This is a genomic window from Syntrophobacterales bacterium (genome assembly GCA_019429105.1).
Taxonomy (GTDB): Bacteria; Desulfobacterota; Syntrophia; order Syntrophales; family UBA5619; genus DYTH01.
In genome coordinates, this window is the sequence record JAHYJE010000029.1 from 1 (window position 1) to 44,192 (window position 44,192).

38 protein-coding genes and 1 tRNA gene are annotated in these 44,192 nt (G+C 53.7%); 18 read left to right on the plus strand and 21 right to left on the minus strand.

The genetic code is table 11. From position 1 onward, the window contains the following. The 4 genes from hisI to K0B01_10500 form a co-directional block, all read right to left on the minus strand. The coding region (gene hisI / locus K0B01_10485; GenBank protein MBW6486561.1) for a phosphoribosyl-AMP cyclohydrolase at window positions 1–268 on the minus strand (268 nt) is incomplete at its 3' end. 116 nt (window positions 269–384) lie between these two features. Then, the gene (locus K0B01_10490; protein MBW6486562.1) at window positions 385–2,382 is read right to left on the minus strand and encodes an enoyl-CoA hydratase/isomerase family protein; all 1,998 of its coding nucleotides are present in this window, start codon (window positions 2,380–2,382) and stop codon (window positions 385–387) included. Window positions 2,383–2,457: 75 nt separating this feature from the next. Continuing rightward, a complete protein-coding gene (locus K0B01_10495) occupies window positions 2,458–3,225 on the minus strand; it encodes an SDR family NAD(P)-dependent oxidoreductase (GenBank protein MBW6486563.1) in 768 nt (255 codons plus the stop codon). Between the two features lie 114 nt (window positions 3,226–3,339). Further along, window positions 3,340–4,473: a metallophosphoesterase gene (locus K0B01_10500; protein MBW6486564.1), complete on the minus strand. Its 1,134-nt coding sequence runs from the start codon at window positions 4,471–4,473 to the stop codon at window positions 3,340–3,342. Window positions 4,474–4,658: 185 nt separating this feature from the next. On the opposite strand from K0B01_10500, the gene larE reads away from it, so the two are divergent. Continuing rightward, entirely contained in the window at window positions 4,659–5,474 is an 816-nt protein-coding gene (gene larE / locus K0B01_10505; GenBank protein ID MBW6486565.1) for an ATP-dependent sacrificial sulfur transferase LarE, read from the plus strand. A gap of 259 nt (window positions 5,475–5,733) precedes the next feature. Beyond that, on the plus strand, window positions 5,734–6,786 hold the full coding sequence (locus K0B01_10510; GenBank protein ID MBW6486566.1) for a methionine synthase: 1,053 nt from the start codon (window positions 5,734–5,736) through the stop codon (window positions 6,784–6,786). A 14-nt stretch (window positions 6,787–6,800) separates the two neighbouring features. On the opposite strand, the gene K0B01_10515 is transcribed toward K0B01_10510, so the two are convergent. Continuing rightward, window positions 6,801–6,876: transfer RNA gene (locus tag K0B01_10515), tRNA-Thr, on the minus strand. A gap of 473 nt (window positions 6,877–7,349) precedes the next feature. Between K0B01_10515 and K0B01_10520 the strand changes: the two genes are divergently transcribed. The 4 genes from K0B01_10520 (at window position 7,350) to K0B01_10535 (ending at window position 9,978) form a co-directional block, all read left to right on the plus strand. After that, the gene (locus K0B01_10520) at window positions 7,350–7,634 is read left to right on the plus strand and encodes a hypothetical protein (protein ID MBW6486567.1); all 285 of its coding nucleotides are present in this window, start codon (window positions 7,350–7,352) and stop codon (window positions 7,632–7,634) included. Between the two features lie 172 nt (window positions 7,635–7,806). Beyond that, window positions 7,807–8,052: a glutaredoxin family protein gene (locus K0B01_10525; GenBank protein MBW6486568.1), complete on the plus strand. Its 246-nt coding sequence runs from the start codon at window positions 7,807–7,809 to the stop codon at window positions 8,050–8,052. Further along, the gene (locus K0B01_10530; GenBank protein ID MBW6486569.1) at window positions 8,049–8,378 is read left to right on the plus strand and encodes a ferredoxin:thioredoxin reductase; all 330 of its coding nucleotides are present in this window, start codon (window positions 8,049–8,051) and stop codon (window positions 8,376–8,378) included. The genes K0B01_10525 and K0B01_10530 overlap by 4 nt, the downstream gene beginning before the upstream one ends. 4 nt (window positions 8,379–8,382) lie before the next feature. After that, complete coding sequence (locus tag K0B01_10535; GenBank protein MBW6486570.1) at window positions 8,383–9,978, plus strand: gamma-glutamyltransferase family protein; 1,596 nt, start codon at window positions 8,383–8,385, stop codon at window positions 9,976–9,978. Here the strand turns inward: K0B01_10535 and K0B01_10540 are convergent. From K0B01_10540 to K0B01_10550, 3 genes are all read right to left on the minus strand, one after another. Beyond that, a complete protein-coding gene (locus tag K0B01_10540; protein MBW6486571.1) occupies window positions 9,960–10,550 on the minus strand; it encodes a carboxymuconolactone decarboxylase family protein in 591 nt (196 codons plus the stop codon). The two genes, K0B01_10535 and K0B01_10540, sit on opposite strands and share 19 nt — an antisense overlap. 73 nt (window positions 10,551–10,623) lie before the next feature. Then, window positions 10,624–11,694 (minus strand): NTP transferase domain-containing protein, encoded by a 1,071-nt coding sequence (locus K0B01_10545; protein MBW6486572.1) that lies wholly within the window; start codon window positions 11,692–11,694, stop codon window positions 10,624–10,626. Between the two features lie 201 nt (window positions 11,695–11,895). Further along, entirely contained in the window at window positions 11,896–12,822 is a 927-nt protein-coding gene (locus K0B01_10550; protein MBW6486573.1) for a LysR family transcriptional regulator, read from the minus strand. A 302-nt stretch (window positions 12,823–13,124) separates the two neighbouring features. Here K0B01_10550 and K0B01_10555 point away from each other — a divergent pair, with 302 nt between their 5' ends. The 10 genes from K0B01_10555 to K0B01_10600 all read left to right on the plus strand — a co-directional run bounded on the left by K0B01_10555 (window position 13,125) and on the right by K0B01_10600 (window position 24,994). Continuing rightward, window positions 13,125–14,765, plus strand: a complete 1,641-nt coding sequence (locus K0B01_10555) for an NAD(P)/FAD-dependent oxidoreductase (GenBank protein ID MBW6486574.1) — start codon at window positions 13,125–13,127, stop codon at window positions 14,763–14,765. A 12-nt stretch (window positions 14,766–14,777) separates the two neighbouring features. After that, entirely contained in the window at window positions 14,778–15,185 is a 408-nt protein-coding gene (locus K0B01_10560; protein MBW6486575.1) for a hypothetical protein, read from the plus strand. 38 nt (window positions 15,186–15,223) lie between these two features. Next, window positions 15,224–16,906 (plus strand): NAD(P)/FAD-dependent oxidoreductase, encoded by a 1,683-nt coding sequence (locus tag K0B01_10565; GenBank protein MBW6486576.1) that lies wholly within the window; start codon window positions 15,224–15,226, stop codon window positions 16,904–16,906. Between the two features lie 30 nt (window positions 16,907–16,936). Then, the gene (locus K0B01_10570) at window positions 16,937–17,815 is read left to right on the plus strand and encodes a DUF89 family protein (protein MBW6486577.1); all 879 of its coding nucleotides are present in this window, start codon (window positions 16,937–16,939) and stop codon (window positions 17,813–17,815) included. Window positions 17,816–17,819: 4 nt separating this feature from the next. After that, on the plus strand, window positions 17,820–18,581 hold the full coding sequence (locus K0B01_10575; GenBank protein ID MBW6486578.1) for a 3-oxoacyl-ACP reductase FabG: 762 nt from the start codon (window positions 17,820–17,822) through the stop codon (window positions 18,579–18,581). A gap of 106 nt (window positions 18,582–18,687) precedes the next feature. Further along, window positions 18,688–20,370, plus strand: a complete 1,683-nt coding sequence (locus K0B01_10580) for a hypothetical protein (GenBank protein ID MBW6486579.1) — start codon at window positions 18,688–18,690, stop codon at window positions 20,368–20,370. A gap of 80 nt (window positions 20,371–20,450) precedes the next feature. Beyond that, window positions 20,451–21,107 (plus strand): hypothetical protein, encoded by a 657-nt coding sequence (locus tag K0B01_10585; GenBank protein ID MBW6486580.1) that lies wholly within the window; start codon window positions 20,451–20,453, stop codon window positions 21,105–21,107. A 72-nt stretch (window positions 21,108–21,179) separates the two neighbouring features. Continuing rightward, on the plus strand, window positions 21,180–22,205 hold the full coding sequence (locus K0B01_10590; GenBank protein MBW6486581.1) for a PEP/pyruvate-binding domain-containing protein: 1,026 nt from the start codon (window positions 21,180–21,182) through the stop codon (window positions 22,203–22,205). Window positions 22,206–22,220: 15 nt separating this feature from the next. Next, window positions 22,221–24,083, plus strand: coding sequence for an aldehyde ferredoxin oxidoreductase family protein (locus tag K0B01_10595; GenBank protein ID MBW6486582.1), 1,863 nt, complete (start codon window positions 22,221–22,223; stop codon window positions 24,081–24,083). A gap of 344 nt (window positions 24,084–24,427) precedes the next feature. After that, window positions 24,428–24,994, plus strand: a complete 567-nt coding sequence (locus tag K0B01_10600; GenBank protein MBW6486583.1) for an HD domain-containing protein — start codon at window positions 24,428–24,430, stop codon at window positions 24,992–24,994. Window positions 24,995–25,002: 8 nt separating this feature from the next. Here the strand turns inward: K0B01_10600 and K0B01_10605 are convergent, their stop codons facing one another. After that, the gene (locus K0B01_10605) at window positions 25,003–25,704 is read right to left on the minus strand and encodes a nitroreductase (GenBank protein MBW6486584.1); all 702 of its coding nucleotides are present in this window, start codon (window positions 25,702–25,704) and stop codon (window positions 25,003–25,005) included. Between the two features lie 257 nt (window positions 25,705–25,961). Here K0B01_10605 and K0B01_10610 point away from each other — a divergent pair, with 257 nt between their 5' ends. Continuing rightward, the gene (locus K0B01_10610) at window positions 25,962–26,318 is read left to right on the plus strand and encodes a hypothetical protein (protein MBW6486585.1); all 357 of its coding nucleotides are present in this window, start codon (window positions 25,962–25,964) and stop codon (window positions 26,316–26,318) included. A 63-nt stretch (window positions 26,319–26,381) separates the two neighbouring features. Beyond that, a complete protein-coding gene (locus K0B01_10615) occupies window positions 26,382–26,657 on the plus strand; it encodes a hypothetical protein (GenBank protein MBW6486586.1) in 276 nt (91 codons plus the stop codon). Between the two features lie 152 nt (window positions 26,658–26,809). On the opposite strand, the gene K0B01_10620 is transcribed toward K0B01_10615, so the two are convergent. The 12 genes from K0B01_10620 to K0B01_10675 form a co-directional block, all read right to left on the minus strand. Continuing rightward, complete coding sequence (locus tag K0B01_10620; protein MBW6486587.1) at window positions 26,810–27,388, minus strand: rubrerythrin family protein; 579 nt, start codon at window positions 27,386–27,388, stop codon at window positions 26,810–26,812. A gap of 148 nt (window positions 27,389–27,536) precedes the next feature. Then, a complete protein-coding gene (locus K0B01_10625) occupies window positions 27,537–28,160 on the minus strand; it encodes a 4'-phosphopantetheinyl transferase superfamily protein (GenBank protein MBW6486588.1) in 624 nt (207 codons plus the stop codon). Continuing rightward, a complete protein-coding gene (locus K0B01_10630) occupies window positions 28,141–28,887 on the minus strand; it encodes a 1-acyl-sn-glycerol-3-phosphate acyltransferase (protein MBW6486589.1) in 747 nt (248 codons plus the stop codon). The genes K0B01_10625 and K0B01_10630 overlap by 20 nt, the downstream gene beginning before the upstream one ends. A 9-nt stretch (window positions 28,888–28,896) precedes the next feature. After that, window positions 28,897–29,145, minus strand: a complete 249-nt coding sequence (locus K0B01_10635) for an acyl carrier protein (protein MBW6486590.1) — start codon at window positions 29,143–29,145, stop codon at window positions 28,897–28,899. Between the two features lie 38 nt (window positions 29,146–29,183). Then, window positions 29,184–30,461, minus strand: coding sequence for a beta-ketoacyl-[acyl-carrier-protein] synthase family protein (locus K0B01_10640; GenBank protein ID MBW6486591.1), 1,278 nt, complete (start codon window positions 30,459–30,461; stop codon window positions 29,184–29,186). A 150-nt stretch (window positions 30,462–30,611) separates the two neighbouring features. Further along, on the minus strand, window positions 30,612–31,094 hold the full coding sequence (locus K0B01_10645) for a beta-hydroxyacyl-ACP dehydratase (GenBank protein MBW6486592.1): 483 nt from the start codon (window positions 31,092–31,094) through the stop codon (window positions 30,612–30,614). Further along, window positions 31,084–31,815: a 3-oxoacyl-ACP reductase FabG gene (locus K0B01_10650; GenBank protein ID MBW6486593.1), complete on the minus strand. Its 732-nt coding sequence runs from the start codon at window positions 31,813–31,815 to the stop codon at window positions 31,084–31,086. The genes K0B01_10645 and K0B01_10650 overlap by 11 nt, the downstream gene beginning before the upstream one ends. Before the next feature lie 58 nt (window positions 31,816–31,873). After that, complete coding sequence (gene fabA / locus K0B01_10655) at window positions 31,874–32,464, minus strand: bifunctional 3-hydroxydecanoyl-ACP dehydratase/trans-2-decenoyl-ACP isomerase (protein MBW6486594.1); 591 nt, start codon at window positions 32,462–32,464, stop codon at window positions 31,874–31,876. Next, complete coding sequence (locus K0B01_10660; GenBank protein MBW6486595.1) at window positions 32,461–33,459, minus strand: ketoacyl-ACP synthase III; 999 nt, start codon at window positions 33,457–33,459, stop codon at window positions 32,461–32,463. The genes fabA and K0B01_10660 overlap by 4 nt, the downstream gene beginning before the upstream one ends. Next, on the minus strand, window positions 33,459–34,658 hold the full coding sequence (locus tag K0B01_10665; GenBank protein ID MBW6486596.1) for an acyl-CoA dehydrogenase family protein: 1,200 nt from the start codon (window positions 34,656–34,658) through the stop codon (window positions 33,459–33,461). Before K0B01_10665 ends, K0B01_10660 begins: the two co-directional genes overlap by 1 nt. A 728-nt stretch (window positions 34,659–35,386) precedes the next feature. Then, on the minus strand, window positions 35,387–36,832 hold the full coding sequence (locus tag K0B01_10670; GenBank protein MBW6486597.1) for a cadherin-like domain-containing protein: 1,446 nt from the start codon (window positions 36,830–36,832) through the stop codon (window positions 35,387–35,389). An 80-nt stretch (window positions 36,833–36,912) separates the two neighbouring features. After that, window positions 36,913–44,133, minus strand: a complete 7,221-nt coding sequence (locus K0B01_10675) for an Ig-like domain-containing protein (protein MBW6486598.1) — start codon at window positions 44,131–44,133, stop codon at window positions 36,913–36,915. Window positions 44,134–44,192 lie beyond the last annotated feature (59 nt).

Sequence of the window (44,192 nt, forward strand, 5' to 3'; positions counted from 1 at the left end):
CGCCGCCGATCTGATCAACCTTCAGCAAAACCGTATCATCATCGCAATCAATCCTTACCTCCCGGACAATCTGAAAATTGCCGGATGTCTCGCCTTTCAGCCAAAGGCTTTGGCGGGAACGGCTCCAGTAATGGGCCTTGCCGGTTTCCAGGGTTTTTTGCCACGCTTCACGGTTCATGTATGCAACCATCAGCACGTCGCCCGTCTCATAATCCTGCACGACAGCGGGCACAAGCCCTTTCCCTTTTTCAAAATCTGGCTCAGTCATCCTTCCCCCATCTCAAAGTAATATTTCCTCTGTCATTTCCATCCCGGCAAAAAAACAGTCGGCCTTTATAGTCCCTTGAATTCGCTGCGGCAAGAGTTTTTTTGAACACCCATCGCTTAGTAAAAATTTTTGCCGTAGAGCTGCTTGCTTAATCCGCTCAGGTCGGCCCATTTCATTGGTCCGCCCTTATCGGCTGGAAAACCTATCCCCCAGATCATCCCTACATCGATCATCCGAACGTCATCCACTATCCGGCGTTCGAGCAGATCACTGCCGACTTGAACCATGGCTTTTAGAATGCCTTTCTGGATTTCCTCTTCGCTCCTCTTTCGAGATGGACGTTTTGCAATCAACGGCAACACTTCCGGATCGACGCTGCCATCCTTTAAAAAGAAACCCTTTCCCGATTTTTTGAGACCAAGCCTTCCCGCTTCCACGACACTTTTAAGAGTCTCCTGCTCAACCCCCATCCCGACAAATACCTTATAGGGGATGTCTATTCCCACTTCATCGGTAAGCCGGATCGGCCCCACCGGCATTCCAAAGCGGGTCATCGCCGTATCTATCTTCTCGATCGCGTTCCCCTCCTCGAGATACTGAAGCGCATTGGTGAGGTTGGGAAAGAGCATCGCATTGACGACAAACCCGGCGTTGTCGCGGCAGACAAGCGGCCGCTTTCTGATCATGCCGACAAAATTAAGCAGGTTGTCAATCGTCTCCCGGCTGCTATTGTCGCCTTGAATTACCTCTACCAACTGCATCATCCAGACCGGGGAAAAGAAATGGAGACCGGCAAAGCGTTCATTATGGCGGACAAAAGGCGACATGGAGTTGATCGGGATGGAAGAGGTATTGCTGGCGATAAGGCAGTCCTCACGAACCACTTCGCAAAGTTCTTCAAAAACCTGCTTTTTTACCGCGATCGCTTCGAAAACGGCCTCAACGACAATATCCACATCCTTGAAGGCGGGGACGTACTCCGAGACGGTTGTCAGACGGGACATTACTTCATCGACAGGGGCTTTGAGCCTTTTCTTCTCGGCCATCCCTGCGAGCTCCTTTCTGACGAAGGCCCTTCCCGGCTCCAGAGCCTCCGGGATGTCCTTTACCAGAACGGGAAGTTCTGTATTGCGGAGAATCTCGATGACGATTCCCCTTCCCATGGTTCCGAATCCAAGAACCGCGGCGCTCCTCAACTGCTTCGGAACAAAACCCTTAGTCATCATCGCCATGGGTTTATCCGTCATTCCCTTCAGAAAAAAGGTATTGATGCTGCCTTTGGCCTCCTTCGATAAAACAACCTCGACAAAATTTTTGCGTTCGATCTCCAGACCCTGTTCCAGCGGAACCTTTAACCCTTCGTGCATGGACTTCAGCGCCAGCATTGGGGCGGGAAGCTCTCGTCCCCTGGTAACCTTCAGAATGCCTTCTTTTGCCAACTGGGCTACGGCATCTATCTGGGAGAATCTCTGTTCCGGCCTTTTCAGTTCAGCCTTTCCCGCGATGATCTCCTCAAGAAAAACCCTGGCCGCCAAAAGCAAATCAGCCTCAGCAGGAATCATCCTGTCAACGATCCCCATCTCATAGGCCTTCGCCGCCGGCAGCATCGTCCCTCTCAGGATAAGCTCCATGGCCGGGTAGCCGATCAGACGGGGGAGCCGCTGGGTGCCTCCCCCTCCGGGGAAAAGACCGACGTTGATTTCCGGCAAACCAATAATCGTGTTTTTACCCTCTCTTACGATCCTCGCCTTGCAGGCAAGCGCAAATTCCAGCCCTCCTCCGAGGCAATGACCGTGAATCGCCGCGACTGAGGGAAACTTAAGCGACTCCAAACGGGAAAATGAAGCATGAAAAAGCTCGACGGTGCGCCTTGCCTCAGCGGAGTCAGCTATTTCCGATATAAGCTTCAGATTGGCGCCGGCCAGAAAATTATCGGGCTTTCCGGAAATGAAGACGATCCCGCGTATGCCCCGGGCGGCTTCCAGTGTGCGCATAATCTCTTCAAAACCGATGAAAGCCTCCTCCGTCCAAGTATTCATCTTCTCGCCGGCGACATCAAAGACAATCACCCCTATCCCGGAATCATCAATCTCCATATTGAAAACCTTGGCCATATTGTCCACCCCCGTTGAGTAAATTGTAACTGATAACTATGCGAAACTAAACGATACTGCCTGCCTGCGTGTGCTTTATCTGGCCGTCATCCTTAGCGCCCCATCAAGGCGGATGCATTCCCCGTTTAACAAGGAGTTTTCCAATATGTGGCGCACAAGTGCCGCAAACTCCGCGGGTCTGCCCAGGCGTTTCGGAAACGGGACCGTCCCGGCCAGTTCCACCCTCACGCTCTCCGGCAGGCCGGCCATCATCGGGGTATCGATCAAACCAGGCGCAATCGCCATTACGCGGATGCCGTAATCGGCGCACTCCCTTGCCACGGGAAGCGTCATCCCCACCACACCGGCCTTGGAGGCGCCATAAGCAGCCTGGCCGATCTGGCCTTCAAAAGCAGCGACAGAAGCGGTATTGACGACTACCCCTCTTTCCCCCTCCCCATTAGGTTCGTTTTTTGCCATCTGCTCGATCGCCAGCCTTGTAATGTTGAAGGTGCCGATCAGATTGATCCGGACAACCCTGGTGAAAAAGTCAAGCGACAGGACGCCTTTTCTCGATAAGATTTTCCCCGGATCGCCAACCCCGGCGCAATTGATTGCGACATTGATAGTCCCGAAGGCCGCGACCGTTTTCTCGATCGCCGCCCGGGCGCTCTCGTCGCTTGTCACATCGGTATGAGCAAAGATAACATTAGGCCCCAGTTCCGCGGCGATTTTTTCACCCCGTTCGGCAACGACATCAAAGATTGCAACTCTTGCCCCCTCTGCGGCAAGCATCCTGACGCACGTCTCTCCCATCCCTGAAGCCCCCCCGGTAACAACGGCAATCAAATCCTTAATCTGCATTAAATTTATCCTCCCGAGAAAAATTTTATGGAAATAATCTGTCTAGAAAATAAGGCTATCCGGAAAAGAAGTCAACGTAAAAATAGACTCTTCAACACGCCTGCTGCCGATGGATTATTTGGGTAACAAATCTATGACCATGATCTCAGGCGGCGCCAACAGACGAATGGGCGGCCCCCAGACCCCGGCGCCTCGGCTGACATGCAGCAACGATTCCTGCGAAAGCCGGTAATTGCCGGCATGGTATGGAAAAACCATGTTGGTAATTATGCTGAAGGGAAATATCTGCCCCTTGTGGGTGTGTCCTGAAAGTTGCAGTTCGAACAAACCGATCGCTTTTTTTTCAACATCTGGTCGGTGTTTGAGAAGAATCTTGAAATGGTTGCCCTCTGTACGGGAAAGGAGTTCCCGATCATCAACGATAACCTTTGTTGCCCTGACGCCTCCGGGGTCACCAACGCCGATCAGAGCAACCACCCCGGCGATCGTTGCCGTCCGGTTGCGTAAAAAAACAAACCCGGCCTTTTCCATGAATTCGCTTGCCCGCTCAATGCCCAGGTAAAACTCATGGTTTCCCGCAACGGCGAACTTTCCCCATTTTGGCTTGATTTCGCTGAACTGACTCGCAGCCTCACCAATATATGCGCCTCGGCCGTCAACAAGATCGCCCGTAGAAACAACTAAATCCGGGGCTGCCTCCCGGATGGCGCGAATGATGCCGGAAACATTTCGAGCTTGTACCGCCCCGCCGATATGCACGTCGGAAATCTGCAATATTCGCATTTTGCCTATTTCCTTCGGTATCTTCTCGGAATGGATGGTCAGAAACTCGGTGCGGAGATTGCCGGCCTCGAATGACCCATAAACTGCCAGAAGCACTGCAACCACCGCAGGAATCATAAAACGCATCCCGACCGTGGGGATAAAGGCATTTATATTGCCATTGAATCTGCTCACAACTGCCAGCGCAACAAAATTATACAGTTCAACAAAGAGCGAAACAAAGAGAAATAAAAGCAGAAAGGCCATCCAGTAGTAGCCTATTAACGCAAAAAAACGGACGAGCAAATCGCTGACCCTTCCCTCCACGGCGCGAATAATCAGCGGGGCCAGAAAACCCGCCGCCAGAAGGAACAAAAGGATGACGAAACCGCCCCCTCCCATACGAATTGCCGCGTTAATCCTGAGAAAAAAAAGGAGGTGAAACCCTCCATAGATAAGCAGAAAAAATAGCAGAAAAAGCTTCAAGGCGCGTCCCCATCAAATTATTCCAGCCTGATTGACGCTCAGGCAACTGTTAAAATTCCCCGAATAAAAACAATAAACTTGAATTCTGGCTGGAAGCCTTATCATTTTTTGTTTGCAGAAACATCATTAAAAAGCTATTTGACCCAAAACCGTTTTGTCAAAATGATGCATGGAGATTTTTAAAGATGCGGAATATTAAAGAAAAGCACAGGAAACTGCGCTCTTTGCTGAAAAATACGGGAGGCTTGGTGGTCGCCTATTCCGGCGGCTGCGACAGCGCCCTGCTGGCTTATGTTGCCAAGGAGACATTGGGAAGCAGCTCTCTTTGCGTGCTTCTTTCCTCTGAGTCATATCCGCAAAGCGAAACGGATCAGGCATTGAATACCGCCGCCGCCCTGGGGTTGTCTGTAATAACCATAACGGAAAGCATCGTCGCCGACCGTGATTTTACAGCCAACACGATCGAGCGCTGCTATTTTTGCAAGAAAAGACTGTTCGCAAGATTGCTGGAGATCGGGCGTCAGCACTCTCTTTACTTTGTCGCCGATGGGTCAAACCGGGATGACTCCGACGACTACCGTCCGGGCAAACGCGCCTCGGAGGAACTGGGCGTTATAAGCCCCCTGCGGGAGGCAGGGTTTACAAAAGACGATGTGCGGAAACTTTCCCGTCAATTGAACCTGCCGACCTGGGACAAACCGTCTTTGGCCTGCCTCGCCTCGCGAATTCCTTATGGGACTAAAATCGACTCCGCCATTCTTCAGCGTATCGGTAAGGCTGAGCAACTTCTCAAGGAGAGGGGCTTTAATCAGGTGCGGGTTCGACACCATGGAGATATCGCCCGCATTGAGGTGGAAACACACGAAATAAAGCGCCTTGCTGCAGATGAAAATAGATTGGATGTTGAGCGGGAATTCAAAAAATTGGGATACCTGTATGTCACGCTGGACTTGAACGGTTACAAAACGGGAAGCATGAATGCGGCTCTGAAAAGTTTATAGGCGAAATAAAATGTGCTGACTTCCGAGGCAATTGCAAAACTCCCCATTCTTGTCATTCCCGCAACGATTCTGAGCGGGAAAACGAAGTTTAATGTTCATAATCTGGTTCTAACTGCTTGAAAAAACCATATTCCCGATAGAGACATTATGGACATTAAGCTGCGCTTTCGGGAATGACAAATGGTTTTGCAATTGGCTCTTCCTCATTCGAATAGAGATAAATAACGGAAAGCCCGATCAGGGAAAGGAATATGATCTTATGACACATATCTTCAACTGCATGGCAACGGCAATTGGCAGCATGCCCAATCGGGACGCCGACAGCGCCGTGGAAATGACGCTCCGCTATCTTCCCACGGCGCCGGCATGGCCCCAGCTCCCCCAGAGGGATTACCGGGAAAGAATGGATGTACAGTACTGCGAGTCGCTGCCGGGACTTGTTCTCGAAGAAGATACGCAGAAGGTTTCCTTCAACACAGCCGGCGACCTTACCGACGATCTTGAAAAATTCTTCACGCGGTTTCTGGAGAAAGACTACGAGTACTTCCGGATATCCGAGTCTTACGCCCTCGGCTTCCATGCCTTCCTGAAGGCGCTGAATACAGGCGCTGCCTCAAATGCCGCGTATCTGAAAGGACAGATAACCGGCCCTCTCACCGCGGGAACTTCACTGAAAGATGAGAACGGCATCGACATCATTCACAATGAAACGCTTTTCGACGTCCTGGTAAAGGGGCTGACGATGAAGGCCCTCTGGCAAATCGAAAAACTAAAACCGTTTGGAAAACCGGTCATTATTTTTATGGATGAGCCCTCCATGGAATCTCTCGGCTCAGCCTTCTCGGCTGTCTCCTCTGATCTTGTCGCGGAGAAAATCAACGAAATAGCCGACGCCATTCATGAAGCGGGAGGCCTTGCCGGGATACACTGTTGCGGAAATGCGGACTGGTCCATGATATTCAACGCGCGAATCGACATCGTCAACTTCGACGCTTATGAATACATGGAAAAGGTCATGCTTTATCCAGCCGATATCAAGAAATTTATCGAAAGCGGCGGGGCGCTTGCCTGGGGAATTGTTCCCACCGGTTCATACACAGGTTCGGAAACGCCGGCGCTGCTTCTTTCCAAACTCGATGCCGGAATAGACTATCTTGAAAAGAGGGGCATCCCTCGTGAAATCCTTCTTTGCCAGAGTCTGCTCACCCCCGCGTGTGGAATGGGCAGCCTCAACCCTGAAAAGGCCGAAGCAATCCTGAAACTCCTAAAGCAGGTAGCGGAAAGGATGCAGCTTAAAATCACCGCACGTTAAGCGAACAACGCCACTGGAGCCGATGAGCGGGATCGAACCGCTGACCTGCTGATTACGAATCAGCTGCTCTACCGTCTGAGCTACATCGGCTTTTTAAACAAGAAAGTTTATACCCTGCAACGGCAGAAGTATCTATACGAAGTGACACCTCTTGTCAATCAAAATCCACCGCCTAATGTTGCTTATTCGCCTTTTCTTTCCTTCAGAAACCACCTGCTACAGCGGGTGCTCGCCGGGGACTGCGCAGAAGAATTTACTCTTGAGGCAATTGCAAAACTCTCACATTCTGTCATTCCCGCAATGATTTTAAGCGGGAAAACGAAGTTTAATGTTCATAATCTGGTTCTAACTGCTTGAAAAACCGTATTCCCGATAGAAGCATTGTGTACATTAAGCTCCGCTTTCGGGAATGACAAATAGTTTTGCAATTGCCTCTCTTGATATAATTCAAAATTCCTATTGACATACAAAAGTCGTCCCCCTATACTCTCGCCACACAAACGAAGCTCTTATCAATTAGCGCGGCAGGCAACACGACCGGTTTTGAGGGAGGTAGATCAGCATTGAGCATAACGTTGAAACTGCCGCTAAGTTTCGCCGTCATTACGAGGGGTAAATTCTCGTTCGAGGCAGTCGGAGAGACTGACGAAGATTGTCTCAATAATCTTACAGCCCTTCTTCCCGGAATCAAGGAAGAGCTGTTCTACCCGGTTCGAGAGGGTTCGTCTGCGTTGCGTGGGAATCTGCGCCCGAATGTCAGCATAATGTTGAATGGCGCCGATGGGAGGAGTCTGAAAAGAAAGGTTCAGGAGGGCGATGTCCTCGAAATTAAGTTTGGCGCTAACTGATGAGGCGGAGGTGGTGGCTATGTAAGCCATCACAAAGCGAACCGGTGCGGATCATTTTTTCGTATTAATTTGCAAATGTCCCCTGACAAACCAGCGACTCCCGCTTGTCCGGAAATCAAGATAAAACGCGACGGCCAGTTACAGAATATATGATCACTCGGAGAAAAGAACCATGACGATAAGAATGTTTACGCTGAGCACTTGCGGCCACTGCCGGGCCGCAAAAAGATTCATGGAGGACAATGCCATTGACTTTCAGTTTATCGATGTTGATTTGCTGACCGGCGAGCAAAGAAAAAATACGATCGAAGAATTGACCGGTTATAATCCGGCGCGCAGTTTCCCAACTATATTGCTTGGAGACAGCATCATCGTCGGTTTCAATGAAAGCAAATTGAGAGAGGCATTGGGGATATGAACGCGGAACAACTTTACGAATTGCTCAAGAAGTCACAGGAACCCAAGGGTTATTTTTTAAATGCCGATAAAAAAATGGCATTGGAGCTGATCAGCGGGTTGATCGTCAACCGGGAGCGATACGGCTATGCTTCCTGTCCCTGTCGCCTGGCATCAGGAAATCGCGAGTGGGATCAGGATATTATCTGCCCATGTGTTTACAGGGAAAAGGACGTTCGGCAATACGGGCAGTGTTACTGCGCCCTTTATCTGGCCTCCCCGTCACAAAAAGATTCGGGAGACATCGTCGTCCCGGAAAGAAGACCCCCTGAAAAAACACCTTACTGAGGACATGCTGATTAACTGGGATTTCCCTTACCCTTCCCAAAGAATGCCGGTTTTTGCCCGCAATGTCGTTGCCACCTCGCAGCCCCTTGCGTCTCAGGCGGGCTTGCTGATGCTCTTGCGGGGCGGCAATGCCATTGATGCGGCGCTTGCTGCGGCGATCGCGCTTACCGTTCTGGAACCAACGGGCAATGGGATCGGCAGCGACGCCTTTGCGATGGTTTGGGACGGGCAAAAGCTGCATGGCCTCAACGGTTCCGGTCGCTCGCCCCGCGCTTTTTCGCCGGAACATTTCAGAGGGAAAGCCGCCATGCCGCAGCTTGGGTGGGACGCAGTCACTGTGCCTGGGGCCGTGGATGCCTGGGCTGAACTCTCCCGGAGATTCGGCGCCCTCCCCTTCTCCGATCTTTTCGAACCGGCCCTCCGCTTAGCAAGAGACGGATTTCCTGTAGCCCCGGTGACCGCGGCGCGCTGGGCAGAAGTTGCTGATCTGTATAATGATTATCCAGATTTTGTCACCACCTTTCTTCCCGGCGGCCGCGCCCCGTTTCCCGGGGAGACCTTCCATCCGCCGGGTCTGGCAGAAACCCTGGAAGAATTGGCGAAAACGGGGGGTGAATCCCTTTACCGGGGAAACCTTGCCCGAAAGATCATCTCCTGCAGCCGCAATAACGGTGGGTTGCTTGACGAAAGGGACCTTGCCGAACACCATGCGCAATGGGTCGTACCCCTTTGCCAGAACTGGAAAAACGTCGCCCTCTGCGAATTGCCGCCGAACGCCCAGGGAATGGCGGTGCTGATTGCCCTCGGCATCCTGGAGAACACCCCCCCGGAACTCTCCGAATGCATCTTTGCCCCGGATTCCCCGGAGAGCATCCATCTGCAGGTGGAGGCAATGAAGATAGCCTTTGAGCTTGTCGAGAAACACCTCGCCGATTCCGATTGGATGACCATCCAGCCGTCATCTCTGCTCGAACCGTCTTTTCTGAAGGAACAGGAGGGAAAAATAAGCATCGGCCAGACTCGCCCTTCCTCATCCCTCCCCCCGCGCGACGGCGGAACGGTTTACCTGACGGCAGCCGACAAAAACGGCATGATGGTCTCCTACATTCAGTCCAATTACAAGGCTTTCGGCTCCGGAATCGTCATCCCCGAAACTGGAATAAGCATGCAGGGACGAGCCGCCGGTTTCACACTCGCAGCGGGACATCCGAATCAGGTCGCCGGCGGCAAAAGACCATTTCACACCATCATCCCGGCCTTTGTCATGAAAGAGGGAAAGCCGCTCTTGAGTTTCGGCGTCATGGGCGCCCGGATGCAGCCACAGGGCCATTTACAGATGATGATCCGGATCTTTGCGGCCGGCCAGAATCCCCAGACTGCGGCGGACGCGCCCCGCTGGTATCTGGATGAATATTCAAACCTTTTTCTCGAATCCGGGGTCAGTCCTGCGACCAGTGAAGGACTGAAAAAGCGAGGGCATAAGGTTTATTGCGATTCACCCGCCCGGCTCTTCGGCGGCGCCCAGCTTATTTACCGTCTTGAAGAATGTTACTGCGCCGCCTCCGACCCGCGCAAAGACGGTCAGGCCGTCGGTTTCTGATTGTTCAACTCGCAGAAACCGGCTGACGGTACGGCAAGGGCACCAAGCAGGCGTGCCCAGTAATTTACCTGCGCTACGGTCGCGGCCATGATCACAATCTCGCGCTCTGAAAAATGCAGTCGTATTTCAGCCCGCAATTCTTGCGAAAAATCCGGCGGCGTCCTGGAGATGCCTTCGGCATAGCGAAGCGCGATCCGTTCCCGGCGGGAAAAACTCGCAATCACATCCCAACCCGTCTTTTGGGAAAGCGCCTCGGCCTCTTCTTTCGTCAAACCGTGATCGGGATAATCATAGCTATTCATGTCGAGGCAAAACGGGCAGGAAATAAGCGCCGAAGCCCGGGTACGGACGATTTTGAGGAGCCTTCGCTCCATGTCCTTTGGTCCATGCGCCGTCAAAAACTCAAGAAACCCCGAGCCGATGGCAGCCTTGGGAAACCATGCCAGCAAAAGGCCGGGCAGCATCTCTTTCCCCGTTGATTTTTTCGCTGCCCAGAGACCGATCTTCAAATACCAGGGAATGTTGGTTGGCGCTTCGATAAATGCCCCGCCGTTGCTTTTTTTCTGATCCATTGCGAACACCGACCTTCAAAAACAATAAGCCTTGCGTACCGGATAATTAACCGGCGCGGCAAGACAGGGAATGCTACAGATATTCACCAAAACCCTCTTTTTCGAGTTTTTCTACCACTTTGCGGACATCCTGGGAGCAATCGCGGCGGCAGATAAGGAGCGCATCCTTCGTTTCGACGACGAAAATGTCCCGCACCCCGACTATGGCAACGAGTTTTTCCGGGCTGTAAACGAGGGAATCACCCGCGTCGATGCCGATGAAGCGTCCGCGCACGACGTTGCCTCTTTCATCCTTTGGGGAAACCTCCCAGAGGGCATCCCAGCTCCCGAGATCCGACCATCCGAAGTCCCCGGGGATGACAAGGACATCCTTCGCCTTTTCCATCACCCCGTAATCTATCGAAACGGAAGGCAAAGAGGGATAGACCCTCTCGACAACCCCGGCTTCGCCCTCCCCGCCGAGAACAGATTTTATCTCGATCAGTCCTTTATTGATTTCCGGTAAAAAACGGGCAATTTCGTTCAGTATTGTCGAGGCCTTCCAGATGAACATCCCGCTGTTCCATAAGAATTCACCATTTTTCAGGAATTCTTCGGCTGTCGCAAGATCCGGTTTTTCCCGGATTGACTTAACCCGGTGAATTGGCAAATCCCCATCCTTCGCGAAGAGCTCTCCCGCTTCGAGATATCCGTACCCGGTTGCCGGTCCAGTCGGTTTGATGCCGATCGTCAATAGCGCCTCCTGTGATGCTGCAGCTACGGCAGCCGCCTCCAGGATGCGGCGAAACTGCCCCTCAGCGGCAATCCGGTGATCGGAAGGCAGAACCAGCATCACCGCGTCCCCTGCCCTTTTTTGGATATGGAGGGCGGCAAGCCCGATGCAGGGGGCGGTATTGCGCCCGACCGGCTCGATTATAATATTTTCCGCGGGAATTTCCGGCAAAAGGCGAATCAGCTCCACGGCATGACTTCTGCCGGTCACAATCAGCGTGCGCTCCGGGGGAACAAGGGGCCTGATCCGGTCAACCGTTTCCCTGATCAGCGACTTTTCGCTCTGGATGTCAAGGAGATGCTTGGGCATTTTCTCCCGGCTGCGGGGCCAGAAACGCGTCCCCCGGCCTCCGGCCATAATTACTGCAAACATGTATTTTATCCTTTCTGTTATTGGATTGGGAGAATTTCACTCCTTGGTTTGTTCTTCCGCAACGGCATCGTTAGCAGGTGGAACAACGAAAAAAGCTCGAACGAAAAGGGAATATAGCCGAGATAACCGGCAAGCGGCATCTTGAAGACGTGTACCCATCCGACTTTTGCTTGAGACTGTCATGTCACGTTCCTTTTTAAACTATTTCACCAAACCATCCACAAGTTTGGTCAGCGTTCGCGACCCCTTGTCTTTCTGAAGGAAGGAGACAAATGCCGCAGCCGCCGGAGACAGCGTCTTCCCCTTAAGATGGATGATGCAGATATCCATGTTAAAACTGCCTTCAGCAAGCGGGATGGCGGCAAGAGTCCCATTATTGATATCCTCCCGGACGCAGATACTGGCGATAAAAGCATATCCCTTGCCTTTTTTTACCAGCGACTTGATAAATTCAGTACTTCCGGCCTCGATGATTGACGTGGGACTCAGACCCCTTATCTCAAATTCATGCCACATGGTAAATTTGGTGGCTGATCTGGCATCGGAAAAAATGATGGACTCGGCGGTCAGATTCTCAAGGGTGACCTTATCTTGCTTCAGCAGTTTGCTGCTCGGAGAACCGACGAGAATGAGTTCGTCCCGAGTGAAAGGCACGACGGCCACCCTTTTCGGGTAGGGAACCTTTGCCGCAATGGCCAGTTCGAACCGATGGAGCAGGATGCCTTCCACGAGCTCCCGGGAGCTTCGCTCATCCAGGTGGATGGAAAGATGTGGATGGCGATCCTGGAAATTGGCGATGACCGAGGGCATGAGGTATTGGGAAAGTGCTTTGGTGACGCCCAGCCGCAATGAACCGCTTTTGAGATCCTTAAGCTCCTGCACCGCTTGTGTCGCTTCTGCGACGAGGCCGAAGATCTTCTCTGCATAGTCATAAAGAAGCTTGCCCATCTCCGTTGGTTGCAGTTCCTTGCCAAATCTGTCCAGCAAGATAAAGCCCATGTCCTTCTCCAACGAGCGCACCTGGATATAGACGGCAGGCTCTGTAACAAAGAGCTCTTCTGCGGCCCTGGCAAAGGTCCCTGTCTTGACAACGCAGTACAGGGCCCGCAACTGATTTAGATTCATCATTGGGAATAGCCTGAATTATACAATTTAATTTAATAAATTATAAAATTATTTGTATTGACCTGTCAATATTTAAAAAGTAAAAGGCAGCCATCAGATCTGCCAAACCAGTTATTTATAATTCATCGCAGGCTCTTCAAGCTCTCTTTCCGGCGACAGCCGGGAAACATGGCGATTGAAGTCCGTGGACATTACACTTCGTTTTGCGAGGCAAGGTCGGTATGGCCAATCGAAAATCACCTGTTGACGGGTGCGTCAGCTTTTAATCGGCGAAAATTGTAATTGAAAAGTAAGGAGGCAAGACAATGAGGGAATTGGAATTTGACGGGATTATCATCGGCGCGGGTCCCAATGGACTCACTGCGGCGGGATATCTTGCCAAGGCGGGCTTGAAGGTTGCCGTTCTGGAAAGAAGATATGAAATAGGCGGCGGATTGGCGACAGAAAACCTGCTCCTTCCGGGCATGCTGGTGGACAGCCACGCCATCTACCACATGATGTGCGAGTACGCGCCGCCCCTGAGGGACTTCGAGCTGGAAACAAGGTATGACCTGAAGTGGATCTACCCGGAACTGCAGGTTGTCATGCCCTTTCAGGACGGCACTTACCTCGCCCTGTACAGCGATCCGGAAAAATCGGCCGAGTCCATCCGCAAGTTTTCGGAAAAGGATGCCGAATCGTTCCTCAACTTCGCCAGCATTTCCGATGAAGCGATGGATGTCTTTTTGGCGCCGGCAAGCTATGTAAACCCCTTGCCGAGCCTGGAGCAGGCGGCAAAGCTGGAAAAACATCCGGCGACTCAGTGGGATGATGAGCTTACCGGCTATACGCCCCGGCAGATTGTTGATTCCTGGTTCGAGAACGACAAGGTGCGAGCGTTTTTCCTCTATCTGGCCACCATGTGGGGGCTCGATTACGACCTCGAGGGGCTGGGTTATCTGGTGCCCCTGATGATCAACCGGGGATGGCATTTCCGTTTGAGTCACATGGGTTCCCATCATGTGGCCCATCTGATGGGAAAGTACATCTCCGAAAATGGCAGCCGGGTAATCAGCGGCTGCGTCATCAAAAAGATCGTCATCGAAAACAACGAGGCCAAAGGGGTGGAACTTGCAGACGGCACAATCATCAAGGCCAAGAAATTCGTTTGCAGCACCCTCAACCCCCATCAGACCTTCTATGACTACGTGGGGAAGGAACATCTCGAACCGGAATTGATTACCCGGCTGGACCAGTGGAAATATTCGGACATGAGCTTCTTCACCGTCCATCTGGCGCTCACGGAAAGACCGCACTTCAAGATTTTCGATCAGCATCCGGAACTCGAAAGCGCCCTGATCTACGTCGTGGGCTACGAAAGCGAACAGGATCTGATTGACCACTTTGAGGCTTCCAAGCGCGGAGAACTCCACGACGGCGGCTTCAACTGCTGCTTCCCGTCCATTCACGATCCGATCCGCATGCATCGCCATGCCGACAGTTTCGTCAAGCACATCGGCCTCATTTCGCTGGAGTGCGCTCCCTACAACCTGAAAGACGGCGGCCCGCTGGCCTGGAACAGGATGAGAAGAACCTATGCGGAACGCTGCAAGGCCATTCTGGGCAGGTACGCGCCGAACATGAACCAGGATACGATCGTCTGGGATTACATCGGCACACCTTTGGACACGGAAAACAAATTCCCCGACATGAAGCAGGGCTGTTTCAAACAGGGCGCCTACCTCCCCCTGCAGATGGGCTATTTCCGACCGAACGAATTCTGCAGCCAGCATGACACGCCGATCAAGAATCTTTACATTGGCGGGGCGTCCACCCATTCGGGCGGAATGATTACCTACGGGCCGGGCTTCAACGCCGCCGAGAAGATCGCCGAGGACCTGGGTATCAAAAAATGGTGGCCCGAACCGCGCGGCGTCAAAGAGGCCAGAGACCTCGGACTGTTTTGAAAGGAGAGAGCCATGTTTATAAGATCAACCGGTTTGGGGAGGACATTGCTGTCGGGAAGAATAGCGAGGATCGTGACCACCGATGTAGTTCCTTCAACCCTGGAGGCCGCCCCCAAAGGCGCCAGTGAACCAACGCGACTCCTCGTGGAGGTGGAAATAACGAATCCCGTTCATTGGACGGTGCGGGCCTTCATAGACCCGCCGGATTTGCGGGAAATGCTCGGAATAATCTTTACAAGTCCGTCACTTATGTTGAAATGCCTGAAGTTTCTTTTCAGCAGCGGGCCAAAGCATGCTGAACCGGCGCAGGCGAAAACGCCGAGTGCGGATGTTTTACCACCGCTTGCGGCCGCTCCGGCGAAGGCAGTTTCCGGTCCGGCGCCGATTGGCCCAAGGCCCATTCCCGCAAGGAAAAAGTGATCAATCATAAATAATTATAAAGGCACAGGGAGGTTATTATGCCAGATAAAAAGTACGATGCAGTTATCGTCGGCGGCGGGCATCACGCAACCATAATCGCGTGTTACCTGCAGCGGGCCGGCCTCAAGACGGCGATGTTTGAAAGATGGCACGAGATGGGCGGCGGCGCCTGCGGCGAAGAGCTGCCGCTTCCGGGTTTTATCCAGAATGTCTGCGCCCACTTTACCAGATTTTATACAAATCCCGCCTATTCCGATTTCAATTTGCGCGATTACGGCCTGGTTTATCTGTTTCCGGAAAACAACGAGGCTTGGATCTATCCCGACGGCAACTATATTATGGGGAAAACGATCTTTCCGGTCGTCGATCCGCTCACGGGCCGCTCTGAATTCTCGCAGGCGGCCGCCGACTACACGATCAAGGAAATCGCCAAGATCAACCAGGACGACGCCAACACGGTCGAGCAGATCATCCAAAACTTCAAAAACAAATGGAAAAAGGCGTTCGGTCTTTACCGTTATACGGGCCCCGGTGAATGGGGGAACGGACCAGATCCGCTGGAAGCGCTGTTTGACGATCCGAAAAGCGGCCTGGATCGCGACCTTTGCATGGGAACAGTGGGCGAGATCGCCACGCGGATGTTCAAGAGTCCCGAGATGCAGACCTTTTACATGCGCGCCATGCAGACCTCAAACGGCCTGATGCCCTGCGATCGACCGGGCCCTTACTGGCATGTGCATGCCCTGGGCCTCATCCTCTCGATGGATGCCGCGGCAATCGTCACCGGGGGAACGCACAGCATCACCCATGCACTCCTGCGGGCTTTCCAGCAGTACGGGGGCGAATTCTTCGTTCTCAACGAAGTAAAAAAAGTCCTTGTAGATAACAACAAGGCCTACGGAATCGAATTGAAAAATGGCGACCGGGTGCTGGCCGACATCGTCGTGAGTGATTTGAGCGTTGAGCTCACTCTGGAGGCCGTGGGCAAGGAGTGGACACCCGATGAGCTTTGGGAAAAGGCGCAGAAGCTGAAGGTAAAACCTCCGACCTTAGAGGATACGGGCTATGAAAGAACGCAGTTGATGTGGGGAAACATTGCCCTGATGGAGGCCCCCGTTTACCCCATGAACCCGGAATTGGGCATGGTCCCCCGTTTGTACTTTGGCAAGGCCGATCCCGACTATTTTCTGAGTGGCCGCTATCAGAAGGAGCGCTGGGAGAAGGGAATCGCCGACCAGTTGTATCTCCTTGTAGCGCCGGACGTGCAGTGGGACAAGACCCGCGCCCCGGCTGGGAGATTCGCCGCCCTTGTGGAGGAATTCACCTGTCCCTGGAGAAATTTTTCGGAACGGGAATGGCTGAGAATGAAGCGGGAAATTGAAACCCGCATGGTGAAAGAGTGGGCGAAATATGCCCCCAATGTAACGATGGACAACTTCATTTCCGCCTGGATTGCCACACCGGACGACGTGGTCAACCGGAATCTCTGCATGCCCCAGGGGGGTTGGGGGGCGCTCGATGCCAACTACGAGTGTTTGGGAAGAATGAGACCCTTTCCGGAGATATCGGGATACCGCATGCCAGTCAAAAATTACTACCTCTGTTCGTCGGCGGCGCATTCCGCCCACGGGATCGGGCGCGGCAGCAGCTACAACTGCTATAAGGTAATTGCCCAGGATTTGGGGCTTAAATACCGGCCCTGGGAAGAGCGCGGTTGGTAGCAGTCGGAGGACAAGAAAGAGGAAGAGAGCATGAAACCGGACATCAAATGCGGGTTATGCCTTTTGGAGTGGGTTTATGAGCGGGCAATAGCCTCAAACAACAATGAAGACATCCCGCCGCTGTTCAAAAATATTGTCCATCTCCTTGCCCGCGAGATGACAGAATCAGCCAATGTGGGAGCTCTGTGCAATCAGGCGGCGGATTTGATTTATGAATTTGTTCCCCCGGAATCAGATTTCTGGAGTGCAATCAAGCGGGAAACAAATGGTTATGTCGCGGGTCTGCTGCCGCAGGCCGCAGCCTATGTAAATCAGGCGAGAACGCCGCGCGGAAAATTTCAAAGGGCCTGCTCGCTCGCCGCCACGGGAAATGTTTCACCAATGGGCGCACCGGCAGGAGGAAAAGCATTTTCTTTTCCCGAGGCGCTGGCGCTCATGACGGGCAAAGGCCCCCTCCCCGTTTTTATCGGCGATGGCTTCAAGGCCGCGACCCAGTCTAATTACGTATTCTATGTAACAGATAACGCAGGAGAAATAGGGTTTGACGCCCTTCTTGTGGCTCAGCTCAAAAATATGGGAAAAGATGTGACTGTGGTCGTCAAGGAACCGGCCTATTTCGAGGATGCGACCCCTGCAGATGCAGAATTTTTCGACCTGAACCGCACAGCCGACCGAATAGTGACAGTGAAAAAGGTTTTTGTTCCCGGAAAGGGCAAGTCGGCCGCCAACCTGGCCTTTCGCAAGAGCGATCTCGTAATTTCCAAGGGAACCGGAAATTACGAAGCCCTGCGCGGTGAAACACAAGGAAAATCGGCGTTGTTTCTTTTGAAAATCAAGTGCGCGGCGATCGCCAGGGATATGGAAATCAGTGAGGGTAAATTTGTCGTCAAACTTGACGCAAGGAGCTGACAGCATGCAGCAGAAAAGACTTGAGGACAAGGTTGTTATAATCACAGGAGCGGGCAAGGGGCTGGGCAAGGCCTTCGCGTTGAGGTTTGCCGACGAAGGCGCCAAACTTGTCCTCGTAACCAGAAAAGACCTTGATGGGCTCAAAAAAGCGGCTGAAGAAGCAACCGCCAGGGGCGCGGAATGCATCTTTTTTCTGGCTGACGTTACCAAACTTGAAGAGATGCAGAAAGTAGCTGATGAAACTGTCAAGAGATTCGGCAGGATCGATGTTTTGGTCAATAATGCCGCCTACTATTTTGGCGTAGAGCGAAAGCCCTTCGATCAAATATCGCCGGAAGAGTGGGACATGATGATGGACATCAACGTCAAGGGGCCCTGGATTTGTGCCCGGACGGTGTTTCCCAGCATGAAGACGCAGGGCAAAGGCAAAATCATCAACCTTGGCTCCGAGGTATTCTTCACGGGGTCAAATGGTTTTGCCCATTACGTCGCCTCCAAGGGCGGGGTCGTGGGACTGACCAGGGCTTTGGCCGCCGAGCTGGGACCGAACAACATTACGGTAAACGCCGTAGCGCCGGGCTTTACTGACACAGAGGCGAGCCGCACGATCGCGGATGTGGCGAAATATGACATATCGAAAACGCCCCTCCGGCGACTCGGAAAGGCTGAAGACATTGTCGGGACGGTACTTTTTCTGGCTTCCGATGACGCCGATTTCATAACAGGGGAAATTATACTTGTGGATGGCGGAAGGGCCATGCACTAAAGGGGTCGGGGGCAGAATTTTCTATCTCCGGCAATCAACAAAGTTTGGTGACAAATTTAAAGTCTGTCACCGGCAATCACAGCATTAATTAAGGAGGGAACTTAAGATGAAGATGTATGATTGCGTACCAGGATTGGAGTTTGATGAGAAAACCGACCTGGACCAGTCGCCGGTCTGGTTTCTGGATGGCACCCACTCGGTGCCGCCCTGGACTCCGATGTTCGGGTGGTTATGGATCAATTTCTGCCGCCACGGGATGCAGTATGGCGCAGAAACTCTCCAGCTTCCCACCGTACACGGCTGGGACTGGCGTTTTAAAAATGGCGGCGCTTACCTTACTCTGTTATTGGTGGGCTCGGAGGAAGAAAAGAAGGCCCGGGAGGTGAAGTTCCAGCAGGCAATCCGGCCTTTTGTGGAGGACTACGACAAGCTCTGGACCGGTTTGCTGGAAGAGCTGTTCGTTCGGTACCGAAAAATCAAGGCGGTGGACGGTGAAACAGCAACCCAGATAGAGCTCCTGGAAAATTTTGAATATGCAATCGCCACGTGCCGCAGGATGTGGGAAATTCACATGTATATGATGTACGGCACCTACATGCCCTTCGTGCTCTTTGAAAAGCTCTGCAAGCATCTGCTGAACATCGACGACACCCATCCTGATTTTCAGAAACTGATGAGCGGCTTCGACAATGAGAGTTTCCGCGTCGATCTGGCTCTGTGCGATTACGCCCAGAAATTGCGGGAAATTGGCATGGAAGCAACCCTGCAGGCGACGGCGCCCAAAGATTGGGAAGCTAAACTCCGGGAAACCGATCAAGGCCGTGAATTTGTTAAAGAATTTGTGGCATTCATTGACGCGAAGGCCGGCTGGCGAATGGAACGAATGGCAGAGATCTGTCTGCCCACGTGGGCGGAAGATCTGCCCCAGGCCTTCGACAAGGTTGCCGTTTACCTGAAGGCGGGGGAGAAGTTCGACCTCGGCAAGAAGCGGTTGGAGCTCGAAGCGGAGCGCAAAAAAACAGAGGCGGAGATGCTGAGCAGGGTTTCCGCCGAACAGCGGGGGTGGTTTTCCACGCTGATGAAAATTGCTCAGAACTGCAGCCGCTTCAGCGAAGAGCACAACCATTATCTCGATCAGGAAACCCACTCCCTGCTGCGCAAGACCTGCATTGATCTGGGCAGGCGTTTTGCAGCCGCAGGAACCATTGCCGACCGCGACGACATCTTCTTCCTCATACCCGATGAAGTTCGCAAGGCAGGGCTAAACCCGGGGCAGTTCAACCTCAAGCCTCTCGTTGAGCGGCGCCGGGCCGAATGGGACCAGTGGAACAAGGACGGCAATCCTCCGGTAATTTTAAAGAGTGATTTCAGCATGGCGCAGGCCATGGAGGTAATGGTCAAATCGATGGATCCGATCGCCCTCAAAGTGGTCGTGGGCACCATGCCGGAGGCCCGGCCGGAACTCAAGGCCGACCTCATCGGAACATGCGGTTCCGGCGGCGTGGCCGAAGGCATTGCGAGGGTTGTCTTCAAGGAAGAGGATCTGGCAAGCATCCAGCCCGGAGACATTCTTGTTGCGGTCAGCACATCGCCGGCCTGGACCCCCATCTTCGGAATGATCAAGGGGGTAGTGGTGGACCGGGGCGGCAGCCTCTCCCACGCCGCCATCGTGGGCAGGGAATACGGCATCCCCGTGGTCATGAACGTCTTCGAGGGAACAACGAAGATCAAATCAGGACAGCGAATAAAAGTAGATGCCAATTTAGGGACGGTAGTAATACTTCGTTAAACTCGCTTGGCAGCCGTTGGCATTTGGAGGCAGATTTTAATCTGTCTCCAAATGCCGCTGATTTCATGGGGAGGTGATTTATGTTTCTGTTTGTTCAGCAATGGGAAATCATCAAGGGCAAGGAGGATGATTACTCGACTTTTATTTTGCGGAAACATCTGCCTGCCATGGCGAAGGTGGGTCTCAACATCATTGGCGGATTCCATGTCATTCTGGGATCCGGCCCGCGGATCACCTCCGCGGCAATGGCCGATGATTTTTTGAGCATGCAGATGGCCTGGCAGAGAGAGGAATTTATTGAAGTAACCAAAGAGCTGAACAACTATGTTGCCAATTACAGCAATGCCGTTCTCAAGGATACGGGCCGCGTGGATATGGCCAATTACGGCCTGGCTCTCGGAACGTGGCGGTTTAACCAGTACTTCAAGCTCGTTCGAGGCACGGAAGCCGCATACACGGACTTCCTGAAGAATGAATATCTGCCGATGCTGGCAAAAGTAGGCATCCGGGTCCAGGCAGAGTGGCAGGTCATCATCGGCAACACCCTTCGCCTGATCCTGGAAGGGCTGACCACCAATCTGGTGGAGGTTGCGCAAGCAATGATGACGGATGAGTACCGCCGGCTAAGACGTCGTCTGCTGGCCAATTTTGCAAAAGACTACAGCAGCAGAATTCTGGCGCCGACAGGCAGAGTGGAGATGGCCTATCTACTGAGCGGAATTACAAAATCACTGTAACTTATGAATTTTTTTGTTTATCAAAATCATCTCATAAGCGCATAAGCTACTAATGCATGAGGAGACTGGAAAATGGAACAGTGGCTTTACCGTTTTGAAGAACTGGGGATGGAATTCAACGACCTGGTGGGGAAAAAATGCGCCAACCTGGGCGAAATGAGCAAACTCGGCATGAGAGTGCCCTACGGTTTTGCCATCTCGGTGCAGGGATTCGAGGCCTTCATGAATCTTACGGGCCTTGCCGGCCAGATCAGGGAGCGCATCGAACCGCGCCGGGAAATCCTGAAAAAGGTGGAGGTCTGTCAGGAAGAAAGCCGCGTGGTTCAGCGCCTCATTGAATCCACTGCCATGCCGGAGTCGATGAGGAAGGAAATAGTGGATTATTACCGGGAGCTCTGCAAAAAGGTGGGCCGAGCCGATCTGCCGGTGGCGGTCCGCTCCAGCGGCATCGTCAGCATGCCCGGACAGATGGATACGTATCTCAATATCAGCGGCGATGACAATGTCATTGAATATATAAAGAAGGTCTGGAGCAGCGCCTACACGGTGCGCGCCATGATGTACCGGATCGAAAGAAATCTCCCTGTGGAGTGGGCGCCGATCGGAGTGGCGGTAATGATGCTGGTCGATGCGAAAGCGGCCGGCGTTGTCCTGACCGTATTGCCCACTACGGGCGACACCACCCAGGTGATAATTGAGGGCAACTGGGGCCTCGGAGAGAGCGTCGTCAGCGGCGAGATCACCCCCGATTCCTTCACCCTGGAAAAAGAGAATATGCAGATCACCGGCCGTCACGTTTGCCGCAAGCAGGGAATGGTGATTAGGGAAGCCTCCGGCACCGTTTACTCCCAGGTGCCGGAAGAATTGCAGGAAAAACCCTGCCTCAATGATGACGAACTGCTCGCGCTCGCCGAAATCGCCCTCTCTGTCGAAAAGCATTTTGGGATGCCCCAGGATATGGAATGGGTAATTGATAAAAATCTCCCCTTTCCGGAAAACATCTTCTGGGTTCAGGCCCGGCCGGCGAAGTTTACCAAAGCCGATAAATCCAAAGATGTTGACTATATAATCAATCTGATGGTAGGAATGTTCGACTGAGATAAGGAATAAAAAATGACCGTTTATCAAAACAGGTTTCTGAAGCTTGATCTATCAAAAAGGGAAGCCGTCGAAGCGCCGCTTGATCCGGAGGTGGTTCGCGACTTTCTGGGCGGTCGCGGTTTCGGGATAGAGTACCTCTATAGGCATCTTTCCCCCCATACGGACCCCCTCAGTCCTGACAATATCCTCCTGTTTCTGCCGGGAATTCTTGGCGGAACCAGCGCTCCCGGCTTCTCCCGCTGGATTGCGGCTGCCAGGAGCCCGCTTACCGGCGCCTATATCCGCTCGGTGTGCGGCGGGAAATTCGGCGCTGCCATCAAGACTTGCGGGTACGAATTTATTGCGATTCACGGCCGGGCCGACCGTCCAACCTATGTCCATTTGAGTAAAGAAGGGGCTGAATTCCTCGATGCCGACGGTCTGTGGGGTCTCGATACCGCTGCCACGCAGGAGCGAATCTGGGACAAATCCGGCAAAAGCAATACCCGCATTGCCTGCATTGGACCGGCAGGCGAAAACCTCGTAAAATTTGCCGCGATCATCCATGAGAAAAGGGCCGCGGCCCGCGGCGGCGTCGGCGCAGTGATGGGGTCAAAGAATTTAAAGGCCGTCGCCATCAATACCTCCGGCGGCGCTGCTCCGGCGCTCCAGGACCGGGAAACCTTCCTGAAGCTCGTGCAGGAACATAACGAAATTCTTAAAACCCATGACCGACGCAAGAAAATGACCGCCTACGGCACCACCTTTATGACGTCAAAAATGCACGCGCTTGGCATTTTTCCGGTCAGGAACTTTCAGGAGGGCGGTCTGCCCGGAGTGGAAAAGATCGGCGCGGAGGCATTCCAAAAGCTGAAAACTGGCGACTATGGCTGCTATGCCTGCACAACTCGGTGCGGCAACATCTTCAAGGCTGCGGAAGGTCCCTACAAAGGAGCACAAAGCGAAGGGCCGGAGTACGAAACTGTCTTCTCCTTCGGTGGAGAAATCGCCAACACCGACCCCGGGGCTATCATCGCGGCCGATGCCCTCTGTGATCGCCTGGGAATAGACACTATCAGCATGGGGGTGGTTGCCGGCTTTGTCATGGAACTCTACGAAAAAGGAATATTAAGCTCTGAGGAATTGGATGGCCTGAAACCGGAGTGGGGCGACCATAGGGCGCTCTTTCAGCTCATCGAAAAAGTGGCCAGTCGCGAAGGCATAGGCAATATCCTGGCTGAAGGAACAAGGAAAGCCGGTCAACTGATAGGAAAAGGCGCAGAATACTATGCCATGACCGCCAAAGGCCTGGAATTGCCCGGATACGAACCGCGGGCGGCCAAGGCGCACGGCCTCGGATACGCCGTTTCGAACATTGGCGGCAGCCATATGTACGGCTATGCCCGCCAGGAAATCTCCGGGTTCATGCAGCCCCGGGAAATAGACCGTCTTGCCGATGACGGCAAGGGAGATATCGCGGGCTGGAACCAGATAAAAAAGGCAGTGGAAGAAACGGGCATCCTCTGCAATTTTGCCGATACCAATGTTACGCAACAGCTTATTTGCGATCTTTATGTCAGCGCTACCGGCCGGAGCGACCTGGCAGAACCCAAAAATATGGACAAATTTGGCGAGCGGATTGTCTGCCTGGAAAGATGCTTTAATGTTCGGGAGGGATTCAGCAGAAAGGACGATACGCTTCCGGATAGGATGTTCAAGGAACCCTTGAAGAATGCCGGCCCCTCAACAGGCGCGGTCATCAGAAAGATGGACAATCTCCTCGACGAGTATTATGATTTCATGGGATATGATAAAAATGGCATCCCGACCGCGGAAAAGCTGAAGGAATTAGGCCTTGCGGACTTGGCATCGGAGATGGAAAGTTTTCGCAAGTAATCAATGCAGATAAAATCTCAGATTCATCGTCGTGGCGGGCGCTCAAGAGGCCTTCGGCGCCACGGAATTTGCCTTCGTTCTCAAAGGAAACAGCGCGGGCGATCTTGTTCGCGAAATTATCGATAAATAATGAGCCAATTGCAAAACTATTTGTCATTCCCGAAAGCGGAGCTTAATGTACACAATGCTTCTATCGGGAATACGGTTTTTCAAGCAGTTAGAACCAGATTATGAACATTAAACTTCGTTTTCCCGCTTAAAATCATTGCGGGAATGACAGAATGTGAGAGTTTTGCAATTGGCTCTAATGTATTGAAATAATGTATAAATAGTCAGGAGTAAGGATGCACGCTGATTACACCCATATTTTTAAACTTGCCCAGCCTTATTTGAATGTCCGGAGAAACGACATTCACACCGAGATTGTTTATCGTTCGGCCTGTCGCTTGCTGGAGAGCGAACCTGGCGATCCCTCGATAATCATACCAGCGGTAATCTGCCATGATATCGGCTGGAGTCAGGTACCCGAAGAGCTGCACTTGAAGGCATTCGGGCCCAACTCTGATCCGGCGTTGACCCGTCTGCACGAGATTGCAGGGGCAAAACTCGCCCGGGACATTTTACTGGCAATCGCGTATGAACCCAAGAAGTCTGTAGAAATTATTGCCATCATTGAAGGTCATGACACCCGTTCTACAGCCCTTTCCGCCAGCGACAAGATCGTCAAGGATGCCGATAAGCTGTTTCGTTTTGATAAAAGCGGGATGGAAATTGACGCCAACCGTTTTCAAATAAAAATAACCAATCATGCCAATTGGCTGGAGCAGCAGATTGAAAAGTGGTTTTTCACCGAGACCGGGAAAAAGCTCGCCCAGGAAGCGCTTGCCCGGTTTAGACAGCAGAGGCATTAAAATCCGGACTATTCATACCACGAACTGATCTCTGTAAGCGGCTCACGCTCCGTTTTATAGAGGTTTATAGGCGAGGTCTCGTCCGCGTAACCGAGCGCAATGGCAAGAAGTATCTCTTTTTCCTTGGGAATGCTGAGGACATCGGCAATTTCGTCGGCATAGGAGGTGACAAGCCCGATGGGACACGTCGCCAGCCCTTTTGCCTGCGCCGCCAAGAGCAGATACGCTACGCCAAGACCCACATCCAGATACCTGAGTCGGGGAAATAATTTATCCATGGTGACAATAATTGCGATGGGTGCGCCATAAAAGGAGCAGCTCCCCTGCTCGATAAAGCTGTCAAACTCCCTCCCCAACGCTGCAATAAGTGGTTTCAACCCCCGGGATGCGCCCCGCGACCGCCTTGCATAACGCTCCGGGAGGGGGTTTGCCGTGCCGGGTCCGCAGGAAACCTTTTGTTCCTCATGCGCCTTTAAGAGCCGTCGGGTAAGACGTTCCTTCTCTTCGCCATAGGTCACGACAAACTCCCAGGGCTGAAGGTTGATGGCGGAGGGGGCAAGGCGTGCGTACGCAAGCAATTCTTCTACCTCTGCCCGGGAAACCGGTTTATCCAGAAAAACCCGGGCGCTTCTTCTTTGCTTCATGCAGGCAAGCAAATCCATACTTTCATCCTTTTTTCGAACAACCGAGGCAATTGCAAAACTCCCCATTCTTGTCATTCCCGCAACGATTCTGAGCGGGAAAACGAAGTTTAATGTTCATAATCTGGTTCTAACTGCTTGAAAAAACCATATTCCCGATAGAGACATTGTGTACATTAAGCTCCGCTTTCGGGAATGACAAATGGTTTTGCAATTGGCTCAACCGGAAAAACGTTCACCATGAACGGTTTGACCTTAATTTTAAATCATAGTAGTACAGAAACCGGCCAAGAACAAGAGTCTTTTAAAATGCGAGGATATTCAAAATGGAAAGAGCCCTGATCTGGTTTAAGTGCGCCGCCCTGCATGACCCCGTGCGGCCGGTGATGAAAAAACCGGCCCTTATCGGCTGGGAAGCCAAAAAGCGCGATGTTCAACTGGTCATCGAACGGCCCTTCCGGGGCGATGAACTGCTCCTCCGGATGAAAGGCTGGTTCACCGCGGATGTGGAAAACGCGATCGCCATTTTCAAGCAATATGGCAGCCTCCGGGTGCTCAATGACTACGACCTGGTTATAGAGGCAAAAAACATGGCCGAACTGGACGCTCTTTCCCGAAAATTGCAGGAAGCATTCGGCGAAGAAGTATGGGTCGAACATATCGCCAAAGAGCGGCTGGAATGAAAAGGCTGAATCAGTCATTTCCTCCCTTGAGTAGTTCCGGGTAACGCAGCGGCGGGCTATTTGTTGAGCGACGATGAAACAACCTATCCGAAATTTGACGGCAATGCCTTGGCGACAACAAACAAGTTCAACAATTTTCATGACGGAAACATAACGGCCTCAATGCCGCTCAAGCTCATGAAATATGTAACGGTAACACCTATTGTTGCTTATGTATTTCCTCTTTCCCGCGATGCGAGAAATGAAATGAAGGGTTTCGGACTGAAGGGAACAGCGACCAACGCCGAGCGGGACAGCTCCTTCCTTTACGGAGGGGTATCGGCGAGCTTTTCCTTCTGAAAAGACGGCCATAAAATGATGGCAGCAAAAGGATCGGCATAATGGAAAAAAACGGTCCCTCCTGCGGTTGCGGCAATACACCTCAGGAGGGACCGATATAAACCCCGCTTACAAATTTTCAGCGGGTGATGTTCCCGACCACCGGATGGTGATTAGTAGTTTTCAGCCAAAACCTCAAAATGGGCCTGGGGATGCTGACAAGCAGGGCAGATTTTGGGGGGCGTCTTACCCTCAAAAATATAACCGCAATTCCGGCAGTGCCATCTCACGGCTTCCTCCTTGCGGAAGGCCTTCCCGGATTCGACATTCGCCAAGAGCTTGCGATAGCGTTCTTCGTGAAATTTTTCGACCTTTCCAATCTGTTCAAAGGAGCGGGCAACTTCCGCAAAGCCCTCTTTTTTTGCCGTTTTGGCGAAGTCGGCATAGATTGCGCTCCACTCCATTCTTTCTCCATCGGCCGCCGCGGCGAGATTCTCTTTTGTTGTGCCTACCATTCCCGCCGGATAGGCAGCGGTAATCTCCACATCGCCGCCCTGCAGGAGCTTGAAAAATACCTTGGCGTGCTCCTTTTCATTATCAGCCGTCTCCGTAAAAAAGGCCGCTATCTGCTCGAAACCTTCCTTCTTCGCCGCGCTGCTGAAGTAGGTGTAACGGTTTCTCGCCTGCGACTCACCTGCAAATGCCGTCAGTAAATTCTTTTCCGTTTGCGATCCCTTGAATTCCTTAGCCATTTTATACCTCCTGATTGTTAAATGATGACAAACTGTTTTTTCTGCCGCCCGCTTGCGCCGCACCTTTTTTGGGGCTGGCAAAATCGGCTTTCTCGACCTTCTCTCATATAAGCCCATTCAGGTCAAGCCAACAAATTTTCAGTTTTGACTATAATGCGGCGGGATCGAAGGCGCAAGCGACAAACCGGCCGTCATGGCTTAAGCTTATATCGGCAAAAAGACGGCTGCCTCTAAAAGCTATGAACGGGGCCCACGGCCTCCGTTCTTCTTTGGCAACGGACAAATCACCGACCGAACAGCCAATACGTCGGGAGATTTCTTCCAGCAGGACTTTTCTTGCAAAGCGGGGCGGATCGGCATTGTTGGCATCAACCTGCTCGACCCGGAAAATGATTCTGGCCAAATCATCCACTGTTCCGGCGACAATTGCATGAACCATCTCCGCATCAATAAAGATACTTACCGGCAGTTCACCGAGGGGCGTAACAACCTTGCCTGTCAGGGGGGAATCAGCTAACTCGCCGGCGTCAGCTATAATAACAGGATATTTTTTCGGGATGGAACAGACCGTCGGAGCGCCGCGGCTTACCGCCTTGTAGGCGGCCTCTTTTGCGGCCCAGAGCGCCCAGAGAATGCTGTCCGGCCGGTCGGAGTTGGCGATTAACGATAATTCACGGGGATTGAAAACACGGCGGCAGAAACGCTTGTCGCTGCTTTTGCCGATATTGTCCGGCTCGGCCAGATCGACGATGTCATTGCCGACGGGAGGCAAAGTACTGCTCCTCCAGCAAAGCAAGGCGTTCGACTATCTGCCGCGCGTAGTCCCTCTGCACGCGCAGCCCTCCCCCCTCACGGCGCTCGGGGACGAAGGCCTCCAGCAACATCGTGAAACGCTCTTTCTGAACCGGCATCGATCCGTAATTTTCCTGATGGTCGCCGCGCAGATAGACTATCAATACACGAGTTTCTTTCTGCTCATCAACAAGCCGACCCACGCCATAGGAAAAATTCTCCCGGTCAACCCGGCCGTGTCGTGACCTTGTCCCCTCCGGGAAGATAACCAGCCGCTGCTTCCAATTGAACACCTGAAGGCATTTATCGAGCAGTCGCTGCACCTCTTCCCGGCTCCCACCCCGGTCAACCGGGATGCATTTGAGCAGGTAACACAAAACCACAAGAAAGGTATTCTTGTAAAAGTTCTTTATTTCCGGCAAGTTCCAGGGAATTTGCCGGAAATGAAGAATATGATCGGAAAGCGATAAAAGGCCATAGGTTAACACCAGCGAATCAATCATCGTCAGGTGATTGGGGCAGACAAGCCATGGCCCCTCGTGTTCGCGAGTCAAGCTTTTGACTTGCTGGCGAACCTGCTTTAAATCGCGGATACTGTACCCTCTCAACTTGACGAAGAGAAAGCAAAGCGGCGCCGTCACGACGACGGCGATCCCGCCCAGAAATTGCTGTAAGGACAGTTTACGACGATCCGTTTTCGTTATCATGACCTTAAATTAGGCAGCCTTCTGATAAATAAGCTCAACCGCGTCGCCGATCGTCGTAATCCGGTCTGCGTCGTCATCCTCGATCGTGGTGCCGAAAACATCCTCGCACTTGATGATGATATCGACCAATCGCGCCGAATTTACCTTCAAATCCTTGATGATATGAGTTTCCGGCGTTGCCTTTTCCAAGAGCGACTGATCCTTTACATATCCCTTCAAGATATCGATAACCTTCTGTGTAATCTGTTCTTTTCCCATTTTTAAATCCTCCTTGAAATAATTGATTTTAAATTAGACTATTCTTCCCATTTTTTGAAAATCAGACAACTGTTTACATCGCCAAAGCCGAAACCGGCCTTGATGGCAATCTTCAAATCCGGCGCATCAACGGCCGCATGCGGGATGCTGCCTTCCCAGGGGGCAATCAGGGGATGAACATCCTCGCAATTGATGGAAGGATGGATAAAGCCGTCCCGCAACTGCAGTACTACCCCGACGCATTCGATCGCGCCAGTTGCCCCCAGACAGTGCCCGATCATCGACTTTGTCGAGTTGATCATCGGAAAATTTTCCGGACCTCGGCCCAGTGCCGCCGACCAGTTCTTCACCTCTCCCGGATCGGCAGAGGTTGCCGTCAGATGGCCGTTGATCAGGTCGATCTGCTCGGAAGCAATCCCCGCGTCGGCAATCGCCCCTTTTATGCAGCGGACAACCCCCTCCGGATTAGGGGCCGTTATGGTTCCACCGTTCCGATGGCCGCCGCAGTTCACCATTCCGCCCAGAACCTCGGCATAAATGCGCGCCCCGCGCGCCAAAGCCGCCTCCAATTCCTCCAAGAGCAAAAATGCCCCTCCCGCTCCCGGCACAAAACCGGCGGCGGTGGCGCTCATCGGGCGCGACGCCTCCTGCGGCCGATCATTAAACTTGCGGCAAATGACCTTCATCGCGTCGAATCCCGCCCAGATATACGGTGAAGCCCCCTCCGAACCTCCGGCCAGCATGCGCGTCGCCAAACCGTTTCTGATCCGGGCAACCCCCTCGATAATCGCCTCATTGCCGGTGCTGCATGCCGAGGAGTTCGAGGTAACCTGATTTCCCAAAGCAAGCAGGCCGGCGATCCGGGCGCTCGTGGCGCTGTTCATAACCTGCTCGACAACCCGGCTTCCCATACGACGGCATTTGCCGTCGTTAACCAGCGGCACCAAAGTGCCGGCAATCGTGTCCATGCCGCCGATGCCTGATCCGGCAATGACTCCGGCATCCCAATTCACCCGGTCTTCATCAGCCGCAGGGACGCTGAAACCAGCGTCCTTCCAGGCATCGATCGCCGCGACTGCGGCAAACCCGATATTGTCGTTAATCGACATCAACTCTTCGCTGTCAAAATAACTGTCTCTGATCTTGTCAAAGCCTTCCGGCGCTCCGCCAACCTGACAGCCGAAGTTCAACTCCGCCATCCTGGGGACAAAACGGATGCCCGACCGGCCCTCCCTAAGGGCGTCGGCAAATGCGTCGAGACCGTAACCGTTTGGCGCCACCACCCCCATCCCCGTAACAACAACCCTGCGTCTCATCAAACCCTCTCCTCGCAACATCTCTTGATCATGCAGAACCGTGACAAAAAACGCGACTGCATGGATTTATCCTTTAGTGAAAAAGCTCCATATTTATTTGCCATCTGCATCTGCCACGGACGCAATGAAGCGCGTCCCTCCATTGACTCTTTATCTGGCAAACTTTTCCCGCGGCACCGCCCGGCCGGTAAGAAATCCGGAACAGATAGCCGCGCCGTCCTGCCTCGTCATGGCGCACTCAGACTTGAGCTGATTCCCGCGGAAGTATGACTTCATAGCGGAAACGATGACCGTCTCGCCGGGACGAACAACATAATTGAACTCCACCCCGTCGGCGAAGGTAAAAAGCGCTATCATATCATCCAGACCATTTTCCCCTTTTTTCTGCATCATCTGCAGATAAATGCCAAACGCGACAACCCCTGTCTGGGCCATTGTCTCAATCAGGATAACCCCGGGCGTTACCGGAAAGCCGGGGAAATGGCCCTGATAAAAATACTCATCCTCGCCAAACCGGTAAGCCCCGACAATATGCTCCTCGTCAAGTTCCCGGATTTCCGAGATAAACCGAAAAGGACGCTGTTGGGGCACCATTTCCAGAATGCGATTCCGTAATGCAGCATCAGCCTCCATACATTCCTCCGTTCACATGGATAACCGTGCCGGTTATGTAGGATGCGGAGGCTGCCAAAAACCCGACGACCTGGGCCACCTCTTCCGGTCGTCCCATCCGGCCGAGCGGAATGCCTGCCAGAATTCCCTCCCGGACTTCCTCGGGCAGGCGCTCGGTCATATCCGTATCGATGAACCCGGGGGCAACCGAATTGACCAGAATCTCTCGTCCTTTAAGTTCCCGGCAAAGCGATTTCGTCAGGGCGTCGAGCGCCGCCTTTTCCATCGCGTAGGGAATCTGACCGGCGTTCCCGGTGTGGCCGACGACGCTTGAAATGTTAATGATCCGGCCGCTGTTGGCGCGCAGCATGTACTGGCGCAAAATGCGTTTTGTCAGGTACCAGGCGCCCCGCGCCGCTGCGCGCTGCTGGTCAAACTGCTCGATTTTCATCCGCAGCATGTCGATATCGATTGCGACCCCGGCATTGTTGACAAGAACGTCAACTCGGGCTGTTTCACTTTTCAGGCCTTCCAGCATCTGGTCAATCTGTGCGATATCGGCCAGATCGACCGGCAATAAAAATCCGTCGCCTATCCCCTCGAGCAGGCCTTCCGCCGCCTCCTTGCTGGAACGAAAGCAAATCCCCACCCGAAAGCCCCTTCCGGCGAGTTCGCGCACACAGGCGGCCCCGATTCCCTTTGCGCCCCCCGTTACAATTGCAACCTTTTTTTCGTCTGTCATTCCCCTCACCTGCTATTGACTGTTCGCCGCCTGACGGCTGGCACGGATTGCATATTCGTTACTTCCCCAGCTTGCCGCCGACTGAATTTGCCGAGCGGAGCGGGTAGTCCTGGTATGCTATATTTTTGAAGACACCGGAACGGGCCCCCTGCACCTCGGCGATCTCTTCCCCGTCCACAAAGATCCTCCCTTCGCCGACCGCAATTGTTGCTCCCGATTCCTTGAGATGCGTCAAACGCCTCACCTCGACCTCGTATCTAACTATGCTATTATATGGACGTATCTGGCCGCTGAAGGCAACCTCCCCGCACCCGAGCGCCCTGCCCGAGCCCAAGGCCCCGCGCCAGACGCAATAGAATCCGAGAAGCTGCCAGATGGCATCAACCCCGAGGCATCCGGGCTGCACCGGGTCGCCCGGCATGTGACACTGAAAATACCACGCATCCAGATGAATATCCTGCTCGGCAACGATTGATCCCTTCGAACCGTCCGCGGCAATCTCTATAATCCGGTCCAGCATCAGAAACGGCGGCGCCGGGAGACGGGCCAGAAAAGACTCCGGCGGATTGTCAACCAGCTTACCGTAGGCAAAGGCAATTATCTGCTCCTTATTAAAATTCCCGCTCTGCTGAAATTCCTCGTAGGTCATTGTTGCACCCTGTTATCATCAACTTCCAATAGCAACTGAACCGTGGTCAGGCCCGCCCCGACGAGGCAAATTCCCACATGGTCGCCATCCTTTAATTCATCCCAGTGGGCGCTCAGTACCGCCGGCGCCCCCGCGCAGCCGGTATTCCCCAATGAATCCACGTTATACCAGTGATTTTCGTCGGCTATCTTTGCCCGCTCGCAGACGGTGCGGAGGGCCAGCATATTCGCCTGATGACCGATAAAAAGGAAACGCCCCCCTTTTCCTTCGGTAAAATCCATGAATTTTCTGACGGAATCCGTCATGCTGCGGATGGCGAATCCCTGAACGACGTGTCCGTCCTGACGGAAATGGCCATTGACGATCATGACTTTCTCCCAAGCCGAGGTCTTCGTCATGCAATCCGATTCGATGAAGGCCAGCCTCGAAGGAACCGTTCCCGACAAAACAGCGGCCGTGGTTCCATCGCCGAAAAGAACGCAGTTGGACCGGTCGCTGAAATCCATCGCCCGGGTGATGTTCTCCGGCTGCACAATGAGGACATAAGGTGGAAGCCGCTCCGGCGCCATTCTGTTTAAAAAATCCACGTGCATCCCGAAGCTCGTGCAAGCCGAGTTCAGATCAAAACACGCAGCTTCGATACCCAGCGTGGCGGCAATGACCGCCGCATCCGCCGGCGTCGAATAGGAAGGGGCGCAGCAGCCGGAGATAACCAACCCGATATCTTCAGGTTTTATTCCGGCTCGTTCCAGCGCCGTTTGGGCCGCAAAAGACGCCGTCTCGGCGTTGGTGTAAAGGCTGGCTTCGTTCGCTGCCCGCGGATCCTTGTTTTTCGTCCGGGTTATATAGTCAAGGGAAAGAACCGTGCGCCGTTCCCGAATCCCTACCCGCTCCATTATCCACGCATCATCCGTTCCAATGTCGAGCTCCTCAAAAAAGCGGTTGCTCATTACGTTTTCCGGATGAAAATGGCCAATTCCGTGCAGATAAAGCATTAAATCAGCTCCCTGCCGATAATCATGTTCTGAACCTCGCGGGTGCCTTCATAAATATCGATGATCTGGGCATCCCTGAGCAGCTTGGATATCTCATACTCGGCCATGAAACCATAACCGCCGTGGAGGTGCAAACCTTCCGTGGCGCAGAAGATTGCCGCCTCGGCAGCCATGTTTTTGGCAAGCGAGGCATACATCCCCTGCTCGGACGAACCATCCTTGATCATGAACGCCGCCTTCATCAGGGCCATATCGGCAAGCTCAACCTTTTTCCACATCGCGACGAGTGTTTCCCGGGCTACCGGCATATCGCAAATCCGCTGACCAAACTGGCGGCGCTCCTTGGTATAGGCAAGGGTCACATCCAAGGCACGCTTGGCCAGACCCACCCCGATTGCCGCCACCATCGGCCGGGCATAGTCCAGAACATCGGTTATGTACTGAAACCCCAGACGCCGATCGCCGATTATCTGCTCATCATCGAGGATCACGTCCTCGAAGGTGACCGTCGCCGTATTGGAGAGACGCTGTCCCAGCTTGTCCTCCGGCTTCCCCGTCACGATCCTGCCTCCGCCGGGAAGCGGAATCTCGCGGGAGGAGTGGGAATCGAGCTCCGCTGTTTCCGGTTCGAGCGAAAGAGAAGGAATGACCACGCAGGCCATAAACGGAGAGGCAGGCTTCCCCACCTTGCAAAAAACGGTAAACTGCGAGGCGAAGGAGGCATTGGTGATAAAGCATTTGGCGCCATTCAGGATGTACTTCCCGTCCTTGCCCTTGCGCATGACGGTGGTCATGCTCGAGTTGTCGGAACCGGCATTCGGCTCAGTCAGACAGAATGAAGCCAGAATCGCTTCATTGGCAAAGGGGGAAAGAAATCGTTCCTGCTGCTCCTCATTGCCATGCAGGGCGATCACGATATTGGCCAGATCGTTGCACATGGTCGAAGTGGCAATGCCGCTGTCGCCATAGGAAAGCTCCCGGATAATCAACGCCGAGGCGATCGCATCCACCCCATAACCCTTGATGTCCTCCGGGATGGAAAGATTCATGACGCCGAGTTCCCACGCCTTGCGGATAATTTCAAACGGAAAGACATGCCCCTTTTCGAGATTGAGAACATGGGGTGTAATTTCCCGCGCCACGAAACGCCGCACTGTATCGAGATACTGTTTCTGTTCTTCATTAAGATTGAAATCCATTTGAACCTCTTTCCTTAATCCGTAATTTAAGCGGCCCATGCAGAGACGCGCCTCGGCCCAGGGGCTTCGCGCGCTTTAGTGCATATTGCATGCCATATTCAGACAAAGAACAAACTTAAATTTTACTGACTGAAACACTCTTAATATTCGTCATTTACCATTGCGAGTAAGCCTCTGCAAACTCGTAACTATTCGATGATGCATAATATTGCCCGTAACTGCGCCCATTACCCGAACGGGACGAGCAAAGATTCAAGGATCTCTAAAGCAAGATTATGGATTTATTGGCAAGATTGTCTTCAATGATCGGAAAGGCAGGAGAAAATGAGGGAATCTTCGAAAATATCCATACCCTCGAGGCAATTGCAAAACTCTCACATTCTGTCATTCCCGCAATGATTTTTAGCGGGAAAACGAAGTTTAATGTTCATAATTTGGTTCTAACTGCTTGAAAAACCGTATTCCCGATAGAAGCATTGTGTACATTAAGCTCCGCTTTCGGGAATGACAAATAGTTTTGCAATTGGCTCCCTCAATAAAAATACCGGGATAATCAAAGGCTCTCTGAAATCATAATTCAGTTATATCGTGGCTTTATGGCTTATGGATTTCATCATGGCATCAGGATGGGAAAGCCGTGCAAAGATTTTCATAGAGACTTGCCGTTCGCGGTGCGTAGAATGCGTCCGCGGCAGTGCGAAGCAATCTACGCAGGCAAGGGAGAAAAACTAAGGAACGACTCTTAGCCCCGCGGCATGCTGGAGGGTACAGATTAATTCCGCTGAGTCCAGATGGCCGTCTCCGTTTACATCCGCGGCAAGCGTCATGCTTACGTCTGGATTGGAAAGTCGGGTGAGCGCCCTCAGCAGGAGGACGGAATCGGCGAGATCGACGACTCCATTGTCATTCACATCGCAGGGAATCACATAATTATTGATCTGGATGGAAACGGTATCCGTACCCTTTGCATTGCCGGCATCCGTCACCTCCAATTGGAAGGTCAGCAGAGTACCCGCCGCCTGGACCAAAGGCGCCGTGAAGGTCGGCTTCACTGCGGCCGAATCAGAAAGCGTCACCGCCTCCCCACTAATTTGAGTCCAAAAATACACAAGACTGACATCATCCACGTCTGCCGATGCGGAGCCGTCCAGGGTCACTGCCTTTCCTTCCCTGATCGACTGGTCCGGACCAGCGTCAGCCACCGGCGAATCGTTCACCGCAGCCACGTTCACTGTCACCGTAGCGGTGTTGGAAAGGTGCCCATCTTTATCCTTCACAGTATAGGTAAAACTATCCGCACCCCAGTAGTTCAATGCGGGGGTGTAGCGAATTTTTCCGTCCGACTGAACCACGGCGCTCCCGTGGGCGGGCAGGGTCGCCACCGCCACCGAGTCTTGAGCCAGCGTAGCGTTTCCGTCGAGATCCGTGTCGTTCGCCAAAACATCGATATCAATCGGACTCGGCGAATCCTCATTGATGCTGGCAGTGTCATTATTGGCAACGGGGGTGGCCATGGTCTGAAAATTGTCGATCTCGACCTCGCTTGCTCCATCCGGATAATTTATGAGCGAAAATACTACCCTGACGCGGACATCCGTTGTGGTGATGCCGCTGACGTCAACCAGCACTTGTGCCGGCAGGGTAGGAGTCCAGGTGGATCCGCTTGCGGAATCGCCCGGAACGGTCACCTTGGGAGAATAATAGACCTCCCCGGTCTGCTGATAACTGAAAATCGCGCTGGACTCAATTGACTCTATGAGCGCCAACTTGGTCGCGGGGTCTTCCAGATAAACGACAACGGCATCCGGCGGATTTTCCTGGTTGGGCTCCAGCTTTACCTTCGTCAGCTTAAAAGACAACTTGGATGTCCCCGCCGGAATAATGATCTCCTGCGACGCTTCAGAATAAGTGCTTCCCCCTTCCGGAAGCTTGAGTACGCCCGCGTCGATGTACGCCGCGCCGCTGAGGAGCCAACCGAAATCAGTATTTGTCGGGTCGGAGATGGCAAAGTCGCCATTTTTTACAACCGAGTCCGCAGCTTGACTTGCCGGCGGCGCCAGCATAGTCAGCAGAAACAGGCAAGCCAGAAGCACGCACCACAATCCGCAGGGCCGGGACTTCAACAATCGCCAGGCCTGTGACCCGTTTTTCCGGTTTCGTTCTTCATTCTGCATTGACGCTGCTGCCTTCATATATCAAGACCTTGTAAATTCGGTAATACTCCCGCGTTCCGGGAAACTCTGTCCCTCCGCACTCAGGCAGCTCCGGCCACGGTCATGCTCAGGTCATAGCCCGTGCTGTAGGAGAAATCCTGCGCCCCGTCAACCTTCAGGAAATAGACGCCGCTCGCCAGACCGTTCAGCGACAGGGACGCATTTCCGTTGCTGCCGATCACGCTGCGGATAACATTGCCCGAGGCATCGAGCAGGCTAAAGAGCAAAAAAGGCTCCTGTGTCCGGTAATTGATCCGCGCGATATCCGCAACTCCTGCCGGCTGCGCCAGCGTAAACCGGAAGATGTCCACATCTTCGCCGTTGTGCAGATTCAGCCCTGTTACACTTGCGCTGCCGCCTGACAAGGAAACAATGGAAGCGGTCATGAGCGAATCGTTGCTTTCATGGGCATCGGAAGCGGGCAAAATCACCAGCGGTGAAAGGCGGACATTGTCCGTCTCCACCGGTTCCGCAACCAGGGCGCCATCATCAACCAGCAACCCCAGATAGTAGGTGCCCGGTAAAACCCCGGAAAGATCGAGGACGCGGCTATCCGTTAACTCAGCGGCGGCGGCGAGCGCCGCAAAATTGGCCGTCGCCAGCAAGACGTCGTTCGCATCGATGATCTTGTCTGTCGAGAGATAATAGGCGCCGGTGAAGGCCGCTGACGCGGTATCGCCAATATTCTGGACCGTTGCAGTTACAGAAGCGCTGCCGTCGGCAACCAGAGCGGAATCAAGCGACAATCCTGAGGGTGTCAGGTTGGCCCCGGCAGCATCGGGCGCCGTTACTGTAAGCGCATAAGCCTGGCTTTCGCTCCCGCTTCTCTCTGCTCCGCCGTCTCTGACCAGCAGGTAATAAGCGCCGCCCGGCCGGCCATTGAGGCTGATCCGGTAATCTCCGGTCGCCGCCTTCACCCCGGCGGCAACAAAATTCATCCGGCTGTCGTAAAGGGCTATCCCCACCATTCCCGGCGTTTCATCAAAGGTAAGCCTGATCTCGTCGCCCGCACCCCCTGTGCCGCTCAAACCAAGCAGCACCAGATCCTGGTCGTAGAGGCTGTGCAGATTCCGGTTGTAAACCTTTGTGCCCCGGAGCACACCCAAATCAATAAAGCCGCCGGTGGCATCTTCCGCCGCTTCGTCGGCGTCCGGGGAGCCTGCCAGCAGGACACTCGCCGAATATTCGTTATCCGCCTCGTTGAGCTCGTCCACACTGCCTGCCGCATCAACCCGGGCAGTCACGGTCACCATTCCGGCAGCGAGTTCGGAAGGAATGGCGATGGGCACTTCAACATCCATTGTCTGGCCGGCGCCGAGCACTCCCACCACCACCGGAGCGCCGATTGTCGAAGTGGTCCCGTTGTGGGTCATCAGCACCGACACTGTAAAGGAACGGGCTGCCGTGCCGCCGTAGTTGCTCACAGTCACCCGCGCGGTGCGCGTTTGCTCGCCGGGCAAAAGCTCATAGCCCGCACCGGCAACGAGATCAGCCACGGCCAGATTGGCCTTTGTTCTCACGGCGCTCTCGATTGCCAGCGTATAGAAAATACCTGCCTCGCCATCCGGCAGCACGGCGAGGAAATAACGGCCCGCCGGCAGATCGGCAAGGGAAAGGCGGTTGGTTCCGGCAGCGCCGTCGGCTGTTCCTTCCATAAGGAAAGAGCCGGATTCATCCAGAAGCAGCAGGCCGATAGCCCCCTCCCCCTCGGAGCGGCTGACGCTCAGGGCATCATAGGTCGTTCCGGTCTCGGCCAGTTCGAAGGAGAAGATATCGGTATCCATAAGCGATGCAAGATTGAGCCCGGCAATCTGCCGTCCCGCCACTATCCCGCCCAAAAAAGTCGCGGTATAAATCGTATTGTTGTCCTCAAAGGCGTCAGGCGCAAGCGCGACCTCCAGAGCATAAGTCGCCGTGTTGTCAACGCGACAGGCCTCCGCCACGTACTGCCGGCGGTCGGCGACAAATCCGAGCGTCACCGGCCCAATCGCCGAAGCGGGCAGGGCAAGGCTGAAGGTCTGCTGCCAGACTTCGCCCGGCTGCAACGCCGGCACGAAGAAGGAGGGCAAAAGCAGCGCATCACCCGGATCGAGCAGGCGATCCCGACTCCAGAGAAGAGCCGCTTCGGCAGCCGGGCTGGCGGCGCCGCCGGCGTTCAAAACCTTCACGGTCAGGTCAATTACCTTTCCTGGCTCTATCGAAGCGGGGGAACCTTTTACCGTCATGTCGGCCACAAGCGCCGCCTGACTGCTCTCGGGGGCAGCGATCGCCAGGTTGTAGTTCACCGGCAGTGCTTCATCTCCCCAAACCGAAAGGATATAGGAACCCGCCGGGAGGTTTTCCAGCGACAGGATGCCCGTATGATCAGGCTGGTAAATCATCTCGCTCACAGCTATGCCGCTTTCATTGAGAAGCTGTGCCGAGACGTTCGGATTGGCAATCGTCGCATCGGGGAAGATGAGCTTTACGTTATCGGCGGAAGTCGCGGCATCGATTATCTGGAAACGGTAATAGTCGCGGTCGTAACGATCCCGCAACGAAAGTCCGGGCATGGCGGAACTGCCGGTCAGCACGCCCAGATTATCGGCATCGGCCAAGCTGTTGTTGCCGATCGCCTCGTCATCGATAGACTGACCGGAACGGGTGGGGATATCGGGAGGCATAATCACAATGGATTTAAAAATATTGTCGGACTTTAAAATCTCCTTGCTATAGACCTCCTGGGTGAAGAACTCCCAGAGTTCGTAGGTTTGTGCCTTGAAGACCAGTGAAAACGGGAAGGTAATCGTGGGAAGCGAGAGTGTTTCCGTCCAGGTAAGGGCGATGCCGAGATTAGTTTCCAGGGTGGCAGTGATTCCGGCGACGCCGAAGGCAAACTTGGCTTTCCCGGAGGCGGCAAGCACACCCGTCGCGGAGAGCTTGAGCTCTTTGCTGACTGTCTTGAGGTCGCCGTTGTCAACCTTCATCCCCGTCGTACTTTCGGTTTTAAGCTGCAGCCCTATCTCGACACCCACCTCGAACTGAACCACCGAGCCAAGCGGCGGGACATTGTAGCTCCATTTGAATGCGGGAATACTCTTCTGATAAGTGCTGGTAATCGAAATCTCGCCGACCAGCAGATTCAGATTGTTATCTACAATGAACGGCTTGGAGGTGAGCTTGATCGAATAGCTGTCCTCCGCCTTCAACTCCTCTTTGTCGCCTTTCTTTTCGAGGCTTACGCCGGGTTTACTGATGGGATAGTCTTTGTTCTGGGGGCTGGCCAGATAGTTGAGAACATTGCCCAACGCTTGATTGGAACCGGCGGACTCCCGGACTTTATCAAGGAATTCCTGAATCGAACTTACCTTGATCTCGTATTCGGTGGCTCCGATGGCATTAAGCAACACCTGGGCCGGAATGTTCGCATGCATCACGTTGAAGCCAAACATGTCGAGCCAAAGGGTCGGGCCGGCATCCTGGAAGATGGGCTTTCCTTCCAAATTGAAAGCCAGGGTCAGGTGGGTGCCGTAGTTGAGGGAAATCGACTTTCCTCCCAGGATGTATGCTGCCTCGGGGATTTTCTCTTTCCAGGTGTGGATGAAGTTTACCGCCTGCACCCAATAGGCATTCAGCCGGTCGTTCCACTCGATCGTGCGAATTTCGGCGGCCTTGTCCGGATGCTTTTCAGGATTGATCCAGTCGGGCATCGCAAAGGTATGAATCAGGTAACTCCCCTGCACCGCCGTGACATCGCCGTTTTTCACCTCGAACTTGAGCTCCGTCCCGTCGGGGACATTGCCCATATCCAGCGTGAAGCGGTAGAGATTGTCCTTTAGTTTATCGAGTTTCAGCTCCGTGTATCCGAGCCAGACCTGAACCGTTGTGCCGCTCGTTGCCAGTTCCTTCTTGAACCGGAGCTCAAACTCATTGAGCAGCTTTACTCCTCTGATATAGCGTCCAAACTCGAAGTCAAGCGGATCAACGTCGTATTTTGCCGTCAGCGCCGCCACCCTGATCTGGAAATTGGCTGTATTGTTGCCCTCATTGTGCTCGGTAAAATAATCCTCGGCATCGAGCTGAACGATGTACCAGGTCTGCTCGCGGGCCGGCAGACCGGCAATCAGGGGAAGCTCCACCGTATGCCGCCCCGGGGTAATATACTGGTCGCGGAGTATCCACGCCTTCAGCTCTTCCTTTATCGTTGAAGAAGAGTCGAGCGAAATGGAGTTTGACTTCCAGAGTTTGATTGTCAGGGGCCGGTCGGGATTGAGTCCGGTCACCGTGTATGTCAGCCGCACGACCGGAATCTTGATTTTTCCTTCTTCAAGAAAAATAACGGAGTTGGCGATGAAATCGGTTGGCGCCTCCGGACTCGACGCGATTCCCGAGGGCCGCGCGCCGATCAGATATTCGATTTCACCCTTGTCTAATTTCAGGTTGGGGTTGCCGGCCTTCTCCACATACGCATCAACCGTCTTGTCGATCTTCTTTCCTTCTGCCGCATAGGCCTTCTGCATCGTCTCGGCGGCATTGATCAGATCGCCAATGTCGTAATAAAGAACCTTGTTTGTCCCCTTGCAGGTGGCAAGCAGGTAGATGTTGTAAGGATCGATCGTGATTTCATCGGGCCATGCCATGGGCATCTCCTTGGTCACGCCGATCAGCTTCGCCTTGGCCGAATCGAGCGGATCGCGGATGATCCCGATGTTTCCTCCATGATCCATCCCCTTGGACGGATCACGGGTGAAATCGGTGTCGCCATTAAAGGTGCAGTTGCCCACAACGAATGCGTATTTGTAATCTTTTGTAAAAACAAGCGATTCGATGTTATTGATGTCGAAATAGGCCTTGGCCGTCCAGGTGCTGGCGATGGTCATCTCGATCGAGGTGTTGAAGCCGGGAAACATCACATTGAGGATCGTGCCGGTGATCGTGGTTCCCAGAGTTTCCTTGGTTCTGGCGAAGGCGCGGCGGATTTCGATCGCCCGCTCCATATCCATCGCCAGATTGTGGCTCTGCTTTCCCTCTCTGAGATTGAAAACCACCATTCCGACTGCATCGGAACCGCGCACTGCCACCGCCACTTCGTAAGGCGATTTTCCTGCCGTGACGCCGAAGGGTTTGAACCCTGCCTCTATTCGCTGGAAGGTCTTGACTCTGCCATCCTCCAGGAGACCGTAGTAGAGATAGCCGGGGTTGCGCGGATCGAATCCGAAGTCGCCGCCGTACCAGTGATCATCCACACCCGGCGTGGCAACCGCCAGATAGCGCTTGCCGGTCTTCAAATCGGCTTCCGTCACCGCAATGCCGGTCAGCCCCGTCAGACGCTCGGCGCCCCCCACCTTCATGCTGCCCGTGTAGTAAAAAGCATCGCCCTTGGTGGTCATCGTATAGACGTAGGCCCCGGCCCGTTCGCTGATGTAGAGGATTCCAGTGTCGGGATCGAGCGCCATGAACCAGGGCTGGGAATGCCCCTCGTTGATCTTTACATGGTTGACGCCGAGGGCGATGGGGTCAGTATCGATTACCTTGAGCGTCAGCGCGTCAATGACCGAGACAGTTCCATCGCCGCTGTTGGACACGAAAACCCGCAGTCCGTCCGGACTCACAACCACGTCCGACGGTCCCTGCCCAACCTCTATCTCAAGAATGGATTTGGGTCCGTTTTCCGCCTGCGGATCGATTACCGAAACCGTGTTGGAATGAACGTTGGCCACCCACACCAGATGCGGCACCTCATAGTCCGGCGTCAGCGGGAAAGCGGAAATCCACTCGAAAACCTTCACCGGATCGGCGCCCGGTTTGAATTCATAGCGCTCAACCAGATTTTCCACCCGGAGCGAAATATGCCCCAGCGGCAGAGCCGTCGGCACATCAACCCGGATTATGTTGTTTTCGATGCTGTCAACTTTCACCGTGTATTCGAGATTGATCCGGTTCTGCGAATAGAAAACCACATGCAGCAGATTCGCATCCTTGGTGTGGAAATCATAGGCGGTGATCGTTACCGTCGGCTTTCCCCCCTCGATGCTCAAAACTGCCGACTGGATGGAGGGGCGCTTGTCATAGATTGTCGGTTCAGCAACCTCCAGCGTCAGCGGAATTACCTGCCCTTTAGTCAGCCCGGAAAGCGGGGCATTCTTGAAGGTGGCCTTGCCATCGGGCGCCACCCGCCACAGACGGACATTCGTAGCGTCGAGGGGCAGGGGCAGTCTGTTGGCAAAAACTGAACTCGGACGGACGAAATAGGGCTGAGTTCCCGAGATCACCTCGATTACCATGTCCGGATACATGTACTGGACTTCCAGAACGGCCAGATTTTCGTTCCCCCCGAGGAAATACGTCCCTTCGGTTATCCCTCCCGGATAGGGCGGCGAGGTGGTGTGGGCCACTTCGCCAGTAACCGTGGCCTTGTCAACCAGTTCCCAACTCTGGACATAAGTTCCGGGGGCGGTAATGAAAGAGCCCTGGCGGAACAAAAAGAGAGAAGCGCCATCGCTATAACCGGAAGCTGGGACTGTCAGCGCCGCCGGATTGGCCAGGTCGGCGCCCCCGAAATCAAGGCTGAAGCCCTGAACGAAGGCAAAGCCGCCGGGGACAACATAACCAAGGCTTTCCTGAGCCACCGTCGTGACGGTTACAATCTGGCCGGTGAGAGTATCAGGCGGTAGAGAAAGGCTGATATTATCGCTATTTTTAACAATCCCGCCCTGACTGTCGACCGCCGAGCCATTTGCCGCCACCGCGGCGATGCTGAAGGAAAGCTCCGCCCGGATGCCGGCGTTAATCACGGTGATGGTTGCCTTCTGTCCTGCCGACCCGACCGCCGTCACAAGACCATTTACAGTGACTGAGAAGACAGACTCATTGCTGCTTATATAGAAAGTCCCCGCCGTCGCGGAGCCCAAATCCAGGGCGCCTTCGGCCCCGACCGCCCCGAAGACGATCTGCCGCGTGCCACCGGCCTCCAGCACGTAGCTGTCGGGGAAGATGTCGTAGGCCGCAGGCGCCTCCCAGACGCCGACCTGAACGGCTGCCGCCGCGTGCAGCGTATTGTTCTTGGAAACAGTGATAACCGCCGTACCGGCGCTTCTCGCCCAGACGCTCCCCGTCGCATCCACAACCGCCACAGCCGCATCCGAGGAAGACCATTGGGCGTAACCCGGCGGGAGGCGCACGATGCCGCCGTCGGCGAAGCGGCCCCAGAGAACCAGATGCGCGGAGGCTTCAACGGGAAGCAGCAGCGTCGCGTCCTCACTGCGGAAAAGAATCTCGGTCAAGGCCGCGGTGGAGACATTGACCGTAACCGTGCCGGCTGCGGAACGAGCCGAGCCGTCAT

Coding starts and splice junctions, on each gene's coding strand:
- K0B01_10490 (MBW6486562.1), bottom strand. CDS start 2,382: ATGGCCAAGGTTTTCAATATGGAGATTGATGATTCCGGGATAGGGGTG.
- K0B01_10495 (MBW6486563.1), bottom strand. CDS start 3,225: ATGCAGATTAAGGATTTGATTGCCGTTGTTACCGGGGGGGCTTCAGGG.
- larE (MBW6486565.1), top strand. CDS start 4,659: ATGCGGAATATTAAAGAAAAGCACAGGAAACTGCGCTCTTTGCTGAAA.
- K0B01_10510 (MBW6486566.1), top strand. CDS start 5,734: ATGACACATATCTTCAACTGCATGGCAACGGCAATTGGCAGCATGCCC.
- K0B01_10525 (MBW6486568.1), top strand. CDS start 7,807: ATGACGATAAGAATGTTTACGCTGAGCACTTGCGGCCACTGCCGGGCC.
- K0B01_10530 (MBW6486569.1), top strand. CDS start 8,049: ATGAACGCGGAACAACTTTACGAATTGCTCAAGAAGTCACAGGAACCC.
- K0B01_10535 (MBW6486570.1), top strand. CDS start 8,383: ATGCTGATTAACTGGGATTTCCCTTACCCTTCCCAAAGAATGCCGGTT.
- K0B01_10540 (MBW6486571.1), bottom strand. CDS start 10,550: ATGGATCAGAAAAAAAGCAACGGCGGGGCATTTATCGAAGCGCCAACC.
- K0B01_10545 (MBW6486572.1), bottom strand. CDS start 11,694: ATGTTTGCAGTAATTATGGCCGGAGGCCGGGGGACGCGTTTCTGGCCC.
- K0B01_10550 (MBW6486573.1), bottom strand. CDS start 12,822: ATGATGAATCTAAATCAGTTGCGGGCCCTGTACTGCGTTGTCAAGACA.
- K0B01_10555 (MBW6486574.1), top strand. CDS start 13,125: ATGAGGGAATTGGAATTTGACGGGATTATCATCGGCGCGGGTCCCAAT.
- K0B01_10560 (MBW6486575.1), top strand. CDS start 14,778: ATGTTTATAAGATCAACCGGTTTGGGGAGGACATTGCTGTCGGGAAGA.
- K0B01_10565 (MBW6486576.1), top strand. CDS start 15,224: ATGCCAGATAAAAAGTACGATGCAGTTATCGTCGGCGGCGGGCATCAC.
- K0B01_10570 (MBW6486577.1), top strand. CDS start 16,937: ATGAAACCGGACATCAAATGCGGGTTATGCCTTTTGGAGTGGGTTTAT.
- K0B01_10575 (MBW6486578.1), top strand. CDS start 17,820: ATGCAGCAGAAAAGACTTGAGGACAAGGTTGTTATAATCACAGGAGCG.
- K0B01_10580 (MBW6486579.1), top strand. CDS start 18,688: ATGAAGATGTATGATTGCGTACCAGGATTGGAGTTTGATGAGAAAACC.
- K0B01_10585 (MBW6486580.1), top strand. CDS start 20,451: ATGTTTCTGTTTGTTCAGCAATGGGAAATCATCAAGGGCAAGGAGGAT.
- K0B01_10590 (MBW6486581.1), top strand. CDS start 21,180: ATGGAACAGTGGCTTTACCGTTTTGAAGAACTGGGGATGGAATTCAAC.
- K0B01_10595 (MBW6486582.1), top strand. CDS start 22,221: ATGACCGTTTATCAAAACAGGTTTCTGAAGCTTGATCTATCAAAAAGG.
- K0B01_10600 (MBW6486583.1), top strand. CDS start 24,428: ATGCACGCTGATTACACCCATATTTTTAAACTTGCCCAGCCTTATTTG.
- K0B01_10605 (MBW6486584.1), bottom strand. CDS start 25,704: ATGGGGAGTTTTGCAATTGCCTCGGTTGTTCGAAAAAAGGATGAAAGT.
- K0B01_10610 (MBW6486585.1), top strand. CDS start 25,962: ATGGAAAGAGCCCTGATCTGGTTTAAGTGCGCCGCCCTGCATGACCCC.
- K0B01_10620 (MBW6486587.1), bottom strand. CDS start 27,388: ATGGCTAAGGAATTCAAGGGATCGCAAACGGAAAAGAATTTACTGACG.
- K0B01_10630 (MBW6486589.1), bottom strand. CDS start 28,887: ATGATAACGAAAACGGATCGTCGTAAACTGTCCTTACAGCAATTTCTG.
- K0B01_10635 (MBW6486590.1), bottom strand. CDS start 29,145: ATGGGAAAAGAACAGATTACACAGAAGGTTATCGATATCTTGAAGGGA.
- K0B01_10640 (MBW6486591.1), bottom strand. CDS start 30,461: ATGAGACGCAGGGTTGTTGTTACGGGGATGGGGGTGGTGGCGCCAAAC.
- K0B01_10645 (MBW6486592.1), bottom strand. CDS start 31,094: ATGGAGGCTGATGCTGCATTACGGAATCGCATTCTGGAAATGGTGCCC.
- K0B01_10650 (MBW6486593.1), bottom strand. CDS start 31,815: ATGACAGACGAAAAAAAGGTTGCAATTGTAACGGGGGGCGCAAAGGGA.
- fabA (MBW6486594.1), bottom strand. CDS start 32,464: ATGACCTACGAGGAATTTCAGCAGAGCGGGAATTTTAATAAGGAGCAG.
- K0B01_10660 (MBW6486595.1), bottom strand. CDS start 33,459: ATGCTTTATCTGCACGGAATTGGCCATTTTCATCCGGAAAACGTAATG.
- K0B01_10665 (MBW6486596.1), bottom strand. CDS start 34,658: ATGGATTTCAATCTTAATGAAGAACAGAAACAGTATCTCGATACAGTG.
- K0B01_10670 (MBW6486597.1), bottom strand. CDS start 36,832: ATGCAGAATGAAGAACGAAACCGGAAAAACGGGTCACAGGCCTGGCGA.